Source organism: Novosphingobium sp. FG137, from assembly GCF_057809735.1.
Map to the genome: position 1 here is coordinate 342,493 of NZ_JBMDKN010000001.1, position 56,799 is coordinate 399,291.

At 61.1% G+C, this 56,799-nt stretch carries 52 protein-coding genes, 1 tRNA gene, 4 pseudogenes and 1 riboswitch (2 of these 58 cut by a window edge); of the genes and pseudogenes, 32 read left to right on the forward strand and 25 right to left on the reverse strand.

The features are described 5' to 3' along the window. The 3 genes from ACODS2_RS01465 to ACODS2_RS01475 form a co-directional block, all read left to right on the forward strand. Positions 1–536, forward strand: partial view of an inositol monophosphatase family protein gene (locus tag ACODS2_RS01465; RefSeq protein ID WP_488997264.1) — the 3' portion only. It extends 256 nt beyond the left edge of the window; 536 of the gene's 792 nt are visible here — the last part of the coding sequence; the start codon falls outside the window, past its left edge; the stop codon is at positions 534–536. A 15-nt stretch (positions 537–551) separates the two neighbouring features. Then, entirely contained in the window at positions 552–998 is a 447-nt protein-coding gene (locus tag ACODS2_RS01470) for a gamma-glutamylcyclotransferase family protein (protein ID WP_488997265.1), read from the forward strand. 63 nt (positions 999–1,061) lie between these two features. Further along, positions 1,062–2,339, forward strand: a complete 1,278-nt coding sequence (locus ACODS2_RS01475) for a Xaa-Pro dipeptidase (RefSeq protein ID WP_488997266.1) — start codon at positions 1,062–1,064, stop codon at positions 2,337–2,339. 4 nt (positions 2,340–2,343) lie between these two features. Here the strand turns inward: ACODS2_RS01475 and bfr are convergent, their stop codons facing one another. Together bfr and ACODS2_RS01485 are read right to left on the reverse strand one after the other, a co-directional pair. Continuing rightward, positions 2,344–2,823 carry a bacterioferritin gene (gene bfr / locus ACODS2_RS01480; protein ID WP_488997267.1) on the reverse strand — a complete coding sequence of 160 codons (480 nt, stop codon included), beginning with the start codon at positions 2,821–2,823 and terminating at the stop codon, positions 2,344–2,346. 59 nt (positions 2,824–2,882) lie between these two features. Next, positions 2,883–3,059: a (2Fe-2S)-binding protein gene (locus ACODS2_RS01485; protein ID WP_488997268.1), complete on the reverse strand. Its 177-nt coding sequence runs from the start codon at positions 3,057–3,059 to the stop codon at positions 2,883–2,885. A gap of 127 nt (positions 3,060–3,186) precedes the next feature. Next, positions 3,187–3,301, forward strand: a riboswitch (SAM-I-IV-variant riboswitch). 43 nt (positions 3,302–3,344) lie between these two features. Between ACODS2_RS01485 and ACODS2_RS01490 the strand changes: the two genes are divergently transcribed. The 17 genes from ACODS2_RS01490 to ACODS2_RS01570 all read left to right on the forward strand — a co-directional run bounded on the left by ACODS2_RS01490 (position 3,345) and on the right by ACODS2_RS01570 (position 21,359). After that, the gene (locus ACODS2_RS01490; protein WP_488997269.1) at positions 3,345–4,250 is read left to right on the forward strand and encodes a homoserine O-succinyltransferase; all 906 of its coding nucleotides are present in this window, start codon (positions 3,345–3,347) and stop codon (positions 4,248–4,250) included. Between the two features lie 153 nt (positions 4,251–4,403). Then, positions 4,404–4,607 carry a 50S ribosomal protein L35 gene (rpmI, locus tag ACODS2_RS01495; RefSeq protein WP_054122496.1) on the forward strand — a complete coding sequence of 68 codons (204 nt, stop codon included), beginning with the start codon at positions 4,404–4,406 and terminating at the stop codon, positions 4,605–4,607. Positions 4,608–4,620: 13 nt separating this feature from the next. Next, complete coding sequence (rplT, locus tag ACODS2_RS01500; RefSeq protein ID WP_054122467.1) at positions 4,621–4,980, forward strand: 50S ribosomal protein L20; 360 nt, start codon at positions 4,621–4,623, stop codon at positions 4,978–4,980. Positions 4,981–5,216: 236 nt separating this feature from the next. Then, on the forward strand, positions 5,217–6,047 hold the full coding sequence (locus ACODS2_RS01505; RefSeq protein ID WP_488997270.1) for a helix-turn-helix domain-containing protein: 831 nt from the start codon (positions 5,217–5,219) through the stop codon (positions 6,045–6,047). Between the two features lie 46 nt (positions 6,048–6,093). Then, positions 6,094–7,182 carry a phenylalanine--tRNA ligase subunit alpha gene (gene pheS, locus ACODS2_RS01510; protein ID WP_488997271.1) on the forward strand — a complete coding sequence of 363 codons (1,089 nt, stop codon included), beginning with the start codon at positions 6,094–6,096 and terminating at the stop codon, positions 7,180–7,182. Next, positions 7,179–9,578, forward strand: a complete 2,400-nt coding sequence (gene pheT, locus ACODS2_RS01515; RefSeq protein ID WP_488997272.1) for a phenylalanine--tRNA ligase subunit beta — start codon at positions 7,179–7,181, stop codon at positions 9,576–9,578. The genes pheS and pheT overlap by 4 nt, the downstream gene beginning before the upstream one ends. Positions 9,579–9,601: 23 nt before the next feature. Continuing rightward, on the forward strand, positions 9,602–10,483 hold the full coding sequence (locus ACODS2_RS01520) for an aldose 1-epimerase family protein (protein ID WP_488997273.1): 882 nt from the start codon (positions 9,602–9,604) through the stop codon (positions 10,481–10,483). 9 nt (positions 10,484–10,492) lie between these two features. After that, the gene (locus tag ACODS2_RS01525) at positions 10,493–10,885 is read left to right on the forward strand and encodes a hypothetical protein (protein ID WP_488997274.1); all 393 of its coding nucleotides are present in this window, start codon (positions 10,493–10,495) and stop codon (positions 10,883–10,885) included. Positions 10,886–10,923: 38 nt separating this feature from the next. Further along, positions 10,924–12,453, forward strand: coding sequence for a peptide chain release factor 3 (locus ACODS2_RS01530; RefSeq protein ID WP_488997275.1), 1,530 nt, complete (start codon positions 10,924–10,926; stop codon positions 12,451–12,453). 4 nt (positions 12,454–12,457) lie between these two features. Further along, a complete protein-coding gene (locus ACODS2_RS01535) occupies positions 12,458–13,306 on the forward strand; it encodes an NAD-dependent epimerase/dehydratase family protein (protein WP_488997276.1) in 849 nt (282 codons plus the stop codon). A gap of 55 nt (positions 13,307–13,361) precedes the next feature. Beyond that, complete coding sequence (locus ACODS2_RS01540; RefSeq protein WP_488997277.1) at positions 13,362–14,231, forward strand: alpha/beta fold hydrolase; 870 nt, start codon at positions 13,362–13,364, stop codon at positions 14,229–14,231. Then, positions 14,231–14,788: a pyridoxamine 5'-phosphate oxidase family protein gene (locus tag ACODS2_RS01545; RefSeq protein ID WP_488997278.1), complete on the forward strand. Its 558-nt coding sequence runs from the start codon at positions 14,231–14,233 to the stop codon at positions 14,786–14,788. Before ACODS2_RS01540 ends, ACODS2_RS01545 begins: the two co-directional genes overlap by 1 nt. 190 nt (positions 14,789–14,978) lie before the next feature. Next, on the forward strand, positions 14,979–15,317 hold the full coding sequence (locus ACODS2_RS01550; protein ID WP_072384441.1) for a P-II family nitrogen regulator: 339 nt from the start codon (positions 14,979–14,981) through the stop codon (positions 15,315–15,317). A gap of 71 nt (positions 15,318–15,388) precedes the next feature. Beyond that, a complete protein-coding gene (locus ACODS2_RS01555) occupies positions 15,389–16,804 on the forward strand; it encodes an ammonium transporter (RefSeq protein WP_488997279.1) in 1,416 nt (471 codons plus the stop codon). A 244-nt stretch (positions 16,805–17,048) separates the two neighbouring features. Further along, positions 17,049–19,250 (forward strand): putative bifunctional diguanylate cyclase/phosphodiesterase, encoded by a 2,202-nt coding sequence (locus tag ACODS2_RS01560; RefSeq protein ID WP_488997280.1) that lies wholly within the window; start codon positions 17,049–17,051, stop codon positions 19,248–19,250. 55 nt (positions 19,251–19,305) lie between these two features. Further along, complete coding sequence (gene hisC / locus ACODS2_RS01565; protein ID WP_488997281.1) at positions 19,306–20,442, forward strand: histidinol-phosphate transaminase; 1,137 nt, start codon at positions 19,306–19,308, stop codon at positions 20,440–20,442. Beyond that, positions 20,439–21,359, forward strand: a complete 921-nt coding sequence (locus tag ACODS2_RS01570) for a prephenate/arogenate dehydrogenase family protein (protein WP_488997282.1) — start codon at positions 20,439–20,441, stop codon at positions 21,357–21,359. Before hisC ends, ACODS2_RS01570 begins: the two co-directional genes overlap by 4 nt. Here the strand turns inward: ACODS2_RS01570 and ACODS2_RS01575 are convergent. The 5 genes from ACODS2_RS01575 to ftsE are packed head-to-tail and all read right to left on the reverse strand — an operon-like array spanning position 21,356 to position 25,605. Then, the gene (locus ACODS2_RS01575; RefSeq protein ID WP_488997283.1) at positions 21,356–22,642 is read right to left on the reverse strand and encodes an NRAMP family divalent metal transporter; all 1,287 of its coding nucleotides are present in this window, start codon (positions 22,640–22,642) and stop codon (positions 21,356–21,358) included. The two genes, ACODS2_RS01570 and ACODS2_RS01575, sit on opposite strands and share 4 nt — an antisense overlap. Further along, on the reverse strand, positions 22,639–23,352 hold the full coding sequence (locus ACODS2_RS01580; protein WP_488997284.1) for a lysophospholipid acyltransferase family protein: 714 nt from the start codon (positions 23,350–23,352) through the stop codon (positions 22,639–22,641). Before ACODS2_RS01580 ends, ACODS2_RS01575 begins: the two co-directional genes overlap by 4 nt. Before the next feature lie 8 nt (positions 23,353–23,360). Beyond that, positions 23,361–23,918 carry a YdcF family protein gene (locus tag ACODS2_RS01585; protein WP_488997285.1) on the reverse strand — a complete coding sequence of 186 codons (558 nt, stop codon included), beginning with the start codon at positions 23,916–23,918 and terminating at the stop codon, positions 23,361–23,363. A gap of 1 nt (position 23,919) precedes the next feature. Next, complete coding sequence (locus ACODS2_RS01590) at positions 23,920–24,846, reverse strand: cell division protein FtsX (RefSeq protein WP_488997286.1); 927 nt, start codon at positions 24,844–24,846, stop codon at positions 23,920–23,922. Between the two features lie 12 nt (positions 24,847–24,858). Then, complete coding sequence (gene ftsE / locus ACODS2_RS01595; RefSeq protein ID WP_488997287.1) at positions 24,859–25,605, reverse strand: cell division ATP-binding protein FtsE; 747 nt, start codon at positions 25,603–25,605, stop codon at positions 24,859–24,861. Positions 25,606–25,765: 160 nt separating this feature from the next. Here ftsE and ACODS2_RS01600 point away from each other — a divergent pair, with 160 nt between their 5' ends. The 3 genes from ACODS2_RS01600 (at position 25,766) to ACODS2_RS01610 (ending at position 27,115) form a co-directional block, all read left to right on the forward strand. After that, the gene (locus ACODS2_RS01600) at positions 25,766–26,533 is read left to right on the forward strand and encodes a zinc-ribbon domain-containing protein (RefSeq protein ID WP_488997288.1); all 768 of its coding nucleotides are present in this window, start codon (positions 25,766–25,768) and stop codon (positions 26,531–26,533) included. Continuing rightward, on the forward strand, positions 26,530–26,925 hold the full coding sequence (locus ACODS2_RS01605) for an FxLYD domain-containing protein (RefSeq protein ID WP_488997289.1): 396 nt from the start codon (positions 26,530–26,532) through the stop codon (positions 26,923–26,925). The genes ACODS2_RS01600 and ACODS2_RS01605 overlap by 4 nt, the downstream gene beginning before the upstream one ends. Positions 26,926–27,028: 103 nt before the next feature. Then, positions 27,029–27,115: transfer RNA gene (locus ACODS2_RS01610), tRNA-Leu, on the forward strand. Between the two features lie 201 nt (positions 27,116–27,316). Here ACODS2_RS01610 and ACODS2_RS01615 read toward each other — a convergent pair. From ACODS2_RS01615 to ACODS2_RS01630, 4 genes are all read right to left on the reverse strand, one after another. Continuing rightward, positions 27,317–28,948: a recombinase family protein gene (locus tag ACODS2_RS01615; protein WP_488997894.1), complete on the reverse strand. Its 1,632-nt coding sequence runs from the start codon at positions 28,946–28,948 to the stop codon at positions 27,317–27,319. Positions 28,949–28,950: 2 nt separating this feature from the next. Beyond that, complete coding sequence (locus ACODS2_RS01620) at positions 28,951–29,388, reverse strand: DUF2924 domain-containing protein (protein ID WP_488997290.1); 438 nt, start codon at positions 29,386–29,388, stop codon at positions 28,951–28,953. Beyond that, positions 29,388–29,657, reverse strand: coding sequence for a DUF3489 domain-containing protein (locus tag ACODS2_RS01625; protein ID WP_488997895.1), 270 nt, complete (start codon positions 29,655–29,657; stop codon positions 29,388–29,390). Before ACODS2_RS01625 ends, ACODS2_RS01620 begins: the two co-directional genes overlap by 1 nt. A gap of 485 nt (positions 29,658–30,142) precedes the next feature. Further along, entirely contained in the window at positions 30,143–30,655 is a 513-nt protein-coding gene (locus ACODS2_RS01630; protein WP_488997291.1) for a helix-turn-helix transcriptional regulator, read from the reverse strand. Positions 30,656–30,845: 190 nt separating this feature from the next. Between ACODS2_RS01630 and ACODS2_RS01635 the strand changes: the two are divergent. The 4 genes and pseudogenes from ACODS2_RS01635 to ACODS2_RS01650 all read left to right on the forward strand — a co-directional run. After that, positions 30,846–31,216, forward strand: a pseudogene (locus ACODS2_RS01635) (transposase); the annotation flags it as partial. 295 nt (positions 31,217–31,511) lie between these two features. Next, positions 31,512–32,285: a response regulator transcription factor gene (locus ACODS2_RS01640; protein WP_488997292.1), complete on the forward strand. Its 774-nt coding sequence runs from the start codon at positions 31,512–31,514 to the stop codon at positions 32,283–32,285. Further along, complete coding sequence (locus ACODS2_RS01645) at positions 32,272–34,161, forward strand: hybrid sensor histidine kinase/response regulator (RefSeq protein ID WP_488997293.1); 1,890 nt, start codon at positions 32,272–32,274, stop codon at positions 34,159–34,161. Before ACODS2_RS01640 ends, ACODS2_RS01645 begins: the two co-directional genes overlap by 14 nt. Positions 34,162–34,324: 163 nt before the next feature. Continuing rightward, a complete protein-coding gene (locus ACODS2_RS01650; protein ID WP_488997294.1) occupies positions 34,325–35,323 on the forward strand; it encodes an IS5 family transposase in 999 nt (332 codons plus the stop codon). 193 nt (positions 35,324–35,516) lie between these two features. Here ACODS2_RS01650 and ACODS2_RS01655 read toward each other — a convergent pair whose 3' ends face one another. Then, complete coding sequence (locus ACODS2_RS01655; protein WP_488997295.1) at positions 35,517–36,290, reverse strand: helix-turn-helix domain-containing protein; 774 nt, start codon at positions 36,288–36,290, stop codon at positions 35,517–35,519. A gap of 171 nt (positions 36,291–36,461) precedes the next feature. On the opposite strand from ACODS2_RS01655, the pseudogene ACODS2_RS01660 reads away from it, so the two are divergent. Continuing rightward, positions 36,462–37,230 (forward strand): annotated as a pseudogene (locus tag ACODS2_RS01660) (helix-turn-helix domain-containing protein); the annotation flags it as partial. A 571-nt stretch (positions 37,231–37,801) separates the two neighbouring features. Here ACODS2_RS01660 and ACODS2_RS01665 read toward each other — a convergent pair. From ACODS2_RS01665 to ACODS2_RS01690, 6 genes are all read right to left on the reverse strand, one after another. Beyond that, entirely contained in the window at positions 37,802–39,265 is a 1,464-nt protein-coding gene (locus ACODS2_RS01665; RefSeq protein ID WP_488997296.1) for a hypothetical protein, read from the reverse strand. Positions 39,266–39,296: 31 nt separating this feature from the next. Continuing rightward, entirely contained in the window at positions 39,297–40,190 is an 894-nt protein-coding gene (locus tag ACODS2_RS01670; RefSeq protein WP_488997297.1) for a hypothetical protein, read from the reverse strand. Then, positions 40,190–42,523 carry a fimbria/pilus outer membrane usher protein gene (locus ACODS2_RS01675; protein ID WP_488997298.1) on the reverse strand — a complete coding sequence of 778 codons (2,334 nt, stop codon included), beginning with the start codon at positions 42,521–42,523 and terminating at the stop codon, positions 40,190–40,192. Before ACODS2_RS01675 ends, ACODS2_RS01670 begins: the two co-directional genes overlap by 1 nt. A gap of 899 nt (positions 42,524–43,422) precedes the next feature. Next, positions 43,423–44,136 carry a fimbrial biogenesis chaperone gene (locus ACODS2_RS01680; RefSeq protein ID WP_488997299.1) on the reverse strand — a complete coding sequence of 238 codons (714 nt, stop codon included), beginning with the start codon at positions 44,134–44,136 and terminating at the stop codon, positions 43,423–43,425. A 167-nt stretch (positions 44,137–44,303) separates the two neighbouring features. Further along, positions 44,304–44,915 carry a hypothetical protein gene (locus ACODS2_RS01685; RefSeq protein ID WP_488997300.1) on the reverse strand — a complete coding sequence of 204 codons (612 nt, stop codon included), beginning with the start codon at positions 44,913–44,915 and terminating at the stop codon, positions 44,304–44,306. Between the two features lie 33 nt (positions 44,916–44,948). Next, entirely contained in the window at positions 44,949–45,605 is a 657-nt protein-coding gene (locus ACODS2_RS01690) for a hypothetical protein (protein ID WP_488997301.1), read from the reverse strand. 122 nt (positions 45,606–45,727) lie between these two features. Between ACODS2_RS01690 and ACODS2_RS01695 the strand changes: the two are divergent. Further along, positions 45,728–46,825, forward strand: a pseudogene (locus ACODS2_RS01695) (IS3 family transposase). A 903-nt stretch (positions 46,826–47,728) separates the two neighbouring features. Beyond that, positions 47,729–47,827, forward strand: a pseudogene (locus tag ACODS2_RS01700) (biotin/lipoyl-containing protein); the annotation flags it as partial. 100 nt (positions 47,828–47,927) lie between these two features. On the opposite strand, the gene ACODS2_RS01705 reads toward ACODS2_RS01700, so the two are convergent. From ACODS2_RS01705 to ACODS2_RS01725, 5 genes are all read right to left on the reverse strand, one after another. Continuing rightward, positions 47,928–48,443, reverse strand: coding sequence for an ATP-binding protein (locus ACODS2_RS01705; RefSeq protein ID WP_488997896.1), 516 nt, complete (start codon positions 48,441–48,443; stop codon positions 47,928–47,930). Between the two features lie 48 nt (positions 48,444–48,491). Further along, positions 48,492–49,211, reverse strand: coding sequence for a hypothetical protein (locus ACODS2_RS01710; RefSeq protein ID WP_488997302.1), 720 nt, complete (start codon positions 49,209–49,211; stop codon positions 48,492–48,494). A gap of 338 nt (positions 49,212–49,549) precedes the next feature. Next, positions 49,550–51,070 (reverse strand): tryptophan halogenase family protein, encoded by a 1,521-nt coding sequence (locus tag ACODS2_RS01715; protein WP_488997303.1) that lies wholly within the window; start codon positions 51,068–51,070, stop codon positions 49,550–49,552. Between the two features lie 18 nt (positions 51,071–51,088). Next, a complete protein-coding gene (locus ACODS2_RS01720; protein WP_488997304.1) occupies positions 51,089–51,580 on the reverse strand; it encodes a PIN domain-containing protein in 492 nt (163 codons plus the stop codon). Continuing rightward, positions 51,577–51,828: a type II toxin-antitoxin system Phd/YefM family antitoxin gene (locus ACODS2_RS01725; protein WP_488997305.1), complete on the reverse strand. Its 252-nt coding sequence runs from the start codon at positions 51,826–51,828 to the stop codon at positions 51,577–51,579. Before ACODS2_RS01725 ends, ACODS2_RS01720 begins: the two co-directional genes overlap by 4 nt. 192 nt (positions 51,829–52,020) lie before the next feature. Between ACODS2_RS01725 and ACODS2_RS01730 the strand changes: the two genes are divergently transcribed. Further along, positions 52,021–53,406, forward strand: coding sequence for a cation:proton antiporter (locus tag ACODS2_RS01730; protein WP_488997306.1), 1,386 nt, complete (start codon positions 52,021–52,023; stop codon positions 53,404–53,406). Further along, a complete protein-coding gene (locus tag ACODS2_RS01735; RefSeq protein WP_488997307.1) occupies positions 53,403–54,632 on the forward strand; it encodes an alginate export family protein in 1,230 nt (409 codons plus the stop codon). Before ACODS2_RS01730 ends, ACODS2_RS01735 begins: the two co-directional genes overlap by 4 nt. A 169-nt stretch (positions 54,633–54,801) precedes the next feature. On the opposite strand, the gene ACODS2_RS01740 is transcribed toward ACODS2_RS01735, so the two are convergent. Beyond that, positions 54,802–55,599, reverse strand: coding sequence for a DUF5681 domain-containing protein (locus tag ACODS2_RS01740; RefSeq protein WP_488997308.1), 798 nt, complete (start codon positions 55,597–55,599; stop codon positions 54,802–54,804). Beyond that, a protein-coding gene (locus tag ACODS2_RS01745) for a site-specific DNA-methyltransferase (RefSeq protein WP_488997309.1) crosses the window boundary here: on the reverse strand, positions 55,599–56,799 show its 3' portion. It continues 200 nt past the right edge of the window; 1,201 of the gene's 1,401 nt are visible here — the last part of the coding sequence; its start codon lies beyond the right edge, outside the window; the stop codon is at positions 55,599–55,601. Before ACODS2_RS01745 ends, ACODS2_RS01740 begins: the two co-directional genes overlap by 1 nt.

Below are 56,799 nucleotides of genomic sequence, written 5' to 3' on the forward strand. Positions count from 1 at the left end.
ATCCGATCGATGGCACCACCGGTTTCCTTGCGGGCCGCCCGCTGTTCGGAACCCTGATCGCGCTCGTGGTCGAAGGGTTTCCCGTGCTCGGGGTGATCGACCAGCCGATCCTGGGCGAGCGCTGGGTCGGCGTCATCGGTCGGCCGACGACTTTCAACGGCCATGCTGTCCGCACCCGCGCCTGCCCGCAGCTCGCCGATGCCGCGCTCGCCACGACGGGTCCGCACTATTTTGACGATCACGATGGCGCCCACTTCATAAGCCTCGCGGCAAAGACCGATCACAAGCGCATGGTGATGGGCGGTGATTGCTACAATTACGCGATGCTCGCATCGGGTTTCCTCGACATCGTCTGCGAGGCCGGGCTCAAGCTGCATGATTGGGCTGCGCTCGTGCCCGTTGTAGAAGGGGCTGGTGGCACCATGGCGGACTGGAACGGAGAACCGCTCCACGCCGGGTCCGATGGCCACGTCATCGCGGTGGGCGATGCCGCAAGGCTTGAGGACGTGGTCGAGGCGCTGGCCTGCCACCACTGATCCTCCACCAATTCGATGCACGCCCCGCGCCGCCTGTTCTTCTATGGCACGCTGACCCACGAGCATTCCAACACACTGACCGAAACGCTGCTGCCACGGCTCGGTGGGCGTCCCCGGCGCGGCTGGGTGCGCGGCGCGCTGTTCCTGCGGCGTGATCGCCAAGGGGTCTATCCGGTGCTGTTGCCAGGGGCTGGCCGAGTCAAGGGCTGGGTCTATGGCGGCTTGAAACCGATCCCGCGCTCGGTCCTCGCGGCCTTTGACGCCTGGGAATACTGTGATCCACGCCGCCCCGGTCGCGGTGAATATCGGCGCGCCAATCTTGTCGTCCATACGCGCGCTGGCCCGCTGCGCGCTGCCGCCTATCTGCCGAACCGCCGCGCGCCAGTGGGTCTGCGGGCGGTCCCCGGCGGAGACTTTGCGGCCCATGCCGCCGCGCATGGCCTTCGCGTGCTCGCTGAATAAGCGGCCTTGTCAGCTTCGAGCCTGCATGCGAGCAAGCTTCTGACATATTTGGAGACAAGAGAGATGCGCAGCGCAATCGGGGCGATCACCATCGGTTTGGCACTGGCCGCCACGCCTGCCTCGGCAAAGACCGTGGTGGTCCGCGCCGCGCACATGGTCGATGTCCTCGCCGGCCGGACGGTGGACAATGTCCAGGTCGTGATCACCGATGGCCGCATCGCCACTGTCGGCAAGGCTGGAGAGGCTGTTCCTGCCGGCGCGGAGACGATCGATCTCGGCGCGCGCACGCTCGTTCCCGGCCTGATCGACATGCACGTCCATCTCACCGGCGATCCGCGTTTCGGCGGCTACCGCACTCTTGAATACACCGATAACTTCTGGACCGTCGTCGGCGTTGCCAATGCGAAGCGCACCGTCGAGGCCGGGTTCACGACCGTGCGCAATGTCGGATCGAGCAACTACGATGATGTAGCGCTCAAGCAGGGTATCGAGGCGGGCTACATCACGGGTCCTCGCATCGTGCCCGCAACCTATGCGCTCGGCGCGACCGGCGGGCACTGCGATTCGACCGAGTATCCGCCTTCGATCACGGTGCCGGCGCCGGGGATCGCCAACTCGCCCGATGAATTCCGCGCTGCCGTGCGCAAGATGCGCAAGTATGGTGCCGAGGTCATCAAGGTCTGCATGACCGGCGGGGTCCTCTCGAAGACCGATTCCGTCGGCGGCCAGCAGATGAGCCTTGAGGAGATCAAGGCGGTCACCGACGAAGCGCACATGCTCGGCATGCGGGTCGCGGCCCATGCGCATGGCACCGCCGGTATCAACGATGCGCTGCGCGGCGGCGTCGATACGATCGAGCACGCGAGCCTTGCCGATGACGAGAGCTTCAAGCTCGCCAAGGCCAAGGGCGCCTGGCTCGATATGGATATCTACAACGACGACTATATCCTTGCCGAAGGCGCGAAGAACGGGGTTTTCGAGGAAAGCCTCGCCAAGGAGCGCCTTGTGGGCCGCAAGCAGCGTGAGACGTTCCGTGCCGCCCACGCCGCCGGGGTCAAGCTGCTGTTCGGCACCGATGGCGGTGTCTATCCCAACGGCGACAATGCCAAGCAGTTCGCCAAGATGGTCGAATGGGGCATGACCCCGCTGGAGGCCATCCAGGCCGCCACCAGAAGCGCGGCCGAGGCACTGGACAAGACCGCCGACGTAGGCGCGATCGCGCCGGGCCGCTATGGCGATCTGGTCGCGGTGGACGGCGATCCGCTCGCCGACGTGCGCGTATTGGAAAAGCCTGCGTTCGTCATGAAGGGCGGCGAGGTGGTGGTCCGCGCCGCGCCTTGATGGGTCAGGCTTCCGAAGCCTCGCTGTTGAGCTGGATATAGTTGGCGAGGCCCATCCGCGCGATCATCTCGAACTGGGTTTCCAGCACGTCGACATGCTCTTCCTCGTTGGAGAGAATGTCGGCAAACAGATCACGGCTGACGAAATCGCGCACGCTCTCGCAATGCGCAATCGCGTCCTTCAGCAGCGGGATCGCATCATGTTCCAGCGCAAGGTCGGCCTTGAGCACGTCCTCGACGTCCTCGCCAATGCGCAGGCGGCCGATGGCCTGAAAGTTGGGTAGGCCATCGAGGAACAGGATGCGGTCCGCCAGACGGTCGGCGTGCTTCATCTCGTCGATCGATTCGTGGCGCTCGTATGCAGCGAGCTTCTTGAGGCCCCAGTTGGCCAGCATGCGGTAATGCAGCCAGTACTGGTTGATGGCGGTCAGCTCGTTGAGCAGGGCCTTGTTGAGGAATTCGATGACCTTGGCATCACCCTTCACGCTGCGTCTCCTCGCTAGGCGCCAAGAGTAGTCAGACCAGCGATCCGGCGCAAGGCAAGTCAGGCCAGAATGCAGGACCGCGCTTCGGCGACGATCTGCTCGGCATCTTCCAGGCACTGGCGGCACTGCGGGGCAAAGCCAAGCTTGGCATAGAGCGATTCGGCATCGCCGCCTTGCTCGCAGGCGGCGCGGCGCAGGTCTTTTTCGCGGATGGCATTGCAGATGCAGATATACATCGGGAGCGAATCCTCACGCTGTGTCGCACAATACTTAATGCGAGGCATTTGCAATAGCAAGTGGGATCTGCGCGTTTGTCCGGACGCGGCAGGGCGTTGCATTTCAAGGGCAGTGGCCCTATGTCTCGCCCCGCATCAAGAGTTGGGGAATGACGCCCCGACGCCAACCTGCCGGTTTCCGGGCAAGGTGGCGCCTTCGCTAGCGAAGGGATGTGGCCGGTCCGGCAACCAAACGGAACAAGGCTGCAGGCGTCGTTTCCCGCGAAGTTCGAAGGGTTACGACACGTGCCGATCCGCATCGCCGACAATCTGCCCGCCCGCCGCACGCTGGAGGCCGAGGGCGTTATCGTCATGAGCGAGACCGAGGCCGCGCGGCAGGACATTCGTCCCCTGCGCGTCGCTTTGCTCAACCTCATGCCCGACAAGATCACCACCGAGACCCAGATTGCCCGCCTGCTCGGCGCAACGCCGCTGCAGATCGAACTCGATCTCGTGCGTATTTCAGATCACGTCAGCAAGAACACCTCGGCCGGGCACATCACCTCGTTCTACCGGCCTTGGGAAGATCTCCGCACCGAGAAGTTCGATGGCCTCATCATCACCGGCGCTCCGGTCGAGCAGATCGAATTCGAGGAGGTGACCTATTGGGACGAGATGTGCCGCATCCTCGATTGGTCGCGGCACAATGTTCACCGCACGCTGACGCTGTGCTGGGGCGCCATGGCCGCCTTGCACCACTTCCACGGCGTGCCAAAGCATGCGCTGACCCAAAAGGCGACCGGGGTGTTCAGCCACGTCAACCGTGCGCCGGCGAATCCGCTCATGCGCGGGCTGCCTGATCGGTTCGATGTCCCCGTCTCGCGCTGGAGCGAGCTGCGCGGTGCGGATCTTCCCGCCGGGCGCGGGCTCACCGTGCTGGCCGACAGCCCGGAGACCGGCCTTTGCCTTGTCAGCGATCCGGCGAACAACGCGGTCCACATGCTCAACCACCTCGAATACGATACGCTGACGCTTGCGGGCGAATATGCGCGCGATGAAGGGCGCAGCCTGCCGTTGCACTACTTTCCGGGCGATGATCCTGCCGCCGCACCGTCCAACACCTGGCGCGGCCACGGCCACCTGCTGTTCGGCAACTGGATCAACGAGACCTACCAGACGACCCCGTTCGACCGGGAGGAGATCGGCGGCTGACTCGGCCATTCGGTCCCCTCAAAGCGCAATCGCTTGCCTTTTGCGCCATGCGCCACTAAGCGCGCCCACTTCATCGGGTGCGGATTCGATGACTTGCCTGGCCATGCAGGGCTGCCACGGCGGGTCGGACGCACCCTTATCAAGGAGACGAAAATGCCCAAGCTCAAGACCAAGAGCGGTGTGAAGAAGCGCTTCAAGATCACCGCCTCCGGCAAGGTTAAGCACGGCGTCGCCGGCAAGCGCCACCGCCTGATCAGCCACAACGCCAAGTACATCCGCCAGAACCGCGGGATGGACGTGATTTCCGACGCCGATGCGAAGGTGATCAAGAAGTGGGCGCCCTACGGGCTGAACTGAGGAGCGTTAGACCATGAGCCGTATCAAACGGGGTGTTACCACCCGCGCCAAGCACAAGCGCATTCTCGAACAGGCCAAGGGCTATCGGGGCCGCCGCAAGAACACCATCCGCGTTGCCCGTCAGGCCGTCGAAAAGGCCGGCCAGTACGCGTACCGCGACCGCAAGGTGAAGAAGCGGGAGTTCCGCGGTCTGTGGATCCAGCGCATCAACGCCGCTGTCCGCGCCGAAGGCCTGACCTACTCGCAGTTCATCCACGGCACCAAGCTTGCCGGGATCGAACTCGATCGCAAGGCCATGGCCGATCTCGCGATGAATGAAGGCGCTGTCTTCACGGCGATCATCGCGCAGGCCAAGCAGGCTTTGGCGAACTGATCGGAATGTAACGGCCCGACGTTCCAATCTGGTGCGTTTGGCGGTTATTGATTTCTGAATCTGGCTGAAATGCAAGGGGGCACCGGTCTTGGGACCGGTGCCCTTTTTGCCATTTTGGACTGTTCCCGTTGTGGCCCATAGGCGTTATGATCCTACCAACGGGGATAATAACGAGGGGCGCAATAGTGAACGGTCCATGTGCCGTCAGGGTACGATTCCATCAGCCGCCCGCGGCCATGCGCCCCTATTTCACAACCTTCTACATCACCGAAATCGTTGTTGGCGCCGAAGGCCAGGTCACCGATCATCTCCACCCCGAATGGGCCAATCTGCGCATCATCAGCGGAGCCCTCCCTGTTTCGCAGATCCGCGGTGCCGCCCCGTTCGGCGGCGTCACCGGCATTGTCACCGGGCCGACCAGCACTGCGGTGCGCTTCACCACAGGGACCTCGCGCATCTGGGGGATCGGCCTGCTGCCCCTCGGCTGGGCCAAGTTCGTTGCCGCCCCGGCAAATGCCTATGCCGATCGCCTCTGCGATTCGGCGGCGGAACCGGCATTTGCGCCGCTGTGTCCTCTGGTGGATACGCTGTTCGGGCCTGAGCCTGATGAAGCTGCTGAGCTCGAGCGCATCACCCGCCACTTCGAAAGCCTCGCAGCCCGTCCTCTGCCCGAGGAAGCGCGCATTCGGACCGTTCATCATGCACTTGTCGATCCCGACGTCGGCAGCGTGGCGGACATGGCGCAGCGGACCAGTTTGCCCACGCACACGCTGGAGCGCGTCTGCCGCCGTCACTTCGGTTTTCCGCCCAGCTTGCTGCTGCGCCGCCAACGCTTCATGCGCAGCCTCTCGCAGTACATGCTCGATCCCTCGCTGAAGTGGATCGGTGCCATCGATTCGCACTATCACGATCAGGCGCAGTTCGTGCGCGAGTTCCACCACTTCATGGGGATGAGCCCTAGCGCTTACGCCGCGCTGCCCCATCCGGTGCTCGCCGGGGTCATGCGCGCACGCATGGTGGCCGCCGGGGCACCGGTGCAGGCATTGCACGATCCCTCAAGGGACTGAACGCGCGCCTTGGATTCCGCGCCGTTTGGCGCTAGCGGCGGGCGCGATGGAACAGCTTGAACCTACACTCGCCGCGATTGCAGCGGCAGACACGATCGAAGCCGTCGAGGCGCTCCGCGTCAGCGCGCTTGGCAAGCAGGGCTGGGTCTCGGCCCTGCTCAAGTCGCTGGGCGGCATGAGCCCCGAGGAACGCACCAGTACCGGGCCGCGCATCCACGCCGCGCGCGAGGCCGTCACCGCCGCGCTCGGTGAACGCCGCACCGCGCTGGAAAGCGCCGCGCTCGAGGCAAAGCTTGCGGCGGAGACTGCCGACCTTTCGCTCCCCGCACCGGCGGCCCCGCGCGGCAGTGTCCACCCGGTCAGCCAGGTCATGGACGAGCTGGCAGAGATTTTCGCCGACATGGGCTTTGCCGTGGCGACGGGTCCGGAGATCGAGGACGACTGGCACAACTTCACCGCGCTCAACATGCCCGAAACGCACCCGGCGCGTGCGATGCACGATACGTTCTACTTCCCGGACAAGGATGCAGAAGGCCGCTCGATGCTGCTGCGCACGCATACCTCGCCGGTCCAGATCCGCTCGATGCTCAGCCAGGGCGCGCCCTTGCGCGTGATTGCGCCGGGCCGCGTCTACCGGTCAGATAGCGACGCCACGCACACCCCGATGTTCCATCAGATCGAGGGCCTCGTGATCGACAAGGGGATCCACCTCGGCCACCTCAAGTGGACGCTGGAAACCTTCCTCAAGGCCTTCTTCGAACGCGAAGATATCGTCCTGCGCCTGCGCCCCAGCTACTTCCCTTTCACCGAACCTTCGGTCGAAGTCGACGTCGGCTACACCCTGATCAATGGCAAGCGCGTGGTCGGCGGCAGCGGCGATGCGGCGAACGGCGGCTGGATGGAAGTGCTCGGTTCCGGCATGGTCAACCGCAAGGTGATCGAATTCGGCGGGCTCGATCCCGATGAATGGCAGGGCTTTGCCTTCGGCACCGGTGTCGACCGGCTCGCCATGCTCAAATACGGCATGGACGATCTGCGCGCCTTCTTCGATGGCGATGTGCGCTGGCTCCAGCACTACGGCTTCGGCGCGCTCGATGTGCCGACCCTTTCCGGCGGCGTGGGAGTGCGCGCATGAAGTTTGCTCTCTCATGGCTCCAGGCCCTGCTTGATACCAAGGCCGATGCCCGCACCATTGCCGAGAAGCTGACCTCGCTCGGCCTCGAGATCGAAGGCGTCGAGGATGCCTCCGCCGCGCTCAAGAAGTTCCGCGTCGCCCGCGTGCTGAAGGCGGAACGGCACCCGCAGGCGGACAAGTTGCAAGTCCTCTCGGTCGATCTGGGTGATGGCAACCCGCTGCAGGTTGTCTGCGGAGCGCCGAATGCGCGCGCGGGCCTCGTCGGCGTTCTCGGCGTTCCCGGCGCAGTGGTTCCGGCCAACGGCATGGAGCTTCGCAAGTCCGCCATCCGCGGCGTCGAATCCAACGGCATGATGTGCTCGACGCGCGAGCTCGGCCTTGGCGAAGAGCACGATGGCATCATCGAGCTGCCCGCCGATGCACCCATCGGCACCAGCTTTGCCGATTATCTCGGCTCCGACCCGGTGTTCGACGTGGCGATCACGCCCAATCGGCCGGACTGCATGGGCGTCCACGGCATCGCGCGCGATCTCGCGGCGGCGGGCCTTGGCGTGCTCAAGCCGATCGACGTCGCGCCGATCGCCGGCAGCTTCCCCTGTCCGGTGGAAGTCCGCACCGAAGACCCCGAAGGCTGCCCCGCTTTCTACGGCCGCGTCATTCGCGGTGTGAAGAACGGCCCCAGCCCGCAGTGGCTGCAGGACCGCCTCAAGAGCGCGGGCCAGCGCCCGATTTCGGCGCTGGTCGACATTACCAACTACGTGATGCTCGGCTATGGCCGCCCCGCGCATGCCTATGACCTCGCCAAGCTCTCCGGCGCCGTCTGCGCCCGCAAGGCTCGGGAAGGGGAGACCTGCCTTGCCCTCAACGGCAAGGAATACGCGCTCGAACCATGGATGACCGTGATCGCCGACGAATCTGGCGTTCACGATATCGCCGGGATCATGGGCGGCGAACATTCGGGGTGCTCGGAGACGACCACGGACGTCCTCCTCGAAGTTGCCTACTTCACCCCCGCCAATATCGCCCGCACCGGGCAGGCGCTGGCGCTCACTTCCGACGCGCGCGGCCGCTTCGAGCGCGGGGTCGATCCAGCCTTCCTTGATACCGGCATGGACCTGCTCACCAGCCTGATCCTCGAGATCTGCGGCGGCGAGCCGAGCGAAGTGATCCGCGCCGGCCAGCCCCCGCTTGCGCGCAAGAGCATCGGATATGATCCGGCGCTCGCCGGCAATCTTGGCGGGATCGATGTCGCCAATGGCGAACAGAAGCGCATCCTTGCCGCGCTTGGTTTCGAAGTTCTCGAAGACTTGGCCAGGCACTGGGATGTGACGGTGCCGACCTGGCGCCCGGACGTCGACGGCGCGCCCGACATCGTCGAGGAAGTGATCCGAGTGCATGGCCTCGATGCCGTGCCCTCCACCCCGCTGCCGCGCGCCGACGGCGTCGCCAAGCCTACCGCCACGCCCGCGCAGATGCAGGAGCGCCGCATCCGCCGTGCCGCCGCCGCGCGTGGCTTGAACGAGGCAGTGACCTGGTCGTTTCTCCCCACGAGCGAGGCCGCGCACTTTGCTGATGGCGATCTCTGGACGCTGGCCAATCCGATCTCCGAAGACCTCAAGACCATGCGCCCCTCGCTGCTGCCGGGCCTGCTTTCGGCGGCGCGGCGCAATCTCGATCGCGGCGCCACTTCGGTCCGTCTGTTCGAGATCGGCCGCCGCTATCTGCGCGGGGAAGGCGGCGCGAGCGACGAGCAGCCCAGCCTCGCCGTCGTGCTCGCGGGCGAAGCTGCACCGCGCGGCTGGGCGACAGGGAAGGCCAAGGCCTTCGATGCGTTCGATGCCAAGGCCGAGGCGCTTGCGCTCCTCGCCGAAGCTGGTGCGCCGGTCGACAACCTGCAGGTGATGGGTGAGGCAGGCAGCCAATTCCACCCCGGCCAGTCCGCCACCTTGCGCCTCGGGCCCAAGACCGTGCTCGCGCGCTTCGGTCTGCTGCATCCCACCACCGCCAAGGCCTTCGATCTGGCCGGGCCGGTTGCGGTGGTCGAACTGTTCCTCGGTGCGATCCCCGCGCGCAAGGGCCCCGGCAGCTTCGCGCGCCCGCACTTCGCGCCGCCCGCGCTGCAGGCCGTCACGCGCGATTACGCGTTCCTCGTGCCCGCCGCACTCCCTGCTGGCGATCTGCTGCGCGCCGTGCGCGGGGCGGACAAGGCCAACGTGGTCGCCGCGCGTGTGTTCGATGATTTCCGAGGGCAGGGCGTGCCGGAAGGTCACAAGTCGCTGGCCGTCGAAGTCACTTTGCAGCCGGTCGAGAAGAGCTACGACGAGGCGACCTTGAAGGCGATCACGGACAAGATCGTGGCAGCCGGAGCGAAGCTCGGCGGCGTGCTGCGCGCCTGAAAACACCTGCCAGCCGGGGACCGATGACCGATCTTGTTGTCCTTGCAAGCGAAGACCTCACCGCGCGGATCAACCCGTTCGGCGCGGAGCTTTCCTCGCTGACCGATGCATCTGGCCGTGAGTACATGACCGATGCGGACCCGGCCTTCTGGTCGGGCCGCGCGCCGCTGCTGTTCCCGATTGTCGGCGCGCTGGCGGAAGACACGCTGCGCCATGAAGGGCAGGCATTCCGGATGCCCAAACACGGCTTCGCCCGCCGCAGTGCATTTGCTTTGACCGAGCAGTTGGCGGATCGCGTGGTGTTCCGGCTGGAAGACAGCGCCGAGACCCGGGCCAGCTATCCCTTTGCCTTCGCGCTCGAGATGGCCTTCACGCTCTCCGGCATGACGCTGGCGATGACGGCGACGGTCCACAACACCGGCGATGCCCCGCTGCCCTTCAGCTTCGGCTACCACCCGGCCTTCGCCTGGCCGCTTCCCGGCGGTGCCGACAAGGCCGCCCACTGCGTGGTGTTCGAGGCGGACGAACCGCAGCCTATCCGCCAACTCGACAAGGCAAGCGGCCTGCTCCGCCCGGATGGCGTGCCCAGCCCGGTGCAGGGCCGAGAACTCCCGCTCGAACCCGAACTCTTCCGCCACGATGCGCTGATCTGGACCGAACTCGCCAGCCGCCGCCTGTCTTATGGAGCCGATGGCGGCACTTGGCTCGACATCGCCTTCCCGGATAGCCCAATGCTCGGCATCTGGCAGGTCCCCGGCGCGCGCTACATCTGCATCGAGCCGTGGCAGGGCCATTCCGATCCGGTGGGCTATGCTGGAGAGTTCGGTGACAAACCCGGTGTGATGGTCCTGCCTCAAGGGGCAAGCTGCAACTTCCGAATGGATGTGACCATCCGTCCTGCCTAATCTTCAGGCATGCCGAGCGCCGTCATTTTCGCCAACCCAGATGTCCTGCATGTTGCCTTCGCGGCGAATATCCTGATCCTTGCCCCGGTCTGCTGGGGCATGATCGCGCCCACCGCCGCTGCCACAGTGTTTCAGGGCGCCGTGACGGAAAGCGCCGGCCTGCGTGTGCTGGTGCTCAGCCTGTGGTCGGCGATCCTTGCGGCCTCCGTTTGCGGCCTCTTCGCCCCCGCCTTTTTCGCGCCGCTGCTCCTGGTGCAGATCTTCTACAAGACGCTGTGGCTTGCGCTCTTCGTCTGGCCCGCGATCCGTGCCGGGGCGCCGGTGCCGTGGGGCGTCGCCGGAACCTTCGCCGCGATCGTGGTGATCTGGCCGGTCCTGCTGCTGCTCGCTCTGCGCGGCTGAGGCGTGACACCGCCGCGCCCCTCGGCTAGGCGGCGCACATGAGTTCCAATCGCCGCACCTTTGCTATCATCTCGCACCCTGATGCGGGCAAGACCACGCTGACCGAGAAGCTGCTCCTCCAGGGCGGCGCTATCCACCTGGCCGGTGAGGTGAAGGCGCGCGGGCAGGCGCGGCGCGCCCGGTCTGACTGGATGAAGATCGAGCAGCAGCGCGGCATCTCGGTCACGTCTTCGGTCATGACCTTCCAGAAAGACGGCGTCGTCTTCAACCTGCTCGATACCCCGGGCCACGAAGACTTCTCCGAAGACACCTACCGCACGCTGACCGCAGTCGATTCGGCGATCATGGTGATCGATGCGGCCAAGGGCATCGAGCCGCAGACGCGCAAGCTGTTCGAGGTGTGCCGCCTGCGTTCGGTGCCGATCATCACCTTCGTCAACAAGGTCGACCGCGAAGGCCGCCCGGTGTTCGAAACGCTCGATGAAGTCGCCGATGCGCTTGCGCTCGATGTCTGCCCGATGTCTTGGCCCATCGGCATGGGCGGGATTTTCGAAGGCGTGCTCGATTTTGCGACAGGCACGATCGCCCGCCCCGAAGGCGACAGCCGCGAATTCCTCGGCAAGCGCGATCCGCTCGTCGATGGTGCCATCCCTGCCGAGATCGCCGAGGAAATCGAGCTCGCGCAAGTCGGATATCCCGAATTCGATCTCACCGCCTACCGCAACGGCGATCTCACGCCGGTTTACTTCGGCTCGGCGCTCAAGAACTTTGGCGTCGCCGAAATGATCGACGCCATCGCCCGCTATGCCCCGCCGCCGCGTCCGCAGCCGTCGGACAGCGGCACAATCGAGACCGATCACCCCGAAGTCACCGGCTTCGTGTTCAAGGTCCAGGCCAACATGGACCCGATGCACCGCGACCGCATTGCGTTCATGCGCATGGTCTCGGGCACCTTCAAGCGCGGCATGAAGCTCACGCCCTCGGGACTTGGCAAGCCGATCGCCGTCCATTCGCCGATCCTGTTCTTCGCGCAGGACCGCGAGATTGCCGATACTGCCGAGGCCGGGGACATCATCGGCATCCCCAACCACGGCACTTTGCGCGTGGGCGACACGCTGTCTGAAAAGAACACCGTCCGCTTCACCGGCCTGCCCAATTTCGCGCCGGAAATCCTCCGCCGAGTCCAGTTGAAGGACCCGACCAAGACCAAGCAGCTGAGGAAGGCGCTGGACGACCTTTCGGAAGAAGGCGTGATCCAGGTGTTCTACCCGGAGATCGGTGCGCAATCGATCGTCGGCGTGGTGGGCCAGCTCCAGCTCGACGTGCTGATTTCCCGTCTGGAAGCGGAATACAAGGTCGAGGCCGTGCTCGAACCCTCACCGTTCGACACCGCGCGCTGGATCAAAGGTAGCGATGCTGCCTTGCGCAACTTTGCCGATTTCAACCTTTCGAATCTCGCCAAGGACCGCGACGGCGATCCCGTATTCATGGCGCGCTCGGCGTGGGATGTCGGCTACCAGCAGGAACGCAATCCGGAGCTGACCTTCAGCGCCACCAAGGAGCGGTAAAGCCATGCGCATCGCGGTCACAGGCAGCAGCGGCAAACTCGGCAAGGTTGCGGTCGCGGCGCTCAGGGCAGCAGGGCACCGCGTCACCGGCTTCGATATCGTCAGTTCGGTCTATGGAGACGATACGGTACGGCTCGATTGCGCGGATTTCGGCGCGGTCATGGGCGCACTTTCCGGGGTTGATACGGCAGCCCGCCGCTTCGATGCCGTGCTCCACCTTGCCGGCATTCCCAAGCCCGGCGCGACGACCGACGAGGCCGCCTTTCGCATCAATGTGATGGGCACCTACAACGTGTTCTCGGCTGCCGCGCGCCTCGGCATCGGCCGCGTTGTCTGGGCCTCCAGCGAGACGATTCTCGGCCTCCCCTTTGCGGAGCCGCCGCTTTTCGCCCCCATCGACGAGACGCACCCGCTGCTTCCAAACTGGTCCTACGCGCTCGGCAAGCGGGTGGGGGAAACCATGGCCGACGAGTTCACCCGCTGGCATGCCGGCCTCGCCGTGGTCTCGCTGCGCTTCTCCAACGTCTATGTGGCTGAGGACTACGCGCTGCTGCCGCAGATCCAGGCCGACCCGGCAAGCCGCAAGTGGAACCTGTGGAGCTATATTGACGCGCAGGACGCTGCCGAGGCCTGCCGCTGCGCGCTGGAGGCAAAGACAACCGGTCACGAGGCGATGATCATCGCCGCTGCAGAGAATCTGATGGGCCGTCCCTCGCGCGATCTGATGGCGGAGCACTTCCCCGCCGTGCCGCTGGCCGAGAGCCTTGCGGGCGAGGCTTCGTTGCTCTCCTCGGCCCGCGCGGGCGACCTGATCGGGTACGTGCCGCGTGTTTCGTGGCGCCAGCGCGTCTAGCCTGCGCGTTACAACCGCACTTGCGGCCTGTTCGCACCTGCGGCAGAGACATCCTATGACACTGCTCGGCCCCACCTCGAACACCTTCATCTCGCAGCGCCTGCGCCTTCACTATGTTGACTGGGGCAATGCGGAGAAGCCGCCGCTCCTCCTCATCCACGGGGGGCGCGACCATTGCCGCAGCTGGGACTGGACGGCCGAGGCCCTGCGCGACGATTGGCATGTCATCGCGCTCGATCACCGCGGCCATGGTGACAGCGAGTGGGCGTCCGACGGCAATTATCGCACGATGGACATGGTCTACGACGTTGCGCAACTGGTGCACCAGCTCGGCCTGGCCCCGGTCACCATCGTCTCGCATTCATGGGGCGCCAACGTCGCGCTGCGCTATGCGGGCCTTTTCCCCGAGGATGTGGCCAAGCTCGTCGCGATCGAGGGCATTTTCCCCACGCCCGACTGGGAACTGCGCATGAAGGACGTGCCCTTCGCTCGCCGCGTGCGTGACTATATCGCCGAAAAGCGCAAGGCCGCCGGCCGCCTGCCGCGCCGCTACGCGACGCTTGAAGACGCTTATGCGCGCATGAAGTCGGAGAATCCCTACCTCACCGACGTGCAGGCTCGCCACCTCACGATCCACGGGATCAACCGTAACGAGGACGGGACTTTCACCTGGAAGTTCGACCCTTACGTCCACATCGATCACCCCTACGACATCTCCACCGAACGCAAGCACGAGCTGTGGGAGGCGATCACCTGCCCGACCCTGCTGCTCAACGGCGCGGATTCGTGGGCAGGCAATCCGGAGCGCGATGGCCGCATCAAGCACTTCCGCGATGGCAAGGTGCTCGAGTTCGAGAACGCCGGGCATTGGCTCCACCACGATCAGTTCGACCGTTTCATCGCGACCTTGCGCGATTTCCTCTGATGGCCGATTTCACCGACCGCATCCTGCCTCAGCATGAGGCGATGATGGGCGCGCAGAGCGTTTTCTTCGTGGCAACGGCGGCGGCGGACGCGCGGATCAACCTCTCGCCCAAGGGGTATGACAGTTTCCGCGTGCTCGGGCCCAATCGGGTCGCCTATCTCGATCTGGCAGGCTCGGGCAACGAGACTCACGCGCATCTGGTGGCCGATGGCCGGATCACGATCATGATGTGCAACTTCGGCCAGCCTCCGCTGATCCTGCGCCTCTACGGCACCGGCCGCCCGGTCCTGCCGCAGGATCCGGAGTGGGAAGAACTTGCGGCCCACTTCACCATCCTGTCCGGCACCCGCCAGATTTTCGACATCGCGGTCGACACCGTGCAGACCAGCTGCGGTTGGGGTGTCCCGGTCATGACGCTTGAGACCGAGCGGCACACATTGGTCAAGTACCACGCCCAGGCCGACGAGGCGGCATGGATGGCCAAGACCTCGGGCCGCAGAACCAGCATTGACGGCCTCCCGACCACGCCCACGGACCGCTTCTTCCGCGGGAATTGAGGCATGGCGTCTGCCCATTTTTTGGGCAGACGCAGGAATCTGCACAAGATTCGAGCGTGCCGACTGCGTAGTTTTCCGCAGTCGCGAAGAGAAACCCCCTGATTCCAACGTTCCGCGCATTTGGCACGGTGTTTGCGAAGCCTAGTCAGCCGGCGGGTCGCCCGGCGAGAAGGCCGCAAAGGGGGCATGAATGAAATTCATCATCGCCATCATCAAGCCGTTCAAGCTCGACGAAGTGCGCGAGGCGCTCTCCGGGCTGGGCGTTGCCGGGATGACGGTGTCGGAAGTGAAGGGTTTCGGCCGTCAGAAGGGCCAGACCGAGATCTACCGCGGCGCCGAATACACCACCAATATGCTGCCAAAGGTGAAGATCGAAATCGCTGCGAGCGACGATCTGACCCCCCGGATCATCGAGGTGATCCAGCAGACCGCCAGCACCGAGGCGATCGGCGACGGCAAGATCTTCGTTCTCGATCTTGCTTCGGCCACCCGCATCCGCACCGGCGAAACCGGGGATACCGCGCTGTGAGCGGCCTGTCTTTCAACGCAGTGTCGGCAAGCGCGGTGGGGACCGCCACTTCTGACATGAGGGGAACTTCGATGATCCGTAAGATGATCGGCGGGGTCGTGGGCGCAGGCTTGACGCTCGGCGCCGCTTCCACTGCCTTTGCCCAGGCGGCAATGGTCAAGGCGCCCGACGTGGCGGCCCAGGCGACCATGGTGAACAAGGGTGACACCACCTGGATGCTCGTTTCGTCCGTGCTCGTCCTGATGATGAGCATTCCGGGCCTCGCGCTGTTCTACGGCGGTCTCGTTCGTACCAAGAACATGCTTTCGGTTCTCATGCAGGTGTTCATGATCGTCTCGATCGCGGGCCTGCTCTGGGCAACCTACGGTTACAGCCTCGCCTTCACCGGCGGCTCGCCGTTCATTGGCGGCTTCGGCAAGGCGCTCATGGCTGGCGTTACCAGCGGGACCTACTCGGCGACGTTCTCCAACAACGTCTACATTCCCGAACTCAGCTACTTCGTCTTCCAGATGACCTTCGCCATGATCACACCGGCGCTGTTCATCGGCTCATTTGCTGAGCGCATCAAATTCACCCCGCTGATGGTGTTCGTGGTGGCGTGGTCGACCTTCGTCTACTACCCGATCGCGCACATGGTCTGGTACTGGGCTGGTCCGGACTTCCTCGTCGATGCGCCGACCGACTCCGGTCTGCTGTGGGCCATGGGTGCGCTGGACTTTGCGGGCGGCACCGTCGTTCACATCAACGCCGGTATTGCGGGCCTCGTGGGCTGCCTCCTCCTCGGCAAGCGCCTGGGTTATGGCAAGGAAGCCACCCCGCCGCACTCGCTGACCATGACCATGATCGGCGCCTCGCTGCTGTGGGTTGGCTGGTTCGGCTTCAACGCGGGCTCCAACCTTGAATCGAACGGCGTCGCTGCGGTTGCCTTCGTCAACACGATGCTCGCCACTTGCGCTGCTGCGGTCAGCTGGGCGATTGTCGAGCAGGTCGTGCACGGCAAGCCTTCGATGCTGGGTGCTGCTTCGGGTGCCGTCGCCGGTCTCGTCGCGATTACTCCGGCTTCGGGTTACGGCGCGCCGATGACCTCGATCGTCCTCGGCCTCGTGGTTTCGCCGCTCTGCTTCTTCTTCGTCAGCACGGTGAAGAACAAGTTCAAGTACGACGACACGCTCGACGTCTTCGGTGTTCACTGCATCGGCGGTATCACCGGTGCCATCGCCACCGCTATTGTCGCTTCGCCGGCACTCGGCGGCCAGGGTGTCATCGATTACACCCAGTTCCCGGCTGTTGCGGCTCCGACCTACGACATCGCTGCCCAGCTGATTGTCCAGGTCAAGGCGGTGCTCCTGACCCTTGTGTGGTCCGGTGTCGGTACGGCGGCGATCTGGTTCGTTCTCGACAAGACCCTGGGCATGCGGATCAGCGAAGAAGGCGAGCGCGAAGGCCTCGACATCGCTGACCATGGTGAGCGTGCCTACAACTACTGATTAACCAGCTTGGCGGGGCCAGTGGGCGAGATCCTCTCCCTCTAGCCCGACGGGGCCCCGCCAGACGATGTTCCTCCTGCGAACAGACTAAGGCCGGAAGTGCAACCGCACTTCCGGCCCTTTTTTGTTTTACAACAGCATGTTGCCGGCCGAGCTAGAGGCTTGGAGTCCCCGTTAACCTTCCCACAACGCCCTTGGGTTACATACCTAATGTCTAGTAATCAGCTAGCTAGGGGATATCTGAGTGGTGCTGCGCAAGGCACGCGAGGTTTTCGGGATCGGGGCAGTCGATGCCTCACCATCCCGCACATCCGAAAGCGAAGCGGCGGCGCTGTGCCACACCTACGAAGATCTCGGCCTCGGCTTCTTCTGGTCCACCGATGCGGAAGGGCGCCTGACCTACCTCTCGCCCGGTGCCCATGCGCTGCTGGTGGGGGAGGGAACGGCCACGGGGCAGACCTTCCTCGAACTTTTCCTCAAGACCGGCAATGAGAGCGAAGGCGAACGAACGCTGCCCTTCGCTTTCGCGCGCAAAGGGCGCTTCGAGAAGATTACCGTGCGCAGCGAGCGCGGCGATGGCGAGACGCTGTGGTGGGCCATCTCCGGCGAGCCGATCACCCATCGCGGCGAATTCGCCGGCTTTCGCGGCCACTGCGAGGACATCACCGGCGAACGGCGCTCGGCCGAGGAAAGCTCGCACATGGCGATGCATGATGCGCTGACCGGCCTGCTCAACCGGCGGCGCATGTCGCAGCTGCTCGAACGCACGCTCACCCAGTGCACCCAGCAGCGCAGCCCCTGCGCGATCATGCTGATCGACCTCGATCGCTTCAAGCAGGTCAATGATACCCTGGGCCACGCGGCCGGCGATGCCCTGCTCAAGCAGGTGGCAGCCCGGCTTGTCCGCGTGGTGGGCGACAAGGAGAAGGTCAGCCGTCTCGGCGGTGACGAATTCCAGGTGATCATGCCGGGGGTCGAGGATCGCGGTGTGCTCGGCGATATGGCGACGAGCATCATCACCAGCATCTCGCAGCCCTATACGATCGATGGCAGCCGCTGCCTGATCGGCGCGTCGGTCGGTGTCGCGGTATCCCCGTTCGATGGTGAGGACAGCGACAGCCTCGTGCGCAATGCGGACCTTGCGCTCTATGCCGCAAAGGGCGGCGGGCGCGGCCGTTTCCGGTTCTTCAGCGCGGACCTCCTCAAGGCCGCTGCCGACCGCCGCCTGCTCGAGGAAGACCTCCACGACGCACTGCAGCGGGACGAGCTCGAAATTCACTACCAGCCGGTCGTGCGGGCGGCGGACAACCATGTCGTCGGCGTCGAGGCGCTGGTGCGCTGGAACCACCCCGAACATGGCCCGGTCAGCCCGGCGCGGTTTATCCCGATTGCCGAGGAATCGAACCTCATCAAAGGCATCGGCGAATGGGTCCTGCGCCGCGCCTGCGAGGAAGTTGCGGCCTGGCCCGGCGGCCTGCGCGTGGCCGTCAACGTTTCGCCCGTACAATTCGCGGATGATGGCTTCCCGGCACTCGTCGCCAGCGCGCTGGCCAATTCTGGCATCGAGCCCGAACGGCTGGAGCTGGAGATCACCGAAAGCGTGTTCCTGCAGGAGGGCGGCGCAACCAACGAACGCTTCAAGGCGCTCAAGGGCCTTGGCGTGCGGCTGGCGCTCGATGATTTCGGCACCGGCTATTCCTCGCTCGGCTATCTGAAGACGGCGCCGTTCGACAAGATCAAGATCGATCAGTCCTTCGTGCGCGGCGCGACCGAGGCAGGCTCGCGCAACCGCGCCATCATCGCCGCGATTGTCGCGCTGGCGCAGGCGCTGGAAATGGACACGACGGCAGAGGGCGTCGAGAGCTTCGACCAGTTCGATCTCATGAAAAGCCTCAACGTCACGCTGGTGCAGGGCTACATCTACAGCCACCCGATCCCCAACGATCAGTTCGTCCAGAAGCTCAACGAAGGCGACTGGATCATCGAGCCTTCGGGCCCAGCCTTCCAGCGCCATGATCGGCAGGCGATGTTCCGCCGCATTGGCGCGATCCATGATAACCACTACTACCCGGTCGTGCTGCGCAACCTCTCGGTCTCCGGCGCGCTGATCGAGGGCCTTGTCGATGTGCCGGTCGGTGCCGAATTCGTGATCGATCTCGGCGAAGGCCAGCTGGCGGTTGCGCGCGTCCGCCGCTCGCGCAAGCGCCAGCAAGGGCTTGAGTTCGAGCAGGCGCTTGTGCCCGATGGCAATGGCGGCCTGTGCACGCGCCACCGCGCCTCGCCTTATCAGCTTGCCGCAGCCGGCCTGCCGCAAAGCCCGCGCGGCGAAGGCGGACAGCCGGTCGGCCCACATCTCATCGGCGGGGGTGAGGATGGCAAGGCTTCGATGCCCGCTTTCGCCATGGCAAGCGACTGGAAGGGCGCCAATCTGCGCGTCGATCCGTAATCGCCCGTGTGAGACGGTTCCCTTGGCGCGGCAAGCCCGCTAAGGCGCGCCGGTCATGTCCGAGCCATCTGCACCTGCTTCCGCCACCCGTCCCGTGCCCAAGCCGTGGATTGCGGCGATCCATCCTTATGTGCCCGGCAAGTCGACCGGCACCGACGGGCAGGTGCTGATCAAGCTTTCGGCCAACGAAAACCCCCTCGGCACCAGCCCCCTCGCGCGGGCTGCCCGCCTTGGCAGCGGTGAGGGCGCGGGCGATCCGGCGCGGTATCCCGATCCCGATAGCCATGCGTTGCGCGGTGCGCTCGGCGCGCTTCACGGCATCGATCCGGCGCGGATCGTCATGGGCACCGGTTCTGACGAACTGCTCCACCTGGCCGCGCAGGCCTTTGCCGGGCCGGGCGACGAGGTGCTCTATCAGCGCTACGGTTTCTCGGTCTACGAGATCGCCGCCCGTCGCTGCGGTGCGGAGCCGGTCGAGGCCCTCGATCGGGATTACGCGGCGGACGTCGATGTCCTGCTCGGCTGCGTGACGCCGCGCACGCGGGTGGTCTTCCTCGCCAATCCGAACAACCCCACCGGCAGCTACCTGCCTCGCGCCGAACTGGCCCGGCTGCACGCAGCGCTTCCGGCGGATGTGCTGCTGGTGGTCGATCAGGCCTATGCGGAATATGTCGCTGCCGATGCTGACGACGGTGCCTTCGCGCTCGCCGCCACGACAGAGAACGTGCTGATCACCCGCACCTTCTCCAAGATCTACGGGCTTGCCGGCGAACGGGTCGGCTGGGCGACCGGGGCGCCGCATCTGATCGACATGCTGGGCCGCATCCGCGGGCCGTTCAACCTCACCGTCACCGCGCAGGCCGCGGCGCTTGCCGCGCTCGGCGATCAGGCCTTCATCGCGGCCTCGCGTGAGCATAACCGCACCGAACGGACGCGCTTCGTCGCCGCGCTTGCGGCCCTCGGCAACCACGGCCTGCGTCCGCTGCCGAGCGAGGCGAACTTCGTGCTGATCGAGTTCACCGGCGCGCTGACCGCTGAAGGTGCCTACAAGGGCCTGATGGACCATGGTTTCATCACCCGCTGGCTGCCGGGGCAGGGCCTGCCGCAATGCCTGCGCATCACCATCGGCACGGCGGAAGAGATGGACCGCGTCGCCGCTGTGCTGCGCCAGCTCGCCGAAGCCGCACGATGAGCGCGCCTGCGCCCTTCGCGCGGGTCGCTGTCATCGGGCTCGGCCTCCTGGGCGGCTCGGTCACCCGCGCTGTTCATGCGCACTTGCCGGATGCGATCACCACCGGTTTCGATGCCGACCCAGCCGTGCGCGCCCGTGCCCGGGAGATCGGCCTTGCCAATTTCGTGCCCGAGACAGTGGCCGAAGCCGTCACCGGAGCCGATCTGGTCGTGCTGTGCGTCCCTGTCGGCGCCATGGGGGCGGCAGGAGCGAGCATCGCAGCGCACCTTGCGCCCGGCGTGATCGTGACGGACGTGGGCTCGAGCAAGGCCAGCGTCGCCAAGGCGCTGGCCGAAGCTCTGCCCGGCGTGACCGTGATCCCCTCGCACCCGGTTGCTGGCACCGAGCAGAGCGGGCCGGATGCGGGCTTTGCCGCGCTGTTCCGCAATCGCTGGTGCATCGTCACCCCGCCCGCCGGTGCGGACGAGACCGAAGTTGCGCGGCTCACCGCATTCTGGGAGGCGCTCGGCGCGCGGGTCGAGGTGATGGATGCCGAGCATCATGACCGCGTGCTCGCCGTCACCAGCCATCTGCCGCACCTCATCGCCTATACCATCGTCGGCACCGCTTCGGATCTCGAGGAAGTGACGCAGAGCGAAGTGATCAAGTACTCCGCCGGCGGCTTCCGCGATTTCACCCGCATCGCCGCCTCCGATCCGACGATGTGGCGCGACGTGTTCCTGAGCAACCGCGATGCCGTGCTCGAAATGCTCCAGCGCTTCAGCGAAGATCTTACCGAACTGCAGAAGGCGATCCGCAAGGGCGACGGTGCCGTGCTGTTCGATACCTTCACCCGCACCCGCGCCATCCGCCGCTCGATCATCGAGATGGGCCAGGATGATGCGCGGCCAGACTTCGGGCGCAGCCACGAGGACTAGCTGACGAGAAACATTCCCGAGACAAGGATCATCACCGCAGTTGCTGCCCAGCCGCCGATCTTGAGCAGCGGCGGCAGGGTCAACCGGCCCATGACCTTGGGATTGCTGGCTGCCAGCATGGTCATCACCATCAGCGGCGGCGCCAGCAGGCCGTTGATCACCGCGGTCCAATAGAGCGCCTGCATCGGATCGATGCCGATCAGGTTGAGGGCCATACCGCCCAGCACCGCCACCACGATCGCGCCATAGAACGCCTTGGCCTCGTGCGGCTTGCGGTCCAGCCCCTCGGTCCAGCCGAAGGTTTCCGAAAGCGCATAGGCCGCCGAACCCGCCAGCACGGGGACTGCCAGCAGGCCGATCCCGATGATCCCCACCGCGAAGAGCAGGAAGCTGAGATCGCCTGCGATCGGGCGCAGTGCGCTGGCAGCAGCATCGGCGGAGGCAACCTCATTGATGCCGTGTGCGTGGAGCGTCGCCGCTGTCGCAATCACGATGAACAGCGCGGTCACGCTCGTCACGCCCATGCCGACCACGGTGTCGGTCCGCATCCGGGCAAGGCCGGGGCCCGCCGCGCGCGGATAGACGCCGAGCGGGTGCTTGTGCAGCCGGTGCTGCTCCTCCACTTCCTGCCCCGCCTGCCAGAAGAACAGGTAGGGGCTGATCGTGGTCCCTAGCGTCGCGATCACCGCCATCGTGGTCTGCCGGTCAAAGCTCAGTTGCGGCACGAGCACCCCGCGCAGGACTTCACCGGGTGAGAGCTTCGCGACGAACGGCACGAGGATGTAGGCCAGCAGCGAGAGCGCGGACCATTTGAGGATGCGGGTATAGCGCGCGTAGCTCACGAAGATCTCGAGCAGCACCGAGATCACGCCGAACAACACGACGTAGAGCATGGTCGGCCCTGGCAGCAGCAGATTGAGCGCGGCTGCCATCGCGCCGAGGTCCGAGCCAAGGTTGATCGTGTTGGCAACCAGCAGGAGCATGACCGAAAACCACAGCACCGGGCGCGGATAGTGTCGCTTCAGGTTGTGCGCGATGCCATGCCCGGTCACCGCGCCGATCCGTGCACAGATCATCTGCGTTGCGACCAGCAGCGGGTAGCTGAACACCATGATCCAGGCGAGGCTGAAGCCGAACTGCGCGCCGACCTGGCTGTAGGTGCCGATCCCGCTCGGATCGTCGTCTGCCGCCCCGGTGATCAGCCCGGGCCCGAGCACCTCGCCCCAGCTGCGCGCATCGGCCTCGGTGTGCTTCTCGTCGAGGCGGGCGTCCTCAACGCTCACGGGTTGAGCGCATTGATGGCGGCATGGACGCGCGCTTCGATGTCTGCGCGCGGGAGGCCGGGGGGAATTTCCTCCCCGAAGCGATAGCGGATCTTGCCGGAGCGCTTCCACAGACGGTGATAGAGCGGCCCGCTATCGACCGCGACCGGCACGACCGGCAGGCCGAGCATCTTGTAGAGCCCGGCAAAGCCTGCCTGCAGCGCAGGGCGGGTGCCGTGGGGCACGCGCGTGCCTTCGGGAAAGATGATCAGCGGCCGCCCGTCCGCCGTCCAGCGCCGCGCTTCGGCCAGCATGGCCCTGAGCGCACTGGCGCCGCGTGCGCGGTCCACCGCGATCAGGCCATAGCGCGTGCCGATCGCACCCCACAGCGGGATGCGCAGCAACTGCTCCTTCGCGAAGACCACCGGCAGGGGGTACATGTGCGGCAAATCGATCGCCTCGAAGAAGGATTCGTGCTTGATCGCATAGAGAACGCCGGCACGGGGCATGAAACCCTCGGCTTCTACGGTGATGCCCAGCAATACCCGGACGCAGGTCCGGTGCCAGCCAGACCACACCCGCACCATCTGCTTGTAGCGATCCCCGCCCAGCGGCATCACGGCGAGCGCCGCGATTACCTGCAACACCGTGCCGCCGTAGAACGCGACATAGAAGGCAAGGCTGCGCAGCACATCGGGCAGGCGCGGGCAGGCGGCTTCGTAGCGACTCATGGTCTGCCCTACCACCCCGCAAGCCACGCGAGCATGCGCGCAAGCAGCTTGTGGTATTCGATGAACAGCGTCTTCATGCTCGGGCGCGAGGGCACCGCATCGGGCAGGATTTCCACCCCGCGCGGGGCGGCCATGGCAAGATCGAACTGCGCCCGCCGCATGTGCCAGTCGGTGGTGACAAGGCGCACCGAGGTGATGTGCTCCGCCGCGATCCAGCGCGCGGCTTCCAGGGCGTTGGAGCGCGTATCGACGGATTCGAAGCCGAGCGTCACGCAGCAGGCGAGGAGCTGCGGCGATACCTTGTATTCGGCGGCGAACTCGCCCGGCTTAACTTCGCTCGCCACCCCTGCGATCAGCGCCTTGCGGGCCTGCCCGGCGCGCAGCACGTCGATCGCGCGCGGAATGCGTCCGCCCGCACCGGTCAGCGCGATCACGCCGTCCGTTTTCTGCGCACCCGCCGGGCGCGGAAGGGCGAGGGCGAACCACAGGAAGCCGAGCACCCACGCGAGCAGCACCGCCGCGCCGATGCGGCGAAAGAGGCCGGGTGGCTTGCGCACGCGTGCCATTTCAGAGCATCCGCCGCAAGGCGGCCAGCACGGTTACCCGCGCTGTCAGCACCGCGAGCGCGACACCGGCGAGCGGGATTGCCGCAATCACGATCCAGTCCTGCCAGTGCAGCACCGCGCCTGCCACCATGCCCGAGCCGAGCCCCGCGAACTGGCGCGAGAGCGTGACGATCGTCACCACGCCGAACAGCAGGCCCGCAAGGCCACCGGCGGCAGCATCGAAGGCCATCGAGCGCTGGAACACCCGCGCGATCTGCTTGTCGGTGCCGCCCAGCATATGCACGATCTCGATCGTTTCGCGGTGATTGCCCAGCGCATTGCGCGAAGCGAGCAGCACGGCCGCAATCGTCGCGATAGCCAGCAGCGCGATCAGGCCGCCAGCCAGCCACTGCAGCGTTCCGATCGCGGCGAACACCGGCGCCAGCCACCCGGCTTGCGCATCGATGCGAGCAGAGGCGGCGACCGGAACCACCAGCGCGCGCAAGTGCGCCACCTGGTCCGCCGTTGCAGCACCCTTGAGCCGCACGTCGATCAAGGCCGGGATCGGCAAGGCCTCGACATCGTCGCCGGGCCGCGTGCCGAGCCATGGCTCGACCAGAGTGTTGAGTTCCTCCTGCGCCACTTGCCGAACTTCGGCCACTTCGGGCGCCTTTGCAAGCACGGCGACCACCGCTGCGGCCTGGCGAAGCCGTTCGGCCGGGGCGGCGGTCACGATCTGCACGGTGACGCCGCCTTCCAGATCCGCGCTCGCGGTTGCGGCCGCGTTGCGCAGGGCAAGCCCGCTGGCGGCGGCAACCACAGTCATCGCGATCATGATCGCGATGACCCACGGCATCGGCCCCGAAAGCTGCGCTTCGGGCAGCAGTCGCGGGTCGCTTGCCGCAGAACCGCCGCGCCAGCGCAGGAACAGGGAGGAAAGGAAGCCCATCTCCTGAAACGCTCAGAGCGGCGGCGACGCGTCGGCGCCAGCCATGGCCGGGCGGCGGGGCGGATAGCGCAGCGCACCCGTCGGGTCGCTCAGCCGCCCCTTGTCGAGCCGCATGATCAGCGATTCCGGCACTTTGCGGATCAGGTGAACATCGTGGGTGGCGACCACCACGGTCGTGCCCAGCCGGTTGAGGCTTTCAAACAGGCGCAGCAGCTTCAGCGCCATGTCCGGGTCGACGTTGCCGGTCGGCTCGTCGGCGACGAGCATGTCGGGCCGGGCGATCACCGCGCGGGCGATGGCCACGCGCTGCTGCTCCCCGCCGGAAAGCGTTGCGGGCCGGGCATGCTGTCGGTCGCCCAGTCCCACCCAGTCGAGCATTTCGCCCACCGGCCGCGCGATGTCCTTCTCGCTCACGCCCGCCACCCGCAGCGGCAGCGCCACGTTGTCGAAGGCGGAAAGGTGATCGACCAGCCGGAAGTCCTGAAAAACAACGCCAATGCGGCGGCGGAATCCGGGCAGGCGTTCGCGCGGCAGGGTGATCGCATCGGTGCCGAACAATCGGATCAGCCCGCGCGAAGGGCGCTGCGCCAGATAGAGCAGCTTGAGCAGGCTGGTCTTGCCCGCGCCGCTCGCACCGGTGAGAAAATAGAAGCAGCCCGGGTAGAGCGTGAACGAGACATCGGCCAGGATTTCCTTGTCCGTTCCGTAGCGCAGCCCGACGTTGTCGAACTGGACGATTTCGGCATCAGGCTGGTTCATGTCAGGCGTTGCGGTCCCGAAGGGTGGTTGGTGCGCGCGGGGCCCGCGCACTGCTTGCGGCGGCTATACGGCGCAATCGATGTGGAAAAAAGGGCAGGCGAGCACTTCTCCCCGTCCGTCCCTATTGTTTCCTTGCATCCCCCCATGCTTAACCCGCCCCATGATCATTGCGTGCCCCGCCTGCTCGACGCGCTACGTCCTCCCCGACAGCGCGATAGGTGTGGAGGGCCGCACGGTGCGCTGTGCCAAGTGCCGGCACAGTTGGTTCCAGCACGGTCCTGAACTGCCGCCGCGAGAGGAGATGGCACCCTCGGCGACACCGATCTCCGCTCCGCCGCCTGCACCGGAACCCGAAGACCAGCCCGGATCCGTATCGGCAGAGCCGGTGCCCGAACCGCCCGTCGTCCCGCGGCCGGTGATCCGTCCGGCCACGCGCTCGGCGGACGATGGTTTCGACGATAACGCCTCAAGCTTCGATCACCAGCCGCCATTCCGCCCGCGTCGCAACACCGCGAAGCTGTGGACGATCGCCGGAGTCAGCTTCGCCGCGCTCGTCGCGGTGCTGATTGCGCTCGCCTCGTGGCTCGGCCTGCCGCGCTGGTTGCCTGCTGCACACGCCACGTTCGGGGCCGGCAACCCCGATCTCGTGCTGGCGTTCCCCTCCGAACGCCAGGATCGCCGCACGCTTCCCAATGGCACCGAATATTTCGGCGCCAGCGGCACTGTCACCAATGTCGGCAAGCAACCGCAGGAAGTCCCGCCGATCCTGATCGTGCTGCGCGATGCCAAGGACAAGGTGGTCTACACCTGGGATGTCTCCCCCCCGCGCGAGATGCTGAGGCCCGGCGAGAGCGTGACGATCAACGAAGCGGTGACCGACGTCCCGAAAAGCGCCAAGGTCGCGGAGATCGGCTGGAAGCCGGAGTGATCCCCTGCTGGCTTGCGGCAGCCCTGTTGCTTGGGGGCGTCCAATGTCCGGCCGGCAAGGAGAACTCAGATTGGGCTACCCCGACTTTCGGTCCGTCGCACCCTGAATTTGTCCTCGATTTCCCGGCCAGCGGAGTTGATCGTCGAACGCTTCCGAATGGCCGCGAGTTCGCGCTGATCCATGGCACGATCACCAATGCCTCGAAGGCATCGGCAATGCCGCCGCAACTGCACATCGTGCTGCGCGATGCTGACGATAGGGTCATCTATACATTTGATGTCCCCGCCCTGACCGAGCCGCTAATGCCCGGTGAAAGCGTGCAGATCGATCAAACCTTGGTCGACGTTCCAAAAAGCGCCAAGGTCGCGGAGATCGGCTGGAAGCCCGAATAAAAAATCCTCGGCTAGTTGTTGCGCGGCGCGGGGGGCTTTGCTAGGGGCGCCCCTCTACCCCGGCGGGGCAGCCTTTTTGGAAGGTGAACCCCGTTTGCGATGTGCGGTCGTGGCGGAACTGGTAGACGCGCAACGTTGAGGTCGTTGTGGGCGAAAGCCCGTGGAAGTTCGAGTCTTCTCGACCGCACCAAACAGTCCGGCAATCGAAACAGATTTTGCCTTCGGGCACCTGCTCTTCGGGAAGTGGCGCAGTTCTGCGGGACTCAGTCGCTGGATCGCGAGGCATTGAAGACGGAGAAGTGGTTGCACTCTCCTTGATGCTCCCCGCAAATCGCCTGATTCTCCGTTTCTAGGAAGGCGTCTTCACTAGGCATTGACGGACGCTTGGCGCTTAGGCCGGGATGCCGAAAGCGCGTTCCTGCTCGGCCCAGTCGATCGGTAGGGGCGACGCCATGAGGATCTTGCGCGTCAGGGACCGCGGCTGGGTGCCGCCAGCGATCGCGTCGACGATCCGGGGGTTAAGCCACGACAGCCGAAGTAGACGAGTGAGCTGCGTGCGGCAGCGGCCTGCGTTTGCAGCGATCTGATTCATGGTGAGGCCGGGCGATGCCAGCACCAGTTGCTGGACTGCGTTTGCGTCCGCGAGGAGTTCGAGCAGTGCCCGATCGGGTACGGCGACGCCGTTATCAGCGTCCATACGCAGCTTCGCCTCCCGAAAGGGCTTGCGCTGAGGAAGGGGGATTGCCCAGCTCCTGATACCAGCGCCGCCGATATCCAGAGCCGCATCCACGAGTGCGATCACAAGATGATCCGCCTGGAATGCTACGTTTTGCACAAGTGACCGCAGGGCATCCTCGGCGTTGCCCGGTTCCTGCAGTCGCTGAGCAATGCTCCTGCCGGCCAGGAACAGTCGCTGAAGCTGAACCGCGTCAGTGAGGCCGACAAACCTCCGCAATACATGCTCGTCGGTCAGCAGCGCGATGAGGTGCTGGATGAGATGTTTTTCCATCAGTCCGCGCTGGATTCTGATAGACGAGGGCATGTCTGGCCGTGCGAGATCCTTCCGCGTCTCATAGTAGGCATAGCGTCGAGCCTGCTTGGACCCATAGGTCGGCACCATCGGTCTTCCCTCGCGGTCGGTCAGGATCCCCCTCAGTATCGCCAACTGCGGTTGGTTTGTCGTCCAGCGCCGCGGCGGCGCTTTGGCTTTGAGCTGGGCTTGCACAGCATCCCAGAGGTCTTCCGGGACGATGGCCTCGTGCTCGCCTTCGTACTCCACGCCCTTATGCACGATCCTGCCGCGATAAACCGGGTTCTTGAGCAGATGGAACAGGCTACCTCGTGCGAACGGAATCCCTCCCTTGTGCGGCCCGCTGGTGCGCAGTTGGATCTTGGTGACAATGCCCTCGTCCCGCAGCCTCTCTATCAATGTGGGGACCGACCTGATCTCGAGGTAGAGGCGCATGATCGTGCGCACGCGTTCCGCCTCCTCAGGAACCGGAACAAGCTTCCGCTCGATGACCTGATACCCGAGCGGTACTGGCCCTCCCATCCACAGACCCTTCTTCTTCGACGCGGCAATCTTGTCGCGGATCCGCTCGCCGGTGACCTCGCGCTCGAACTGCGCGAAGCTGAGGAGGACGTTGAGGGTTAGCCTGCCCATGCTGGTGGTGGTGTTGAAAGCCTGCGTCACCGAGACGAAGCTGGCCGATTTTGCATCGAGCCTTTCAACGATCTTTGCAAAGTCCGCCAGCGACCTGGTCAAGCGATCGACCTTGTAGACGACGATCACATCCACCAGGCCCGCATCGATATCGGCTAGAAGGGCTTTGAGGCCGGGGCGGTCCATGTTGCCGCCCGAGAACCCGCCATCGTCGTAGTGCCGAGGAACGAGCGTCCAACCCTCGTGGCGCTGGCTGAGGATATAGGCTTCGCAAGCCTCACGCTGGGCATGCAGGCTGTTGAACTCCTGCTCCAGCCCATCTTCTGTCGACTTGCGGGTATAGACCGCGCAGCGCAGCATCTTCACGACTTGCGCCCCGTCAGGCCGAAGAACAGCGGGCCGTTCCATTTGGTCCCGGTGATCGCCCTGGCGATCGCGGAAAGCGACTTCCAGCGCGCCCCTTCGTACTCGAAGTCATCGTCAAGAACGATGACTGTATAGCCTACGCCATGCCAGTCGCGGACGAGGCGCGTCCCCGGCGTCAGCTTGCGAGGAGTGGGGGCGGCCACATTGTCCTTGCCCACTGCAGCGTGCTCGCTGACTTGACGCAGAAGGCTCCGTGTTCCGCGCGACAGCCCGCCGTGGCGCTGCTCCTGCAACTTGTAGCCAACACCGAGGCGGAGCAGTTCCAGGGACAGGTCGGGGGCAGGCGAACCATAGCGGCGCGCCCACTCCTTCTTAAGGTCGGCTGCCGTCAGTTCTGGTACCTGCGATAGCCGCAGATAGTTGCGAGAGGCCATCAGACGCCCCCCGTCTCCGAGACAGACCAGCGGGTCACATCATCGTCACCCTTTGTTTTGCTCACAGAATGCCCCTTCTTCCTAAGGCCCGTGAGGAAGGCACGGCAGGTATGAGGTTGCCACCCGGTCGCGCTGCACAGGTCATCTAGTGCAGCTCCGCCTTCACCACGAAGCAGCGCTTCTACGATTGATGCCTTGGTCGTGCGAGGTTCGCTATTTGAGGTGGTGCCGGGCTTGTCAGGAGCCTGCGATTGCGGCTCGCGCGCCATCCGGCGCTGGCGCTTCGGTTGAGTGCGCGGAATGATAGCCGGGGCGAGATCTGTATCGTATGTTTGTGTCACAGGTGGTGCTCCAGATGGAACAGCAGGATCGCCGCTCCCACCACCTGAAGCCCCGCCGGTCAGCCGGGCAGGGCAATCGCCGACGCCCAAGGCTGTCGGTTTAGTGCGAACAGCAATGCTCGAGGGGCGTGGGAAGTCCAGCGGATTGTCTGAGGTTGGGACTTTCCGGTCATTCTCTCGCGACAAGTCGAACGAGAGGTTCCTGCCAAAACTCGACACCCGTGGGTCGCCAGACCAGCGATGCGACGCGGACAACCTGGCGAATTTCGGACCAGCGGCTTCGAGATCGGCCGTTTTTGATCAGTGGGCCTGGCGAATCCGGCAGTGGTTCATCCGAAGCAGCCATTCATTTACTTCAAGCATGCCTTTTCAGGCCTGGGTCAAAAATCTCCGGTTTGCAGGCCCTGAATGCGTCAAACTTGCGTTCGACGTCCCAATGATGCGGACTGGCACGGGATCATCCTCTCCCGACTTGGTGGGTAGCCGCGTTCCTTCTCAAACGCGCGCGAGAATGCGGTAACATTGCTATACCCGAGTAGTGCGGAAATCTCTGAGATGGGTGTTCGGGTCAATCGGAGCAGATAATCGGCAAGCTCAATCCGCGCCTCCCGCAGCAGATCCCTGAATGTTGCGCCTTCTGCGACCAGCTGACGCTGCAAAGAACGGGGATGCATGCGCAACCTGGTCGCAATCCAATCCAGCGTGCAGCGGTGATCTCCAAGGTTCGAGCGGATTTCATGAAACACCTGACTGGTCACATCGTTCTTCTCGCTCATGGCATGAAGCAGCCGATCGAGATGCTGCGAAAGCACGCGGAGCAAGGTTGAATTAGAAGTTGCGATGGGTTGTGCGAGTTCGCTCTCTTCGAAGGCTATCTCGTTGTGCGGCGATCCGCAGAATACCGGCACACCGAAATGCCGCCGCATCACATCGTGGCAGATAGAGTCATCGAGATCGAAATAGACCCGATCGGTTGCCAGATCGGTCCTGCGACCGCCCGCACGGCAACAAACGCAAGATTGATGGACAACATTACCATTTGCGGACTGGCCCGCGCGGTCTTGGCTACGCCGTGACGCTTCATGAAGGCACAGCCATCCACAACCGACAGTTCCCAATGCGACGATTGGCTGTGATCGCCGTCCCGTCGCCCTGCGACCGACCGGCGGCCAGGTCCACGACAGTCAGGAGGCGGAGGCCGTGCCGGAGGAGTCAAGCCTGCTCGGTGACACAAGGGATACGACAGCAGCGCTATCCGTGAAGCTGCCGCTGCCAAGAACGTATGGGCCAACATTCCATCGCGGTCCAAGCGCAAACAACGGTTCACCTTCTCGGGCTGGCTTTATCGGCAGCGTAATCTCGTCGAACGCTTCTTCAACCTTATCAGGCGCTTCCGGGGCATGGCCACTCGCCATGACAAGAGCCGCAAAAACCCCCTCGCCACCGTCAAACTCATCTTTGCCCGCACCTCGTGCTCAGCAAAATGAGCTTACGCCCTAATCTGGCAATTCTTGCATCAGAACCTCTTTGGGGACTGAAGATATTTTCATTATCTATAGCCAAACCGGCTATGGTTATAGTCGACAATTTTCATTGTCGACATAATTCATTTATTGTTACCTTTAAATATGAATTGAAACTTACATTTTAGTATGCCAAGTAGTCGGAATGGCTTGCGTATAAGCATATTTGCTGAACGTATATTTGCTAGTTTAATGCCATTGTAAAAATGAGATAATGTTAAGCTTGTAATTTTCGAGGAGTACTTAATTGTCGGCAGGTATGGATATCGCCCTTCGTGATGAAAATAGTGAGCGAACGCCTGACAGCACCCGATGGTCGTTGGTGGATGTGACCGGCTGTGGGCAACGGGGCTACATGCGTCCGTGCCAGGTTCATGCGGCTGCTGATGCTTCGCCATTGGCATATCCGATGGCATCTATTTGTGAAACGGGAGCTGAGGGTGTCATTGTTGTGGACGATGAGGCCGACTTGTGTAGGCATTTGGCCGAGCTGATCGAGTCGCTGGGCTATAGCGCTGTGCCCTGTGGTTCGTCCTCCGAGCTTCAGGATGTCGTTCCTCGCTTCAAGAGCGGCTGCATTGTTCTGGACATCAAACTTCCAGGACTCGACGGGATAGCTGTCCAGGAATGGCTGACAAAATCGGAGATAACTCTTCCGGTGATCTTCATTTCCGGGGTACGCGATGTTGATACCGTTGTGCAGGGCATGAAGGGTGGAGCCATCGAGTTTCTGGCAAAGCCGATCTCGGAAATGGCGCTGCTAAGGGCGGTGAATGCTGCAGTAGCCAAATCTCGCATGATCCACTGCGCAAGGCAAAGTGTGAGGCAAATCAGTGATATGGTTGCCACTTTGACCCCGACTGAACTCGTCGTCGCAAAGAAGCTCGCTCAAGGCTATCCAACCAAGTTGATTGCTGCCAGCCTGGGCAGAAGTGAGAATACTGTAAAAATACACCGACACAGGATATTTAGTAAGCTAAAAATTCATTCGTCTGCAAGCGTAGCAAACATAATAAGTCATGCTGGTTATTAATATTTATGATAAACGGACAATTTTTGTGAATAAAATCAGCGACATAGAAAATGTTCCCGTAGCCATAGTTGGTAATGATTGGGAGATTATTGAAGCTAGTTCGGCATTTATTAAAATGCTAAACTGGGAAGATAGAAAAATAATTGGTCGATCATTTCTAGATTTTGTTCAATTAGGCGCAGATTATTTTGACGCGCTGAACGCTATAAATGCGAGTTCATCGGATGGCGTAGTGTTCCAGGATCTCAAGATCGGGGGCAGGGAAGCGCAAGGCTTTTGGGTGAGGGCGAAGATTAAGATGACGACAGGGCATCTCGGAGCACCGAGACCATGCGAAATCACTTTGACCGAGATCGATAACAGCAACGGGTTCGATGCCGAAAAGGCGAGGCAGATTACGCTGCTCGACAATGTGCTGTCCGTGGTTGACTCGGTTTTCTGGGTTAGTCGGCTACTGGGCGATCAAATTCTTTATGTTAGCCCGAGCTTTGAACGAATCTGGGGCGTATCGCGCAAGCAACTGGAGCTGGACGGTCGCAGCTGGTGGGAGATGATGCACCCTGATGATCAAGAGCGCGTGATCGCGGAAGTTCGTAGGTGTCGAGAAGCCCGAAAATCATTCGATGTCGAATACCGCATTTTTCGCGAGGACGGGGCCATGCGGTGGATCTGGGACAAGGGGCAGCCAGTTTATGATGCGTGCGGGAACATCGATGTTTACATTGGCACCGCTCAGGACATTACCGAACGTAAAAATCACGAAATTGAACTTGCACGACTACAGTCAGCTGACAATATTGGTGCAGTTTCGGCGGATCTTGCCCATAATTTTAATAATCTACTTACAATTGTTGACCTTGCTGCACACGGCATCGGACGAGAGGATTTAACAAAAAAGCACGCGGAGAGGCTTGCTTCCATTCACGCCGCGGTGGATCGGGGTGCCGAGATCACGGCACTTTTGCTCTCGATTTCAAGCCGCCAGATGCTTGAGCCCAATTATTACGATGCCAATGAAATAATTGCCGAAATGGAATCCTTAACAAAGGCGTCTCTTGGTCCAATGAATCGGATAGAATATGATATAACTGCATTGCCATGCCCAATATACGTCGACAAGACTGGTTTGAATCAAGCAATATTGAATTTGATTAAGAATAGCCGGGAGGCACTGCCGACTGGAGGGGAGATACGCATCAAGACCCGTATTGTTGCTCCGTTTGATGAATCCGACGATCCTAGTACTGGTGAGTGCAGAGTCGCTATCAGCGTGGAAGATACCGGAACTGGCATGGATGAACACACTCTGCGCCATGCCACGGATCCCTATTTTACAACTAAGTCGGATGGTGCAGGGTTTGGCCTTGCAATTACAAATGGTTTTGTCCTGCAATCCGGTGGTCGCTTGTCCCTATCAAACAGAATTGGCGGTGGACTTACTGCGCGAATGACATTTCCGGTCAAATGGCCCCCAGTAGATGCGTTGGCAGCTGACACGATGGATGAACGGCTAATGGCTCCCACTATTCTGATCGTTGACGATGAACCCGTGATCTCAAATACCGTCGCTGAAATTCTTGGGGTGGCTGGATATGAAGTCTCAACGTCCACCGATGCCCTCGACGCGCGAATGCAACTCGAACATGGCCAATTTGCGATGGTCATCTGTGACGTGGGACTTAGTGGTAAGCTTTCCGGGGCAGACCTCGTTGACTGGGCTAAGGGGCGCTTTCCAAATATCCGGCGAATACTAATGTCCGGCTATAACCGTGGCAAGATGCCCATTCCTGATGATATCCCCTTCATCAGGAAACCTTTTTCACCGGAATCTTTGCTCGCCGTAGTGCGGCAAGAAATGGATTTTGGCTGTGGCTGATTGGCAGCGATTGCAGTCGTTCATCACCAACGCTGCTGTTGCCACGATGCAAAAGCCTGATTCACACCTGCGATGGATGCTTGAAGCTGGAGACCCGCAGGAACTTGTAGCGCTTTGGCGTCTCTGGTGATTCATTGAAAGGTAGCGATCATGGAGGTCTGTGGTGGATCCCAAGTCCCTGTTAAGCTTGCGCGACCATCTTGATACCTTGAGCAAGGACGGCGATCCGCTCGAAGTTCTGCAGCAGACTGTGAACTTCGAGTATTTCCGCGCTTGGCTGGTGGAGTGGCTCGGCTACGGCGACGGTGCCACGGGCGGGCGACCGCCGTTCGATCCGAAGATGATGTTCAAGGCGCTGATCCTGCAGGCGCAGCACAACCTTCCAGATTCGCGGATGGATTTCATGATCCGGGATCACCTGAGTTGGCTGCGCTTCCAGGGACTGTCCGTGGGAGACCGGACGCCGGACGAGAGTACGATCCGGCATTTCCGCAACCGCCTGACAGAGGTCGGAACGCTCAAGCGAGTGATGAAGGCCTTTGACTGGCAACTCCAGAAGAAGGGCTACATCCCGATGTCCGGGGGGATCGTCGATGCCTTGCTGGTGCCAGCGCCCAAGCAGCGTAAGACCGAGGGCGAGCGCCAGGCGATCAAGTCGGACATGAGCGCGAAGGAAATCTGGCCAAACGAGCCGAACAAGGCCGCCCAGAAGGACACGGATGCGCGCTGGGCGCTCAAAGTCGGTGGGAAGGTCCGCGATCGCGAGGATCGCACGTCGCTACCTATGATTGCCCTGCCGGTCTTCGGCTATAAATCGCATATCAGCATTGACCGGCGTTATGGCTTCCTCCGGGAGATGGCGGTGACTTTTGCCTCGGCCGCCGATGGATGGCTCCTTCGCCACGTCGTGAGCACCGACAACACCGGCTCCGACGTTTGGGCCGACAACGGCTATCGCTCAAAGCGTAACGAAAAGTGGCTGTTGGAACGGATGCTCACATCCCGAGTTCACAGGCGCATACCCAAGGGCAAGCCCATGCTGGGAGCGATCGCCAGGATCAACGCCGCAAAGTCCTCGATCAGGGCCCATGTCGAACATGTCTCCGCATCAGAAGAACCGATTCGGGCTCTTCATCCGCGCCATCGGCCTGGCCCGGGGTGAAACGAAACTCACCCTTTGCGATCTGGCCTATAACTTCAATCGGCTGGTCTTACAGAAACGCCGCGAAAGCGTGAGATAACTCTGCCTACCGTCCGGCAAACCACACGAAATGCCGCCGGGAACGGACTTACGGCGCGCCCATCATAGTGGGGCAACATTGGGGGCCGTCCTCCACAAAACAATCCGCATGGAACTACCCGGTTTTTGTGGGTCTCCAGCTCGCTCCATAGCCGAGCCCACGCACTGACTGGATCTTGATACTATCTCCAATCTTCTTGCGTAGCCTCCAGATCGCTATCCTGAGCGAGCGCAGCCCATCGTCATTCTCGCACTTTCCAATAGCTGAAAGGATTTGCGAATATCGTACGGGGACATCCTCGCTGCTGAGGAGAGTCTTGAGCAGGGTCCGCTCGACTGATGTTAAGTATGGCCTGTTAAAAGCTGCCTTCCCTAAATCAGGTTTAACTGCGACGGTCTTGTTATGCGCAGTCCGCCCAAGAATTGATCCCAGCCAAACAGGTATAACAACATCAGGAGTATCAATTCCTAATACCATGTCAGCTCCGTTGTCGAATAGTTTACAACGCTTCTGGGGACTGTCCGTTTCGATGACTGCGATAATCAACTTGCTCGGGAGTATGCTTTTCCACTCGCGCAGTATATGACCAATACGCTCAATTTCGCGACCATGGATCACTAGCACGTCAAGTGAGCGATTCGCTTGTGAGAGTACCTGAGTATCACAATCGTCGAACACATGCGTTGATGCGTGAGGAAACCACCGCTTTAAAATAGCTAGCCTCGCTTCATAATACCTGTCTGGCAAACCAACCACTCGAATACCGATCTGTGACAATTCCGGAGGCTGCCAAAGTAAGGTAGAATCTTGGTCCAGCGATGACGCGCTGGGTGAATGGCCGATCCGCTCCAATGCGCCGGTGTTGCGGAGGTTGGGATCGCAAGGCATATGTGGAAACCTACTGCAGAACTAACTCGTTCCGCCCGCATCGCAGGAAAGCGAGAATCAAAAAATAGATCAATGGTTTATTTGAATTTCCGCCGTCGGCGCCGATGGCACAGATTTGAGGTTGTGATTTAAGGAGGATTTGGGCTTCGTCGTTGTGACGAAGGAACGAAGATGAAGCCCAAATCCCCCTGTTCAAAATCGCCATCGAAGGCCCCTGCGGAGCAGGTGGTGAAGGACATCCGTCGACAGACGCGGTGGCATTTCTCGGCGGAAGACAAGATCCGCATCGTGCTGGAAGGTCTGCGAGACGATGGCAGCATCGCCGAGCTGTGCCGCAAGGAAGGCGTCGCCCAGAGCCTGTATTACATCTGGTCGAAGGAGTTCATGGAAGCCGGCAAGCGTCGCTTGGCCGGTGATACCGCCCAAGCCGCGACTACCGAGGAGGAGCAGGACCTGTGCCGGGAGTCTCGCGCCCTGAAGAAATGCGTCGCCGGTCTGACGCTGGAAAACCGCCTGCTGAAAAAAGCATTATCGCGGATGGGGGCGACGACGAATGAGGTATCCCGCATCCGAAAAGCTCGGAATCGTCCGGATCTTCGAGCAGTCGCACCTGCCCGCCAAGCAAACGCTGGACCAGCTCTGCATCGCCCGCCAGACCTTCTACCGCTGGTATGATCGCTTCCTAGAAGGCGGACCGGAAGCGCTGGAAGATCGGCGATCAGCGTCGAGCCGGGTATGGCTCCGCATCAACGACGACATCCAGGACCAGATCGTCGAGATGGCGCTGGATTACAGTGAGCTGTCACCGCGCGAGCTGGCCGTGCGCTTCACCGACGAGAAGCGCTACTTCGTGTCCGAAGCCACGATTTACCGACTGGTGAAGGCCCACAATCTGATCACCAGCCCGGCCTATGTCGTGATCAAGGCCGCCGATCAGTTCTTCGTACGGTTCAATGCGGCGTTCACCGGACGAGGCTAAATCACCAAGGGATTGCAGATCATCGACGCGACATGGTGCCCACGCCTAAGCAGCGCAATATCTGGGGAAAGAAGGCGGCGATCAGGGGAGGTCGGATGCCGGCTTGCCGGAAAGCAAAGCCCGCCAAGCTACGCCAAGAGGATCGCAGTGGGCGCTTGAGCGTAGTGTAAACCGAGACCAGAGTGGCCCCCAGAGCAGCAAAGCCGGTCGACCTCGATCCTCGATGCTCGGCTACAAGCATCAAGTCGGTATCGACTGGGCCCACGGACTTATCCGCGAATGGGACGCGAGCAACTCCAATGGTCATCATAATGCCCGGCTACCTGACCCGGTCAGCAAGGATAACATCGGCTAATGGGTCCAGGCAGCTACGGCCTAACGGCCGAAGAAGGAGGAGGCCCACACCGCCAAAGACACGTATACCAGCCACAGCCACCGCAGGAAACCATCGCGCCGACCGATGCCGGAGCACATCGCCAGGTTCCATGTGCAGCGAAGGGATTCAGTGCCGCCAGCCAACAAGGATCGAGTGCTAGGAAATGATATTGAGCGTCCTGTCGCTGGGAAGCTGATCCTTCCTCCAAGAAACATCCGACCCGTCCGATATCAGACTATCAGAATCCAGCTGTGATTTCCAACCTCTGTTGATCTCATTAGACAATCTTTGGCGCTCTTTACGCAATTCATCAAGAGCGCCGCTAAGTACCACGTTCTCGGCTCTAAGTCGATCAACCATATCCTTCAGATTGGTTTCGCGGTCGGCCGCGCTCTTTGCCGCAATTTCTCCTGAGTGCTGCAACTCCTTCATGCGATGCTCGAGTGTTGCGCACCGGGTCTGGATTCGTTCGATTTCAACTCGCCGCCTGTCAAGCGCGCTAGAGAGCTGATCCGCCCGATCGACTGCGGCGGAGCGTGCCGTCTCAGCGGCACCATGTTCACGGCGCAACATTTCATTCTCAATCTGAAACCCTTCGAGACGCTCGGACAGGCGCTGCCGTTCGACGTCAGCATCGACATGCCGTCGCCTCAGCGCACGAAGCTCTCCGTTTACCTCCTGCGCCTGCTGCAACAACACGAGATTCTCATGCTCAAGTCGGCGCAGTTTCGATGTCGCGGAATCAACTCGTATGGCCGCCTGCGCAGCTTCAGCCTGAGCCGCTGCCTGGAATTCCTCGTACTCCAGCGCCAACTGTGCTCCCGTTGCCTGCAATGCGCGAACCTGCTCCTCGAGCGCCGCCACCAAACTGGCCTGCTGCGCGTGGTCGTGCTCAAGCTGCGAGATTCGGCCAAGCAGCATCGCCGTCTGCTGCCTTGCTTCGTCAGAAAATTTCCGCAAGGCGTCGCGCTCGCTTTCTACAGAGCGGAGGGCATGGCCCTTTTCCTGCAAGCTGATTTCCAGACTACGGATCCGCTCGTCCGCCTCGGCAGATTGTTTGGCAAATCCGTCGCGCTCGCGTTGAGCCGTCTGCAGGGTTTCGAGCACCCGATCAGCAAACTCCTGTCGGTTTTCAAGCTCGGATTTCAATTTGACGATCGTGATGCGCTGCTCGTCAACAAGGATCTCACTCTCGCTGAATTGGTCCCTAAGCCGGTCCGTAACTGTATTTTTGGCTTCGAGGTCCAACTCGAGCTTTACAACACGATCCGCCAAGGCAGCTATTTGCTTACCTTGCTCAACGTTTTGGTTTCTGCTTGCTTCAAGCGCCTTAGCTGTCGCATTCAGCTCATTGCGTTCGCGCGCCCGATCTTCGAACTCGCCATTGAGTTGCCGCTGTTTTTCTTCGAGCTCTCTGCGAATTGTTTCAAAATGCGCAATGAATTGAGACATGTCATCGAAGAAACCATTAAACGCCTCTTGACGGCCGCCTAATTGGAACTCGCCTAGCCGCGACATATCATCACTGTCCTTTTTTATGTCCTTCTTTAGGAGATTGCGTTCATCGGGACTCTGGGCCTTGGCCGTGCCAACAAGACGCCTAAAAAAAGGAATTTTCATGAGCAAAACCTTAGCTAGGTTTAAATTAATATTAAAAAGATCCAATATGTAGCCTAATAATGTCGCAATATGAACCGGCTCGCTTTTCCTCTATTACTAAATTTTGATCGATCTTAATTTCTAGTGGAATGATTTTTTCGAATAGATCCTCTTCCCGAGGAGAGACGTCGACATACGGCGAGCTAGATGAAATTTGCGTGCCTCCGATTGTCGCGGAGTAGGAAATCGACTCGAGATCGTCTGGTCGAGTGGCAATGACACCGCATCCGGCACCACGACGCAGGACTTGACCGGCCGCCGACTGCATCTCGATTCTGAACTTGTCAGTACCCCGCGCTCGAATCAGGACCGACGCGGTCTTTCCCGGCTGGATCTCTCCGAGATTCAAAGTTGCTGATCCGCTTGCCTCTGCCGTCAATTCAAAGCTCCGAGCGAGCTTAAGAGAGATCGGAACGGAGATTCGATTCAGAATGCCGTCATCAGCGAACCGGTAGTATAGCGAAAATTCGCGTGATTCCGAATGGAGCGGACTGCCGACTACCCGGACTAGAGACAACTGGACGGGGAACGACTGCGCTCCGTCTTGCTGAGAAATCATAACTCCTGCTGGCGGATCAATTGCGGTGCCCTGTGCCAACAAATTCCGGCCCTGATAACTCAGCGAGATGTAAACTCCGCCAAGCTGCCCGCGGTCGGCAATCGTGCCAACCTCATCGACAAACCAGATCTCGCCCCCGGGATTACGTCCATCAGAACAGCTCGCCGTGTTGATCTCGACGGAGAAATTGCTGTCACTAAGGACCTGTGAAATTGGGTCGAAGGTAATGGACGGAACTACCCCTGCGGCAACAGCAACGCATGTGGCATGGGCCGAGCTTGCGGCGGAGAAAAGCAGGCACAAAGCCGCTATTGTCAGCTTCAACATTATTTTGGATCCAACATATTGAAGTTGAAAACGTCGGCTTGTCCCAATGGAATGACCAATTCATACTCGAGCACATCATCATCGCCGAACGTCAGCAACCATCGTCCGGGACGCAGCGAACCAACGACGAGGCGGCCGGTCGAGTTTGTAAATACCTCGCGCGACGGAAGATCAGGCTCATCGAGCGACTTGACGGACCCAATCGCCAATGAGAGTGGTTGGCCCAATCGGTCCCTGAGCACGCCTACAGCACTAGTAGAATAATCTGTGCCGAGCTGAATGCGATAGCCAGCTTTATATGGCGCACGTATCTTGAATGTCCCACTTCCGAGATCATATCCCGATGGTGCGTCCGGTGCGTCGATAACTATCGTCCGGTCGTTGTATGAACCGATGTCCGACACGAGGGCATTGCCGAAGATGTCGGTGCGGGCTCGCACACCTTCGAACTGAGGATCGATGTTGATCTTGGTCTGCTTGAGCGTCTCGTGCCGCGTCACGATAGCGAAGGCATCGCGAATCGGCCGCCCAAAAGCCAATGCGCCTCCTGCAAATGCAATTGAAGTTGCACCCCGGATAGATGTAAGTGAACGACGAAAACTGCCGCTTTTGACATCAAAATCAAGGACTTGTGCTAGACCAATATCCGCGCGGTTCGTTATTAGATCCAAGTTGCCGGAGACGCTGCCAATATCGTCGTTCCACGCCGCCACGAAACGGGTTGCTGTTGCGCCAACGATCTGGGGTGAGGCTTCGCTATAGCTTATCGATCCAGTTCGCTCACGCGTATCAATCGAGGATGAAACAAATCCACGCCCGCCAAGCCTCGCTGAAAAACTGGCAAGGGCGCTCAAGCCCGAGCGCCCCAATCCACCGCTTCGGTAGCTTACTCCTACACCAAGCGTGGCTGAATTCGTGAGGCTGAAGTTGTATCTGCCCCCGAGGTCCAACGCGAGCGGTGCGTCTCGAAACTGGGCAGCACCGAGAGTGACACTCAGCTGGCTGCTTTTGCTTATACGAACCGACGCATTGGATGTCAGGCGCCAGGTCAGTAGGTCGGGTCCCGATAGATAACCGTTCGGAATGGTAAAATTGCGCGTGCGATATTCGGCAGTGGCGCTGATCGTGTTGAACTCGCCGCTATGCGCAAATGGATTTACACGCTGCAGATCGACCCGAAAAGCGCCCCCTACCCCTAAATGCTGCGTCTGCGACACCGCCCCTGTCAAACCAACTAGTCCAATAGGCGTAGCCAACACCGCCTGAGTGCCGATCTGCCGCGCACGCTTGTCCATTTGATAGTTGAGCCCGAGGGTTAATTGGCTCGTGATACCCTTCCGGATGAAACCGGACGAGAAGGGGCGCCTGAAATCGTAAACAGGGCCTGTGATGCCGGGTGTGGAAATAAAGCCGGAAGTTACGCCGAACTCGGCGAGACCTGGGCGCAACAGGTCTAAATCGAAGTACCGGCTGAACCGGGCGAGCTCGGTTCTGCCGACCATATCGACGGAACGAATCTGCACATCGTTGTTGCCACGTACAAACGGAAAATCCTCCAAATTGTAGCGACCAGGATTTAAAGCGATGCGCTTGACGATTGTACCGTTTACTACTACTTCAATGTTAGAAGCCCTGTTTACAACAAAAGAATCAAGAGTACTTGGGAATATATTTCGCGAAGGATCAAAAATACGGTAAAATCTACCAACATTGACTCCAAGAATATTGATCGTCTGCTGGAAGCCAGACCGCTGATTCTGCGTGTCCCCGACCACCACACGGATGTCCTGCTTGGCGAAGTCGATGACTGCGCGCGATCCAATCCTCAACAAAGGAGGCGCTGCGCGACCGGGAAGGTACTGGTGTTCGTCTTCTAAGACGATTCCGCCCGCACGAAGAGCAAATTGAGCCCCAACAGCAGGAGGCACCAAGCGACCTTGTGAGCCTTGCCTCAGATAATCTACAGCACCGCGCAACGTGACATAGAATGAAGGATCGTCGGATGCCTGCTGTGGTTCTCCGATCTGCCGGGAAAGCGGCGCCACCGAAAGTGCAGCTGGCTTCTCGATGGCATCCGCCATGGCCAAAAGCAATTCCATCGTCTGGTCGTCGAAGGTTAGCTTGGTCGGCCCCTGGTTAACGTATTCGAGTTGGACATGGCCAGCCTTGTTTGCGACCGATAGCATGCGCGATCGTTCCGAACTGCTAATTCGGGGGCCGAGTAGAGCGACCAGCTCCGCCGCAGGTACGCTTAATTCCTTACGCCCTGAGATCGTCAATGAAATTTCGCCAATAGTAACACCATGCTCCTTGACAGGGACATTGATCGTCACGGTTTGATTGACACGAGCCATACCATTTTGGGTTGGGGGCGTTACGGAGTGCGCGGGCGAAGCCGCTGCTGCGGCAGCTGAACGCAATGATGTTGGAATAAGGTTGTCCTCACTTATGATCGCAACCTTGTCGGTTCCCGCCAACTTTGAAATCGATGATCGCTTTGCGGTATGACCAGTTATCGCTCGCGAAGCTGAACTTGCTAGACGCTGCTGCGCTCCACCACGACCTGTGGGGCGCGCATGGCTCAATGCCAGCCCGTTGGGCGCGCCCATCTCACGCCTATCAACCGAGTGCGCCGATCTCGGGGGTTTTGTTGTTTGATGCGCGACCGCCTTGTTGCTCCTGGTGCTGAGATTTGCCAAAGACTTGCCCCAGACGCTCCGCTTCGCCGTCCATGTGCAGACATAGGCGAGCGAATGTGACCGCTTTAGGCTTCTTAGCGCCACACGGTTGTTGATCTGCTTCCGTCGCCGCGGTGGATTTGCGACAGCGCTGGCATCATAAGCCCTGGTATCTTTCGCCTGAGCGTCAAGCCCGTGAGCGGATTGGCGGCGATGAACCCACTTTCGCGCCTCGCGCAAACGTTGAACGCTTTTCGAGCGCCCATTAACTTTCACCACCTTGCAAACAAGGCGAGGTAGTCTTTGAAGACCTTGATCGGTTCGATTGGTGCTGGCAACTACACTGCTGTGTTGCTGGATAAGATCTGCCGTGCGAATTGCAGGGGGGAGTCGCTGCAAACCAGCGACCTTCACGGCTTGCCGTAATTCCGTCAGACGAGGAACTCCGGCTGCTAGGTATACGGGGTGCGCTTCAACGCCCGCCCCCCATGTGGAGAGCAGGCATATTCCAGCTGAACTGCCTAGCAGGCGTGCTAGAATTTGGCGATGGAATGTCATCGAGTGCTTTGTTTAAATGTAACTGCAACGCTCTTTGATTTCTCCGGAAGGTGGAACGGCAAGTCTATTAAGCGAGAGCCATTTGGTGGAATATAGCCAATACCGATCTCCTGCCGAATCTGTTCTGAATTCAGATTCCGCTGCCAAACAACCTTGCCATCGCTGTCTCGCGCTACGACCGACAAACGACCCTCGCTCAGGAATGCGTGACGATTGCCATCGTTCTGAAACATGACCGAGGCGTGGGCGCCATCAATCCTGTCCACCAGTAGGTTACTTTCCGCGATGGATACTCGCGCGCTGGACCCTGTAGGAGCAACCACAACGACCGTACCAATCGAGTAGACAATCTCGACCTGCGCTCCTCCTGCGTCCTGCTTGATGCCCACGGGAACCTGATCGACCGATATTTCATATGCTTCGCTTTGACGGAGCGGTTGATTGCCCGCGTACTGGATACGGAAAACTTGAGACGAGCGTGGTCCGAGGGCCGCTTGCGGCGGGAATATGACAAATTGGTCAGGCGCCGGAGTCCGTGAGACTACCCCCGAAGAGTTTATCTCAAGACGCGCGACAGTAATCTCGACGGGAAGCGAGCGTGGATCATTGTTGCTAACATTGATCTGCCCAGATGCCCGGCGGCCTGAACTCTCAAGCACAAGAGTAACTGGTGTTACGCCCATAGCATACGAGGTGAGCGGGCCGAGCACGCCGCTAAGGCATGCAATTGCACTCAGCGTTCTCATAATCCGATTACGGCCAAGTCTGGGCGGCATTAAGATTTGCTCGTTTTGTAACGCTTATTGGCGACGTCTAAAAAAGGGACCGACCTGGGCGCAGCTAGCGCACATCTAGTGCACACCAGGCCGGTCAAGTATCAGAGAGACGCGCCCAAGCTGATGCGGAGGGTGTCACCGTAGGAGCCGGCGACCAGAGGTCGCGTGCCTGCCACAGTTGTGATCGTGAGAGTGGAATTCACGTTAGTCGGAAGAGCGGCGACCTGATTATCGACGGCTGGCTCGGCATTCCCATTGTTGAGATTACCAGTGGTGGTAATAGTCGGTGTAACCGAACCCCACGTGAAATTAGCCGAATAGTTGATACGATGATCAAAGTCGCCGACAGTTGAGGGGTTGTTTGCGGTGACTAGTCCACCTTGAACTGATTTGATCGCAACGTTGTGGCTTGCGTAGTTGCAGAACGCGTCGAGGCTGTAGGTCACAACCTTCTGAAGCGCATGGGCATCGGTCGAATCAGCGAGTTCGTTCTGATAGCTAATGGTGACCGCTGCCGACGTGGTCGAACCTGACGATGTTCCATTCACATTGCTCGGCGTCGAAATCGGCGCGAGGTTCTTAATATAGCACGTGTTTGGGACGGTGGCGGAAAGAGCCAAATCGGCAGACGCTGAGCTTGCTGCATAAGCATTGCCAGCCAAGCCGTAAAGCGTCGACGCGATGATAAGCCCCATTGAAGTCATAGCGCGCATGAAATACCCTCTTGAGAATGTTGATCTGAAGTCTCAGATTGCGGTTGAAAAAATGATTTTTATTAAATCGGTATATTTTCCTGCAATTAGTGGTTTCAAAGGTTTTTTTGTTGATAGAGAAATGATTGCCGTTTGTTTTATCGATGTCTGACCATTGGGAGAAATGGCGCTGCAGGAACTTTCATTTATCGCCATAAATGATTGACATTGAGCAATAGACAGGTTTTGCCCGTTGTCCAAGCCCACGGTCATTGATATTTGATATGGTATAATATTCTCAAAATCTCCATTCGTACTAGTTGAATCTGTTTTCATTCCCCCAAATACGGAATGGAGACTTATACGATAAGGTGCGTTACAATTGAATGGAAGATAATAAGTACTATTTTGATCTGCTTCGATATTCTCGAAGTGAATGTTTTGCGCAGACGCCACGGAGCAGCTTGGTGAAATTTCGCCATACACGTGCAACTCTAAGGTCTCAGAGGCCGCAGCAGCCGACGCTGGACATACCAGTATCCCAACGGCCATGATTAGGTAGCCAGAGAGACTTGTTTTAGCCATTTTAGTCACATCGCTACCGATCTTCCTGACGCAAGCGCTTTGCCCGTAGTTTGCACGGCTGGTTAAAGATCGTTCACTTTCCACGGTTTGGCGATAGCCGAAACGACTATAGGCCGGTTTGACCAAGGATGGCGTTCGATGGAGGGCGATTCTAGAAACTGCTCTGATTGATTTGATCCCGAAGAGTTGGATCGCTCTGAGTTATTGTTTCTCGCCGTAATTTCTGTTACTGGGAGGAGTTAAGGACGATGACGGCATCGAAGTTTTCTGACGCCCAGAAGGCGTTTAGGTTGAAGCAGGGCTCGGACGGCTTTCCTGTTGCGGACATCTGCCGCAGGGCTGGGATCAGCCATGCGACCTACTTTAAGTGGAGGAAGAAATACGACGGCATGCTGCCACCGGACATTCGCCGGTTGAAGCAGCTCAAGGACGAGAACGGTAATCTGCGCGAGTTCGTGGCGGACTCTCATTGGGCAAGGTGATGCTGCAGGATGTCTTGCGCCGAAAGTTGTGAGGCCTGCTCGTAAACGCGAACTGGTGAACGGGGTTCGCAGTGACTTGGCCACGTCGCGCCGGGCTGGCCGGGGTCTGAAACTGGACACCTCGATGTACCACTGCAAATCCCGTCGCCGCGAGGAGGCCGGCATTGAAGCCCGCATCCGTGAGATCTGCGAGACGCGTGTCCGCTATGGCTGCCGCCGCGTCCATGTTCTTCTTCGCCGTGAGGGCTGCGAGATCAACCTGAAGCGAACGCACCGGATTTAAACGAGTTTGGCCTCCAGCTCCGCAAAAAGACGCCCAAGCGCAGGGTTAAGGCGAAGTTGAGGGAAGATCGCTGCGCGCCCTCCCGCGCGAATGACGTTTGGGCTATGGACTTCGTTCATGACCAGGTGGCAACGGGTCGCAAGACCCGCGTGCTGACCGTCGTGGACACGTTCTCACACTTCTCGCCGTTGTTCGATCCGCGGTTCAGTGACCGCGGCGAGGACCTCGTCCAGACCCTCGAAGCCACCTTTGCCGTGGTTGGCTACCCGAAGACGATCCGGGTCGACCAGGGCTCCAAGTTCATCAGCCGGGATCTGGATCTATGGGCCTATCAGAGGGGTGTGACGCTGGACTTCTCTCCGCCTGACAAGCTCACTGACAACGCCTACATCGAGGCGTTCAATGGGCGCTTCCGGACCGAGTGTTTGAACGCCCACTGGTTCCTGACGATTGTAGACGCCCGCGAAAAGTTGGAGGAGTGGCGCAGGTACGACAACGAGGTTCGGCCGCACGGTGCCATTGGCAACAAACCACCGATCAAGCTGATGCATTCCGGTTGCGCATCCAGCCCGTCATCGTGACCGTGGCCGGAAAACTCTAGTCCAAGGTTGTCCAGAGGATGGTGTCGGATCAGCTTTGCTGAGACTACACTGCTCAAGCCTGTTTCCGAAAAGCAAGCTTGAATCAACCACGACGCTACACGCTAACCCACTTGGCCAAGCCGCCTAAGGTTTATCGGATTGCCGGTAATATTTCAAAGATCCGAGGTATCCGACATGATCTTCTTCTCGATTGGCGTGAGGCCTTTATCTTTGCTTTCGACGCGCTGCCAACTCGAGCGATTCTTTTTATCGCGAGTTTTGACGATGTTCGCCCCGCAAAATCGACATATTGATTTAGAGCTCAATACAGCAGCAGATTTTGTTCTAGTATTAAGATTCACTCTCACGGGCTTGTGTCGATCAGTCAAGCAACCAAGGCGTCCAGCTAAGTATCCAACAGAAAGGAGGGGCATTTTCATCTTTCAAAGTGCGCAATGAAAATCTGTATGATGCGTATACCGGAACGATTACTATAAATTATATATTTTACGAAGGCTATGATTAGATAGCCCCGCTGATCGCATTGAGAATATAGTTTTTTCGGCTATTTCGATAGATCATACATGTCAACTCTGCGCCACCTGCGGCCTAGGACGTTGGTTTCAAATCTGATTTTTATGGATCTGGCTGCTTTCAGCGATCTGATCAATCGCGCCGACCGATCGGACCGGCGACAAGCCCTGGCGTCCCGAAGAGCCCCTAGCCGGGTGATTGGCTTTGCCGAACTAGTTTCATCGGCGTTTGCAATGGATCGAGGCCCTGAGGGTTAGTCCGCCGGGTTTCATTGCTCTTTCAGCCCAGAAGTTGGTGCTGAACGCGGCGAACGATCCGCGGGGACGGCTCGTGGCTGTCATCGACTTCGAGGCTCTTCATGGTCCTTTGGTGGCTGCGCTTCTAGGCGATACCGTTCAAGGCGGGGATCGCCTGATGTCAATCGAGGCGATGAAGATGGAGTCCGCAATCGTAGCTACCTCATCGGGTAGTGTTGCAAGGTTCGCACGACCCAGAACGGCGCATCGATCACCGGCCTTTTCGTTGCCACCATCCACAGCTTCCGGGACAGCGAAGGCAAGCGCCATACCTAGACTGAATGGCACCGCGTCACCTGCTTCAACGGCATCGGCAACCGGTCCAGGATCGCGGTGGCGACGACGGGATCGCCGAACACCCTGCCCCATTCCCCGACCGAGCGGTTGGAGGTCATTAGGATCGATCCCTTTTCGTAGCGGCGTGAGACCAACTGGAAAAACAGGTACGCGGCATTGGCCTCGAACGGCAGATGCCCCAGCTCGTCGATGATCAGTAGCTTGGTCCGCGCAAGCTGTGTCAGCTGTTTGTCGAGCGTCTCGTCGTCGTGGGCCTTCGCTGGCATCGCCACCAGCGTTGCCGCGGTGACGAACTGGACCGAGCAGTTTTGCCAGATCGCCTCGCGCCCCAGTGCAACGGCCAGATGCGTCTTGCCGGTCCCGGGAGGTCTCAGGAACAGCGTCGTATCGCCACGCGCTATCCACCGGCACGTCGCCAGTTCCCGAATTTGGCCCGGATCGAGCGAAAGCTGCGCGTCGAACTCGAAGCCGGCAAGTTCGCGCAGGTAGATACGACTGAGAGGAGCTGGACGATCGAAGCCCGAGCCTTGCGATGGGAATCAAAGCGAGGGCATCACCACCGGATTGGCGATCGGCCCTACGTTTGCGAAGCCTTGATGGAATTCGACCTCAACACCGCCGCCAGCCTGACCATAAAGGGGTACGCTCGCGCCACACCGAAATAGCGTGCCGGAAGGCGGACGGATTTCCCACCGCCAATTCGCGGGCGAAGTGTTTGGGAGGGCAAAGCGCCCCACCGCTCCAAAACCAGAAGCCACAAATTGCACCTCCGAAGCCGGGGCTGTGAATGTACCTGCGCTGATTTTGCCAGTCTTCTGATCTATCCGACGGCTCGTTGGAAACGGCTCCCAGCGATAGTAGACTTCACCGCCACCACAAGTGCCCACAAATGGTAGATGTCCATGTGCCACGGTGTTGGGCACAAGAGAGACGGGTAACGCACCGGCAAGTATGCTCATGATGCGGGATCTCAGAATCCTGCCTTTGTTAATCGGTGTGTCGAATCGAGGTAGTTCGGATAACCACTCTAGAAACTGAGCTTCGCGTTCCGTTGCTGTCCCCGCCTCCATCCACGGTTCGAGATTGACCAAATGGTCATTGTCGATCTGTTGCTCAAGCACTACTTGGCCGCCCACGACCTGCACGATCGGATTGGGACCCACACCATTAGGGAGTTGCACGAGCTGCAAGCCCATTGCCGATTCAGGCTGCTTGGCGAGCCAACTAAGCTCTTGCTTATTAAGGCTGTACATTTTCATTGGGAAACCCCCGTTCTCGGTAGAGGTTACTCTTGGCCGGCGCGTCAGCCGCAGGCAACTTACGACAGAAAAATAGCTTATGCCAAACGTAGTGGCACTAGACGCAACATCTAATCGCAGCCCTCAGCTCCCGACCAGTTATCGCCGTTGGGCTGCGAGCGCCTGAACGACCGCTTCCGTTGAAACATGCCGTTCACAGTGCTGGAGCGGGTCAGCCATCCAAGAGTTGACTAGCGATGCGCCCGAGGTCGAACGCCCTTTTCAGTGCTGGTCATTCGATCCCCCAACCGATCGAATAGCATGACTTGGTCAGGCGGCAGCCGTTCCAGAGGCATCGCTCAGCTCGCGTTGATCTGGTCAATAAGCACGCGATGTGACGGCAAGTCCCGCAAGGCTTGCTCAGCGAACCTGCGGATTCTTTCGAATTGAGCTCCGGCAGCTTCGCCGCCGTGCGTGCGCATGTTTGTTGCATAGTCCATGCCGTAGAGGACGTACTGGTAGCTGAAATGGGCAAAAGTGTCTGTCCCGTGCGCCACATCGAACCGGCTGGGGAAGCGCCAGCGCCATTCCTCGAGCAGCTCCGTCAGTGATGCGGGTACAGATTGCGGATCGGCGTTGGCGCGCCAGAACGGTTCCGGGCGATCACTCAGGCAATAGTGCAGCTTGAGGAAGCTCACCAGATTGTCATAGCGCTCCGTCATCAATGTATTGAAGCGTGCGGATGCAGCCGGGGCTGGCCTGTGCGGAGCCCAGAACTCGGCAATCATCGCGGCCGCGACCTCGATCATTACGATACCCGTCGCCTCGAGCGGCTCGACGAAACCGGCCGAGAGGCCTACGGCCACGCAATTGCCCACCCAGTGCTGCTTGCGATAACCCGGCTCGAAGCAGATCAACCGCGCCCCTTTGGCTGCCGCCGGGCCAACACCCGGATAGTCGGTAAGAAGCGCAAGTGCTCGGTCGTCATCGAGATGATCGCTAGAATAGACGCATCCAATCCCGCGTCGATCACGCAGCGCGATATCCCAGAACCAGCCGGCCTCATGCGCCGTCGCCACCGTGTGGCTGGGCAAGTCAGCATCGCTCTGATCGTTTGCGATGCGGCAAGCGAGCGCCCGGTCGGTAAACAGGTGCTTGCGGACAGAGGTGAGTGGTTCGGCGAGCACGCCGCCGATCAGTTCCGCGTTGAGGCCGGTACAGTCGATGTAGAGATCTGCCCGGAGCGTTCCTGACCGCTCGAACCGCACGCAATCGAGGCCATCAGGCCCCCGCTCTGCCGCCAGCATCCGGTCATCGATGCGGTTGACCCCGAGTTCGATTGCGCGAGCGGCCAGCACCGCCGCTAATCTCTCCGCGTCGAAATGGTAGGCGTAGCTGAGGGGTGCGGCAAAATCGCCGTCGCCCGCGCCCTTGGGCCCGCGCGCACCTGCGGACACATGCTGCTGAATGGTGACTGCTTCTGCAAATGCGGGCCGCGCTGCCGGGTCGAGAGCGAGCCACAGTTCCACGAGGTTCCGGTCCTGCGCGTAGAGCGGTGCCTCGAACGGATGAAAGTAGCTGTGCCGGGGCGAACCTTCAGGCGCGGCCCGCCAGTTGTCGAAGCGGATGCCCTGCTTGAACGTCGCCGACGTTTGCCGGATGAACGCGCGCTCATCGATGCCGAGAAACTGCAGGGTAGTGCGAAGGGTGGGAAAGCCGCCCTCGCCAACGCCAATGGTGCCGATCGCACTCGATTCCACGACGGTGATCGCGATATCAATGCGGCCGGCAATATCAAAGTGGCGCGCCAGATAGCAGGCCGTCAGCCAGCCGGCCGTGCCGCCGCCGATGATCAGGATGCTGCTCGTTGGTTGCGTCATCTCCGTCCCATGCCACGCTCACGTGCGCACAAAAAGGTTCTTGATCCATCCGGGACTTGCGCGGGCTGCATTGCGCCAGTCGTCGGCTGTCGTGCCCGGTTCATACCCAGTCGGATCGAAAGTTCTGACCTTCCCCTGTCTGAAGGCCGCGGGCCGAAGCGTGACAAGTGTCATGGCGTTTTCGAGTGCTGTCGCCGCGATCAAGGCATCGCGCTGGTCAGCATATGGCAAGGTGGCAGCCCGCCGCGCCACGGCTCTATCCACCGGCAGGATGCGGCCGTCGAAAGCCCGGCAGACCTGTTCGTCCAGCCACTTGCGCCAAAGCAGGCCAGCTGCCTTGTCCTCCTGTGCCGCTGCAGCCGCGTGCGTCTCCAGTTCGAGCAGACTGAGCGCAGACAAGAAAAGGCTTTCTTTGGCTGCACTGCGAACCCACCGGGTCAGGCCAGCCTCAGCCTGACCGGCGCCGGCGAGACGAAGAGCGAACACAACTGGCGCATCGAGCAGGTTCACCGCGCCAGCCACTTTCGCATGCCTGCGTGACGTCCATGTTCAGTAGCCGGCTGCGGCAGGGCAAGTTCGGGCATCTTCAGCAGGTCCACGATGCCCTCCGTCTCGCCCGAAAGGCGGCGATAGGCATCGATATCAAGCAGGACATGGGTAGGCTTGCCGCGGTCCGTGACAAACACCGGCTCAAGGCGCGCCAGGCGCTTGGCTTCGCTCACATTCTGGTTGAACTCGCGGCTCGTCACGGCCTTCATTCGTCGTCCTCGGATTGATATTAATGTAGGTACGTTACTACTTCGTCTCACCGAGGCAACAGGTTTGCGCACAGTCGCGAAAATCGCGCATCGAGGCGCAACGCGCATGCGTATGCGCAGTTGAAACCAGCGCTTCCCGCATGTTCGCATCCATCGCCGAGCTGGATGAACCAGCATGCAAAGGGGAGGCGAATGGCAAATTCCAGCCTGATCGGGAGCGTAGTCGACACACTCGGAGGTGTGCTTTCGCCGCATGGCCCTGCCGTAGAGGCGGCTAAGAGCTACACACCCGGGGATTTCAGCGTGCACTTCTTCCTCCAGCTCGCGATCATCCTGATCGCGTGCCGCCTCGTCGGCTGGCTCGGGCGCAAGGTGCTGGGTCAACCGCAAGTCGTGGGTGAGATGATCGCGGGCGTCGTGCTTGGCCCTTCGCTGCTTGGCCTGTTCTTCCCGGATTTCCAGCTGGCCCTGTTCCCCAAGGAAACGCGCAACGTGCTCTATGCCGGCGCGCAGCTTGGTGTCGGGCTCTACATGTTCATCGTCGGTCTCACCCTGCGGCTCGATCATTTCAGATCGAAAGCTAGAAATGCGGCGGCGGTGTCGGCTGCAGGCATCGTCTTCCCGTTCGTGCTTGCCTTCCTGGCGACGCCATGGCTGCTCACGGTGGATGGCCTGTTTGCACCGGGGATCAGCCAGATCGACGCCACCTTGTTCTTCGGTGCCTGCGTCGCGCTCACAGCCTTCCCCATGCTCGCGCGGATCATCAACGAACGGGGACTGGCCAATTCCTCGCTGGGTACACTCTCGCTGACCGCCGGCGCCTTCGATGATGCGGCCTCCTGGTGCGTGCTTGCGCTCGTGCTTGCAACTTTCGGAGGCGGGCCGGGCGTGGCCGTTCTCGCGATCGGCGGCGCGCTCAGCTACGGCCTCTTCATGCTCACAGTAGGCCGGCGGCTGCTCGAACCGCTTGGCCGAATCGTCGAAGCAGAAGGAGAGATGAGCCAGACCGTCTTCGGCATCACCCTCGCGTTGTTCTGCCTGTCGGCGTTCATCATGGATGCGGTTGGGATTCATGCGATCTTCGGCGGTTTTCTGTTGGGTGCCTGCATGCCGCGCGGGCTGTTCGTCGCTGAGCTTCAACGCAAGGCGGAGCCGCTCGCCGTGGTGCTGCTGCTGCCAATGTTCTTTACGTATTCCGGGCTCAACACGCGGCTTGACATGGTCAATTCTCCCGCGCTGCTGCTGATCGCTCTGGTGATCCTCGTCATCTCCATTCTTGCCAAGTTCGGCGCCTGCTGGGCAGCCGCCCGCCTGTCTGGCGAAGACAACCACACGGCCCTCGGCATTGGTGCGCTTATGAACTCGCGGGGGCTGATGGAACTGATCATCATCAACATCGGGCTACAGAAGGGCATCATCGGGCCGACGCTGTTCTCGATGCTGGTGCTGATGGCGATCGTGACGACCATGATGGCAGGCCCCCTGTTCGAGCGCGTCTACGGCCGGCGCGCCCGCGCTTCGGGAGAACTGGGTGCGTTGTCCGACAAGGTACCTGCTTTTGCGGCTGAAGCTGCGTGAAGCCTGTACCTTGTGGCCGCTCGCGCCGGGCGGCGGCGCTGCTTGCCTGTGGCTTCTGGCCGCTCACGGCGGTGCATGGGCAAGAAGTGACGGTGACGCCGTTGCTCGATCTTCGGCTGCATTACGAACATGTCGATCAGGCCAGCATCGCCGCGCCGGCTGATGCCTTGACGCTGCGCGGCCGGGCGGGTGTTCAGTTGGCCCGCGGCTCCTTTTCGCTATTGGCGGAGGGCGAGGCGACAGGTGTGATCGTTGACCGTTACAACGACGGCTTCAACGGCGCACTTCGTCCTGTGGTCGGCGATGCTGGCAACGCCGAACTCAACCGCCTGCAATTGCGATATGCCGCCAAGGACGTCACTTTCACGTTCGGGCGTCAGCGGCTGGAACTTGCAGACCAGCGCTTTGTTGGTCCCGCGCCATGGCGCCAGAACGAGCAGACGTTTGACGCAGTAAGGCTGCAGTGGACCGTCAGGCCCCGCCTTTCCATTGATGCCACCTATTCCTGGTCGGTTCGGACCGTGAATGGCCGCAAAGGTACGCCAGTCCGCCCGCAGTCGGTCGATGGCAACAACGTGCTTGCCATCTTGAACTATGCAGCCCCGATCGGAACGCTGTCGGGCTTCGCTTATCTGGTCGACCAGGATTCTGCAGCGCTGCAGGGGTTCCGGCTTTCGAGCCAGACGTATGGCCTGAGGCTCAGCGGTTCGCAGCCGCTCGGCCAGGGTTGGAAGCTTGGCTACATCGCCAGTGCTGCACGCCAGAGCGACTATGCGCACAACCCCAACCGCTATGCCGCGACCTATGCGCTCGGGGAATTGAGCTTGTCGCGCAAAGCTATAACCGCCACCGCTGGCTACGAGGTGCTTGGGGCAGATGGCGGGGCGCCTTTGACCAGTGTGCAGACGCCGCTCGCCTCGTTGTTCCGGTTCCAGGGATGGGCATCAAAATTCACGACGACACCGCCGGACGGTCTGCACGATGCTTATGCGACGCTCGCCGGCTCTTGGCAGCACCGCGGATTGATCAGCAAGATCGGTGCGGGGCTTACCTACCACCGCTTCACCAGTGATCGCCTTGCCCGGCGCTATGGGGACGAGATCGACGTGCTTCTCTCGGCCCGGATCAAGGACTGCTCGGTGGCGGCCCGGTTCGCGCGTTACGTGAGCCGGACATTCGCATCCGACACTGACAAAGCGTTTGTAACGGTGGAATGGCATCTTTGACGTCGCGTACAGCTTAGCAGATCTCGTCCGCTGTCGCCGAAACCAGCCGACCAACCTGCGAGCTCGGAACGGCGACTAAGTCCCAAGTCGAGCGGTTGGAGGCTGGAGACTGTGCGCTGCATGCCGGATATTCCGTGGCGCCCAAATCGGCAGCTTTATGGGGCTGGCTTTAGGGACCGATCCGGTTCTTGCTCGTCCTGAACTCGGCTAAGGCCTTGCCTTCCCGCGATGCCCTCTTGGCGTACGAGCGATTATCAAGCTTCGCCTTGTACCGCGGCCCCATCGCGTCGTTGATGATATCGAAGATGCGCTGCTCGAAGTGCCACTCCTCGAGATACCGGGCCTTGCGATCAGGATCGCGGGCCCGGCGGTACTTGTCTGCATAGTAGTTTACCTCTTCCTGCGCCTCCGCGCGGCGGGCCAGTGCCTCGTCGAGGCGCTGCTTCTGTTCATGGGTCTTTGGTCCCAGCACCCGAGCATCCCCTGTGTTGGGATCAAGATGGATGTCGTCAGGGTGGGGGATGGGCTGGGGCTCAGGGAGGCCCGCCTTGCGGCAGCGCTCGATCTCCTCCCGCCACTTGTGCTGGTACTCGAACATTGTCCCAAACAGCTCGAACCGCGACGCGTGATGCTCTGCCTCCATGCGCGCGACCATGTCAGCAAGGGTCTTTTGGACGAAGCGGTTACCCTTCATGGCTGCGACGCCCATCGCCCGGAACACCGCCTGGATCGCTGGTAGTTCTATCACCTGCTCACCTTCGCGAACCATGACTGGGCGATAGGCCTCGAGCCGAAGGTACTCTTCAGCGGCCTTCATACCGAAGCCGGTGTCGATTTGCTTCTTTTGGGGCTTTGTACGCTTGGGCCTGCCAGCGGGATTGCCGGATACTCCTTTCCTGAAGCGGTGCTCTTCGGGCGGCCGGCCATAACCCACCTCGTAGGGGACAAGCGGAGTTCCCTCACTCATCAGGCAGCCTCCGCACCAAGGGCCGGACCCAACCGCAGGTCGGCGAGGTCCTCAAAGGTGTCGCCCGTGACCGCCAGTGTGGCACGCTTGCCAGTGAGTTTCTCCCAGCGCCGCACGATTGTGTCGCAGTAAAGCGGATCGTACTCAATCAGGCGTCCGGCACGGCCCGTCTTCTCTGCCGCAATCAGCGTCGAGCCCGAGCCGCCGAAGCAGTCAAGCACGATCTCGCCGCGGCGGGAGCAGTCGCGGATTGCATCAGCAATGAGCGCAACCGGCTTCACGGTCGGGTGCATCGCCAGCTCTTCAGCCCGATTGGACCCGATCGAGCTGGTACCCGCATAGTCCCACACGTTGGTACGATAGCGGCCTGTCTCCCCAAGACCGAAGCTGTTGGTGTGCTCGGCGGTACCCTGCTTGAATACGAAGATGAGTTCATGCTTCGAGCGGTAGAACGCGCCCATGCCGCCATTGGTCTTGTTCCAGACGACGAGGTTCTTGAGCTCGGTGAATGCAGAGCGTCCGGCTGAGAGCAGCTCGCCCATGTGGCGCCAGTCCATGCAGACAAAGGCAATGGCACCGTCGCGCATGACTGCAGCGGCGTTGCCAAGCGTCTCGGCGAGGAAGCTCGTGAACTGGTTCTCGCTCATCTCGCCCGAGGCGAAGGCGAACTCGCGGTGCCGCACAGACCCGAGGCCGCAAACGTTGCCATCGATTTTCACGTTGTAGGGCGGGTCTGTAAACACGAGGTCCGCGCGATCGGTGCCCATCAGCGCGGCAAAGTCGACGTCCGAGCGCGCATCACCGCAAAGGAGCTTGTGCCGGCCAAGTTGCCAGAGATCTCCAAGTCGTGAGATGGCCGGTCCTGCCGCAGCAACAACCCCATCCGCTTCGTCCGCTACCCCGTCTGGGTCCGCTTCGCTCGCCGAATCGAGGACGATATCGATCTCGGCAAGGCTAAAGCCGGTAAGCTCCACATCGAAGTCAAAGTCGACCAATGCCTGGAGCTCGATTGCAAGGATATCGCGGTCCCAGCCAGCATTGAGCGCCAGTTTGTTGTCGGCGATTACGTAGGCCCGGCGCTCGGCCTCCGAGAGGTGTGAGAGGGCGATGGTCGGCACCGCTTTCCACCCCAGCAGCTTAGCGGCGCTAACTCTGCCGTGGCCCGCGATAATCTCACCTTCGTCCGAGATCAGCACCGGG

Excerpts from the sequence above, each read along its gene's own strand:
- ACODS2_RS01540 (WP_488997277.1), top strand. The coding sequence starts at position 13,362 with ATGACACTGCTCGGCCCCACCTCGAACACCTTCATCTCGCAGCGCCTG.
- ACODS2_RS01740 (WP_488997308.1), bottom strand. The coding sequence starts at position 55,599 with ATGAGTGAGGGAACTCCGCTTGTCCCCTACGAGGTGGGTTATGGCCGG.
- ACODS2_RS01620 (WP_488997290.1), bottom strand. The coding sequence starts at position 29,388 with ATGGCCTCTCGCAACTATCTGCGGCTATCGCAGGTACCAGAACTGACG.
- ACODS2_RS01670 (WP_488997297.1), bottom strand. The coding sequence starts at position 40,190 with ATGTTGAAGCTGACAATAGCGGCTTTGTGCCTGCTTTTCTCCGCCGCA.
- ACODS2_RS01520 (WP_488997273.1), top strand. The coding sequence starts at position 9,602 with ATGACCGATCTTGTTGTCCTTGCAAGCGAAGACCTCACCGCGCGGATC.
- ACODS2_RS01525 (WP_488997274.1), top strand. The coding sequence starts at position 10,493 with ATGCCGAGCGCCGTCATTTTCGCCAACCCAGATGTCCTGCATGTTGCC.
- pheT (WP_488997272.1), top strand. The coding sequence starts at position 7,179 with ATGAAGTTTGCTCTCTCATGGCTCCAGGCCCTGCTTGATACCAAGGCC.
- ftsE (WP_488997287.1), bottom strand. The coding sequence starts at position 25,605 with ATGAACCAGCCTGATGCCGAAATCGTCCAGTTCGACAACGTCGGGCTG.
- pheS (WP_488997271.1), top strand. The coding sequence starts at position 6,094 with ATGGAACAGCTTGAACCTACACTCGCCGCGATTGCAGCGGCAGACACG.
- ACODS2_RS01625 (WP_488997895.1), bottom strand. The coding sequence starts at position 29,657 with ATGGCGCGCGAGCCGCAATCGCAGGCTCCTGACAAGCCCGGCACCACC.
- ACODS2_RS01530 (WP_488997275.1), top strand. The coding sequence starts at position 10,924 with ATGAGTTCCAATCGCCGCACCTTTGCTATCATCTCGCACCCTGATGCG.
- ACODS2_RS01485 (WP_488997268.1), bottom strand. The coding sequence starts at position 3,059 with ATGTATATCTGCATCTGCAATGCCATCCGCGAAAAAGACCTGCGCCGC.
- ACODS2_RS01645 (WP_488997293.1), top strand. The coding sequence starts at position 32,272 with ATGCTGGTTATTAATATTTATGATAAACGGACAATTTTTGTGAATAAA.
- rplT (WP_054122467.1), top strand. The coding sequence starts at position 4,621 with ATGAGCCGTATCAAACGGGGTGTTACCACCCGCGCCAAGCACAAGCGC.
- ACODS2_RS01715 (WP_488997303.1), bottom strand. The coding sequence starts at position 51,070 with ATGACGCAACCAACGAGCAGCATCCTGATCATCGGCGGCGGCACGGCC.
- ACODS2_RS01570 (WP_488997282.1), top strand. The coding sequence starts at position 20,439 with ATGAGCGCGCCTGCGCCCTTCGCGCGGGTCGCTGTCATCGGGCTCGGC.
- ACODS2_RS01600 (WP_488997288.1), top strand. The coding sequence starts at position 25,766 with ATGATCATTGCGTGCCCCGCCTGCTCGACGCGCTACGTCCTCCCCGAC.
- ACODS2_RS01730 (WP_488997306.1), top strand. The coding sequence starts at position 52,021 with ATGGCAAATTCCAGCCTGATCGGGAGCGTAGTCGACACACTCGGAGGT.
- ACODS2_RS01630 (WP_488997291.1), bottom strand. The coding sequence starts at position 30,655 with ATGCGGCGGCATTTCGGTGTGCCGGTATTCTGCGGATCGCCGCACAAC.
- ACODS2_RS01590 (WP_488997286.1), bottom strand. The coding sequence starts at position 24,846 with ATGGGCTTCCTTTCCTCCCTGTTCCTGCGCTGGCGCGGCGGTTCTGCG.
- ACODS2_RS01725 (WP_488997305.1), bottom strand. The coding sequence starts at position 51,828 with ATGAAGGCCGTGACGAGCCGCGAGTTCAACCAGAATGTGAGCGAAGCC.
- ACODS2_RS01555 (WP_488997279.1), top strand. The coding sequence starts at position 15,389 with ATGATCCGTAAGATGATCGGCGGGGTCGTGGGCGCAGGCTTGACGCTC.
- rpmI (WP_054122496.1), top strand. The coding sequence starts at position 4,404 with ATGCCCAAGCTCAAGACCAAGAGCGGTGTGAAGAAGCGCTTCAAGATC.
- ACODS2_RS01505 (WP_488997270.1), top strand. The coding sequence starts at position 5,217 with ATGCGCCCCTATTTCACAACCTTCTACATCACCGAAATCGTTGTTGGC.
- ACODS2_RS01685 (WP_488997300.1), bottom strand. The coding sequence starts at position 44,915 with ATGCGCGCTATGACTTCAATGGGGCTTATCATCGCGTCGACGCTTTAC.
- ACODS2_RS01545 (WP_488997278.1), top strand. The coding sequence starts at position 14,231 with ATGGCCGATTTCACCGACCGCATCCTGCCTCAGCATGAGGCGATGATG.
- ACODS2_RS01615 (WP_488997894.1), bottom strand. The coding sequence starts at position 28,948 with ATGCTGCGCTGCGCGGTCTATACCCGCAAGTCGACAGAAGATGGGCTG.
- ACODS2_RS01475 (WP_488997266.1), top strand. The coding sequence starts at position 1,062 with ATGCGCAGCGCAATCGGGGCGATCACCATCGGTTTGGCACTGGCCGCC.
- ACODS2_RS01655 (WP_488997295.1), bottom strand. The coding sequence starts at position 36,290 with ATGCCTTGCGATCCCAACCTCCGCAACACCGGCGCATTGGAGCGGATC.
- ACODS2_RS01470 (WP_488997265.1), top strand. The coding sequence starts at position 552 with ATGCACGCCCCGCGCCGCCTGTTCTTCTATGGCACGCTGACCCACGAG.
- ACODS2_RS01580 (WP_488997284.1), bottom strand. The coding sequence starts at position 23,352 with ATGAGTCGCTACGAAGCCGCCTGCCCGCGCCTGCCCGATGTGCTGCGC.
- ACODS2_RS01550 (WP_072384441.1), top strand. The coding sequence starts at position 14,979 with ATGAAATTCATCATCGCCATCATCAAGCCGTTCAAGCTCGACGAAGTG.
- ACODS2_RS01535 (WP_488997276.1), top strand. The coding sequence starts at position 12,458 with ATGCGCATCGCGGTCACAGGCAGCAGCGGCAAACTCGGCAAGGTTGCG.
- ACODS2_RS01640 (WP_488997292.1), top strand. The coding sequence starts at position 31,512 with ATGGATATCGCCCTTCGTGATGAAAATAGTGAGCGAACGCCTGACAGC.
- ACODS2_RS01585 (WP_488997285.1), bottom strand. The coding sequence starts at position 23,918 with ATGGCACGCGTGCGCAAGCCACCCGGCCTCTTTCGCCGCATCGGCGCG.
- ACODS2_RS01665 (WP_488997296.1), bottom strand. The coding sequence starts at position 39,265 with ATGAAAATTCCTTTTTTTAGGCGTCTTGTTGGCACGGCCAAGGCCCAG.
- hisC (WP_488997281.1), top strand. The coding sequence starts at position 19,306 with ATGTCCGAGCCATCTGCACCTGCTTCCGCCACCCGTCCCGTGCCCAAG.
- ACODS2_RS01710 (WP_488997302.1), bottom strand. The coding sequence starts at position 49,211 with ATGAAAATGTACAGCCTTAATAAGCAAGAGCTTAGTTGGCTCGCCAAG.